The following is a 56719-nucleotide window of genomic DNA, read 5'->3' as shown; positions in this document are numbered from 1 at the left end:
CGGGGGGTTACCGTGTGCAGCAGAAGACCCCAACACCGAGCTGTGGGATGAGAGGTTTGCTTCTGTGGGGCCGGCCTCCCCGCCCAGGGCCCACAGATCCCGGGAGACGCGTCTCAGACGCGCGGGGAAACACACATGCCTCTCCCATGAGCAGCCACTCTTCGTGCCTCACGGCACGGAGTCCATCCCTGGTGCAGGTCCCAGATAGGCCCTGATCATTGGGGATGTGGACTCTCAGTGGACTCCGGGCACAAAAAGGCCCCCCAGCCGAACGCGACTGAGGGGCCAAAACCAGGCTCTCACCTGGCACTTATCACTGGTGGGCGCGGACGGTTTCGAACCGCCGACATCTGCTTTGTAAGAGCAGCGCTCTACCCCTGAGCTACGCACCCGTGGATGAAGGAACAGCCTACATGGCGCCCGGCCCCGGTTCGCACACCGATTCCCCCGCAGCCGCAGGTCCGCGCGGTGGGACCCCTCGGGCCGGCCGCTGGCGGCTCGAACGCCGGTCCGGATACGGGGGCTACCCCCACCCCAAGGCCGGTGGGCGGCCTCATCGTGGGTGACGGGCGGGCTGCATAACGTGAAGGTGGCCGGGGGAGCTGCCCCGGTGAGCACGTCACCGCACCGCGCACGCCTCTGGGGGACCGATCCACGTGGACAACACCGCCGGCACGCCACACGCCCACCCGCGCACCGCCAAGCCACGTCCCGTCGGCCCAGGCATCGCCCACCCGCGCACCGCCCGCCGACGCACCGCCCACCCGCGCACCGCCCTCCTCGCCTCCGCCGGGGTGCTCCTCGTCACCGTGGCGGTCAGCGGATGCGGAGGGAGTACGGACGTGGACGGGGCGCCCGTCGAGCACAAGTCGTTCGCGTTGCGGGGGAAGTCGCTGACCATCGACTCGTCGAACACCTCGCTGGAGCTCGTACCGGCCGATGTGAACCGGGTGGAGGTGGAGCGGCAGACGGACGGGTGGGTGGTGCTCGGGTCGGGGCCCGATCCGGTCTGGAAGATGGAGGACGGCACCCTCACGCTGGCCGTGAAGTGCACGGGCGTGGTCAACCACTGCTCCGCCCGTCATCGGGTGAAGGTGCCGCGTGGGGTGGCCGTCAAGGCGTCGGGGAGCAACGGCAAGGTGACCGCCTCCGGGTTCGACACCCGGTTGGAGCTGTCCTCCGACAACGGCGGTGTGGTGGTACGGAACGCCGGGGGCGAGCTGAAGTTGTCGAGCGACAACGGTTCGATCGACGCCAAGGGGATCTCGGGGCCGTCCGTGGTGGTCGGTTCGGACAACGGGGCGATCCGGCTCGGGTTCGACGTGGCGCCGGATCTGCTGGACGTGGACACGGACAACGGCGGCACCCGCATCGAACTGCCCGGCGGCGGGACCGAGTACGCCGTGGACGCGAAGGCGGACAACGGGCACGTCTCCGTCGACGTACCGCGGAGCGACGCCAGCCCGCACGTGGTGAAGATCCGCAGCGACAACGGGGAAGTCAGCGTCCGAACCGCGAACTGACCGCCCCGGGTATTCGTCATGACTGGTGGGAGAATGGACCGGGCATCGGCGGACGGTACGGGAGAGGCATGTGACGGCGACAGACGCGCAGCCGCAGGCGGCGACGAGAGCGGGCACGGGCCCTGTAGCCGCGCCCCGGTCTGCCGCGCCCCGGTCTGGCGTCCGCAGGTCCGCCCTCCGGGACGTCGTCGCCCTGATGCTGCTGCCGCTCCCGCTGCTCGCCGCAGCGCTGCCCGCCGCTTTCGCCGGGGGCGGTACGCGCCGCTGGTTCGGCGGGCGGGACGGGGGCAGCGCGCGGGCGGACGCCCAGGCGGCGAAGGACGCCGCCGCCGAGGCCTTCTACGAGCTGGACAGCGGGCAGCGGGATCTTGAGATCTCGATCGAGACCATCACGGCCGTCGACAGTTCCCCACGGGCCCGCCAGGCCGTCGAGGACTTCGCCGCGCTCGGTCGCCGTATCGACGAGGTCAGCCACACCTACATCACCGCGGTCGACGCGCACGACCTCGACCGGGACGACCTGGAACCCTCCGCGGCGGCCAGCGCCACCGCCGAGCTGACCCGGGCCAAGGATGAGCTCGTACGGGTCAAGGGCGAGCTCGACCGCTACGCGCAGGGGCTCGGCCCCCTCCTGGGCAGCGCCGAGACCCAGCTCGCCCGGCTGGCCCCCGCAGTGGAGCGGGCGCGGCAGGGGCTGATCGCGGCCACCGGCGCGCTGGACGGCGTACGCGCCTCCGGCATGAAGGCGGACGACCTCGCGGCCCGGCTCGCCGCGCTCGCCCCCGAGCTGACCAAGCTCAATCAGGGCGCCGGCCGTCACGGGGTCGCCGAGACGCTGCAACGCGCGGACCAGGTGCTCCGCGAGGCGGAGGCGATACGCACCGAGGCCGAGCGGCTGCCGGAGCGGGCCGCGGAGATCGATCGCCGACTGGTGTCGTTGCGCACCCGCGCGCAGGCCCTGACCACCCGGGCGGGCGGCGTCGAGCCGATCCTCAGCGAGTTGCGGCGGCGCTTCTCCGAGGAGTGCTGGCACGACCTCCAGCACGTACCGGAGCAGGCGACCCAGGACGTCGGCCGGGCGGAGGAGAAGCTCGCCGAGGCAGCCGAGGCCCGCAGGGACCAGCGCTGGGCCGACGCCACCGCCCGGCTCGGCACGGTCCGTGCGCTGCTCAACCACGCGGACGAGGCGGTGTCGGCGGCCGGGGAGCGGCTGCGCCTCCTGGACGCCGTGGCGAAGGATCCGAAGAACGAGATCCAGCGGACCCGGTTCGTCGTCCGCGACGCCCAGCGGCTCGCGATGGCCGGCCGTAACACGCCCGATCCACGTCACGCCGGCCCGCTCGACAACGCGGTGGCCAGGCTGGACCGCGCCATCGCCGCCCTGGACGTCCGCCACCCCGACTACTGGCACTTCCTGACCGAGGCGGAGGCCGTCCGGCAGACGGCGGCCCAGGTCGTCTCGGACATCCGCGGGGGCCTTGGCTCCGGCGCCTGAACGCCTCCCGGTCGCCTGCCAACCGGTCGCCTGCCAACCGGTCGCCTGCCGACCGGTCGCCGAACGGGCAGACGCAGGCGGCGCAGGCTCTCAACCGCGCGCCGGGTTGCCCAGCAAGCCGGGTCGCCGGGCCCTGCTGCGTGGGGTGGCGGCCGGGCAGGCTACTTTGCTGGGGTGAGTCTCCTTGATGATGTGGCTGAGCGCGACGGCTGGCGCTGCTGGGTGTGCGACGAACCGGTCGACCCCGACATGTCGGTGAACGATCTGCGCGGGCCCAGTGTGGACAGCCGGACCGCCGACCGGAAGGCGAAGGTCCCCGAGCGGCTCGCGCACCGCGGGTGCAACACCCGTAAGGGCGCGGTCAAGGTGGTCATCGCCTGGCCGGACCACCTGTACGTGGTCGAACCCGCGCCGCTGATCGCCGTTGCGGAGAGGCTGGAGCGCAAGGGAGGCCGTGAGCTGGTGGGCCGCTGCCCGAACAGGCAGGACGCCCAGGAGGCCGCGGACTGGCTGGTGGACCGGTTCTCCCGACTGGTGCCGGGTCTGCCGGTGACGGCCGACGTCCAGGAGGGCGGCGGCCAGTTCCTCGTCGCCCTGGCCACCGGCCGCCGCTGACCGGGAAGCTCCGCCGCATACGCGCACCGGACTGAACGCGCACCGGGCCGATCCCTCCCCCGGTCTTCCACGGGCACGTGGTGGCGGGCTGCGGCGGAGTGGATCGAGCGAACCCCGACCCGCCTCGCCGCGCCCAGCTCAGTCCCAGTACGTCACGACTTGTCCTGATCCGCCCCCGGGCTGATGCTGGAGTGGATCCGTGCGCCGGTGCGAGCCTCGGGGCCTCCGGGCCGTGGGAGGCCGCACGAAGCCGCCAGGCCGAGCGGGCATCGGCGCGTACCTCGGAGGAGGTCGCCATGACGTCGGAGTATTCCGAGAGGCACGTGAGGCCCGAGAGGCATGTGAAGCCCGAGAGGCCCGTGAAGCCCACGCCCCTGCACGCCCGTCTCAACGAGGAACTGCCCGTCGACCACCGTCTGAGTCAGGTCTACCGGGTCGGCGCCGGGCTGATGGGGCTCGTGCTCCTCGCCTTCGGCATCCTCGGTCTGATCGACAAGATCGGCATCTTCGACACCGGCGGTGACACGGTCGCCGGGCTCAACACCAACGGCGCGCTCAGCGTCCTCTCGATCTGTGTGGGGCTGCTGCTCTTCGGCGGCATGGTGGTGGGCGGCAACAAGGCGTCCACCCTGAACATGACGATCGGTGTCCTCTTCATCGCCAGCGGCTTCGTGAACCTGGCCCTGCTGGACACCGGGCTCAACTTCCTCGCGTTCGAGATGCCGAACGTGCTGTTCAGCTTCATCGTCGGACTGATGCTGATGTTCTTCGGCATGTACGGGCGGGTCAGCGGCGGGCTTCCGCACGACAACCCGTACTGGCGGGCCCGCCACCCCGACGAGGCCGCCCGCGAGGACCGCGCCCGCTCCGAACCGCCCCGGATGATGCCGGGCACCCACCCTCAGCCGCACGCGTGAGGGGCGGGTCCCGGTGACGGGTCCGTCGCCCTACTCTTGGTCCATGCCTCGTTACGAGTACCGCTGCCGCACCTGCGGAGACACTTTCGAGCTCAGCCGTCCGATGGCCGAGTCCTCCGATCCCGCCGCGTGCCCCTCCGGGCACGACGACACCGTCAAGCTGCTCTCCGCCGTCGCCGTGGGCGGTTCCTCCGGCTCGTCCGGCTCCGCGCCTGCCCCGGCGGGTGGCGGCGGGGGTGGCTGTTGCGGCGGGGGTTGCTGCGGCTGAGCTGCTGCGACCGAGCCAGGACACGGGTCCACCGCGGCCGTAGCTGCGGTGGACCCGTCAGTTCCGCCGGGGCCGCTTCGCCGGGATCACGCCCCGCCGGGGCTCACACCTTCCGCGACAGCGTCAGCCCGTCCGCGACCGTGAGCAGGACGCTGTCCATCCGGCGGTCGGCGAGCACGTGGTCGTTGAACTCCCGGATGGCCGCCGCCGCCCCGGTGGCGTCGGGGTCCACCACCCGGCCGTGGAAGAGGGTGTTGTCCGCGGCGACCATGCCGCCCGGGCGCAGCCGGGGCACCAGCTCCTCCCAGTACGCGATGTAGTTCTCCTTGTCCGCGTCCAGATAGGCGAAGTCGATGTGCGGCTCGTCGGGCAGGGCCCGCAGGGTGTCGAGCGCGGGGGCGATGCGCAGGTCGATGCGGTCCGCCACCCCGGCCTTCTCCCATGCGGCCCTGCCGTACGCCGTCCACTCCTCCGAGACGTCGCACGCGATCAGCCGGCCGCCCGGCTGCAGTGCCCGGGCCATCGACAGGGCACCGAACCCGGTGAAGGTACCGACCTCCACGGCGAGCCGGGCGTGGGTCAGCCCGACCAGAAAGGCGAGGAGCGGGCCCTGTTCCTCGGCCGACTGCATGCCCGCGCTCTCCGGCAGTTCGGCGTAGGTGGTCGCGACGAGCTCCTGCTGGACGGGGTCCAGTGGTGGGTTGTGCGCGAGCACGTACGCGTAGAGCTCGTCCGTCATGCGGGTTTCGTTGCCCTTGGTCATCGTGTGCAGCTCCTGGGGCCGAGGTCGCGGCATTCCGCCGGTCGGACCCCAGCTTGCCCGAACCGGCCGGCGGGTGCCGGGGTTCACCGGGCTCAGCCGCGCGCCGCCGCCAGGAACCTGCGCAGGATCTCCTCGCCGGCGAGGACGCCCTGCTCCTGGAGGGCGACGACGCCTCCGGTGCTCCAGCCGGTGTCGGCGAGTTCGCCGTGGCCGGGGCGCCAGGCGAGGTCGGTGCTGAGCAGCAGGTCGGCGTCGAGCAGGGAGTCGCCGGCGGAGAGGGTGAGGCCGACCCCGGCGCGGCGGGCGACCTCACGGACGGCCGCGCTCTTGGTGAGCGGCCCGGGTACGGCGTAGATCTTGCGGCCCTGGAGGGAGACGGTCCAGCCGCGCGGTCCGGCCCATGCGACGAGTTCTTCGATCCAGCCCTCCGGCAGCTTGGACCGTTCGACCACGAGGTAGGCGAAGAGGTCCTCGGCGACCCGGTCCTTCAGCAGCCAGGCGGGGTCGGACACGGCGGCGAGGTGGGCGCGGACCTCGGCGAGCGGGGCGCACTCACCGGCGATCCGGTCCAGCACTCCGGCGTGCCACTCGGGGTCGGATTCCCCGTCCACGAGGATGTGGCCGCCGTTGGCGACGACGGCGTAGGCGGGCGCCGGTCCGGGGAGGCTGATGCGGTGGTACTGCTCGCGGGTTCGGGTCGTGGTCGGTACGAAGACCGTGGTGCGGCCCAACTCCTCGAGGAGTCCTGCGGCGGTCTCGGTGAGGTACGAGAGCGGCTTGTTGTCGTACACCTCGACGCAGAGCAGCCGGGGGGCGTCGGCGTCCGGCATGGCGAGCTGGAGGGCGCCGGTCGAGTAGATGAGGGTGCGGTCGAGATCGCTGGCGACCAGCGCCGCGGGGGTCGTCCCCGTCACGGTCACTGTTCCGTCACCGCCTTGCCGTCGGCACCGGTCGCGCCCCGGGTGTACTTGGGGTGGATCAGGCCGACGCAGCTGTACGGGAGTCCGTCGACCTCCTCGACGGGCACCCCGCGCTGCTCCGCGAGGAGCCGTACGTGGTCGAGGTCGGCGCCGGCCCGGCGGTCGGCGAGGATCTTCCAGGGGACGCGGCGGAGCAGCACCCGGGTGGTCTCGCCGACGCCGGGCTTGACGAGGTTGACGTCGTGGATGCCGTACTCCTCGCTGATGCGCTCGACGGCCGCCCAGCCTTCCCAGGTGGGGGCGCGGTCGGCGGCGAGCAGGGCCTTCGCCTCCTCGGCCACCTCGTCGGCGACGTCGTCGAAGCGGGCGGCGACGGTCTCCAGGAAGTCGAGGGAGACGTCCGAACCGGCCAGCTCCCGGTAGAACTTGGCGCCGTGGAAGTCGTCCGGGCCGACCAGGTCGGCGCGGAGCACGGTGCGGGAGATCAGGCCGGAGACCGTGGAGTTGAGGCAGGCGGACGGGATGAGGAAGTCCTCGCGGGTGCCGTAGGTACGGACGCAGCCTCCGGGGTCGGCGAGAACCGCGATCTCGGGGTTGAATCCCTCGAACTCCTCCAGGGCGATGGCGAGTTCGCGGGTGATGGCACCCTTGCCGGTCCAGCCGTCGACGAAGACGACGTCGGCGGGGTCGTGGTGGGCGGCCAGCCAGCGCAGGGCGTTGGCGTCGATGCCCCGGCCGCGCACGATGGAGACGGCGTAGTGCGGCAGGTCGAGTCCGTGGCGGTGCTGGGCCCAGCGGCGCATCAGGACGCCGACGGGGGTTCCGGCCCGGGCGAGCGAGACCAGCACGGGGCGGGGGCCGCGTTCGGCGAGGACCGTCTCGGTGACGGTGCCGACCGCGCGGGCGATGCGGGCGGCGGAGGTTTCCAGGGCGGCCTGGAAGAGTGCCTGGTAGGCGGGGGTGGGCTGGTACTCCACGGGGAGCGATTCGGCGTAGTGCGCGCCACCGCTCTGTATCGCCTCCTCGCGTTCCTCCGTGGGGGCCTCCAGCTCGGTGTCCGAGAGGTCCTGGAGCAGCCAGCCGACGTCCTCGGCGGCGTACGAGGAGAATGCGGGGCCTCTGAGGGGCTCGGGCAGCATCGTGAATTCCTGCCGTTCGGGGGTGTACGAGGGGACGACCGCGAGGAGCACTCGGCCACTGTGGGCGGCGAGGCGGGCCAGCAGCCCTTCGGGGGAGTGGAGTTCGGGTGTGTCGGCGTGCGAGTCGATCACCGCGACGATGGCGTCGAAGCCGGCTCCGGCGACGTTGTAGGCGTACCGGTCGCCCGGGCCGTCCGCCGGGGTGTCGTGGGCCGGGAAGACCAGCCGGCTGCGTATCGCGTAGCCGGGGTCGTCGACGGCGAGGACGGGTGAGCGGGTGGTGGTGGAGTAGCGGACCTCGGCGTCGGTCAGCTGTTCCAGCGCGGTGCCGAGGCGCAGCGGGGCGTACATGAGCTCTTCGAAGCCGAGGACGAGAACGCGCCGGGGGCGGCGGGGGCCGGAGGTGGCGGTGCCGCTCGCGTCCGCGTCGGGCTCGTCGTTCAGGGCCGCCAGGATCCGGGCGGCCATGTCCGGGAGGGCGTGTTCCAGGGTGGTGCGGTGGGCGGGGGTGAAGCCGTGCCGGCCCCCGTCCGGCAGGCCCTCGGGCCAGCCCAGGTCGACCCGGACGATGCCGGCGGCCTTGTCGGCCCCCGTGTCACCCTCGGGCCCCGTGTCACCCTCGGGCCCCGTGCCGCCCTCGGGCCCCGTGCCGCCCTCGGGCCCCGTGCCGCCCTCGGGTCCCGTGCCGCCCTCGGGTCCCGTGCCGCCCTCGGGCCCCGTGCCGCCCTCGGGCTCGGCGGCCTCCGCCGCCTCCGCTGCTCGTGCCGCCGCTTGTGCCGCTTCCGCCTCTGCGGCGGCTGCGGCCTCTGCGGCTTCCTGTTCGGCGACGAGGGCCTGGCCCCGTTCCAGTACCCCTTCGGGCAGTACGACCGTGCCGGAGCCGCGGGCGATCAGGTCGACGCGGGCGCCGATCTCGGCGGCGAACTCCGCGAGCCGGCCCTGGTCCGCGGGTGAGCGCATGTCGGCGAGTGCCACGATGACGTACCGCTCACGGGGATAGAGGTCGTGCAGCGCCCGGATGGTGTTGAGGACGGTGTTGCCGGTGGAGAACTCGTCGTCGACGAGCACCAGCGTACCGGGGCCGGCGAGCAGCGCCGGATCCTCCGGGAGCAGCAGGTGGGAGGTGGCGTGCGAATGCGATTCCTCGAAGCCGCCGGCGCGGACCACACCGGGGACCGGGCGGCGGGTGGAGTGGAGGTAGGGCACCGAGCCGATGCCGTCGGCGACCGAGTGGCCGAGTCCGGTGGCGGTCTCGGCGTAGCCGAGGACGATCGCCCGTTCGCTCTCGGGTCCGAGCAGTTCGCGCACCCTGCGGCCGAGGTCGACCCCGGCGCCGTGGACGACGGACGGAAGCTGCGGTACGTGCTTGCCGAGAACGTGCGAGACCAGCAGATGGGCCCGCCGGGGGTTACGCCGGAGGGCGAGCCCCAGCATCTCCCTGATCTCAGAATCGCCGGTGAGAGCGACTCCCAGCCGCTCGGCCACCCAGCTGCCCGACCACACCACGTCCATGCTCTCTTCCTCGGTCGCCCGCCCGCTCATCGGTACGCGCTCACTTCTCCCCGGCCGCGGCCAGCAGGTCCACGAAGCCGATGTCCTCGCGTGCCACGCCGAAGACCTCGGCGCGCAGGAGAGTGCGTTCGGCCCACGCCCGGTGCGGTTTCACTTCATTCATCTTGTTCGTATACGCGGAGCGCAGCACTCCGCCGGCGTCGCGCTCGGGGCGCAGGATGTCCTGGGCGTCGGTGAATTCCTCGTGGCTGACGACGGAGAGCGCGTGCACGGGGTCCACGTGCGAGGGGTGGATGCAGGTCTTGCCGAGGAGCCCGTTGGCCCGGTCGAGTTCGATCTCCCGGAGCAGCCCGTCCAGATCGTGCTCGATGAGCGCGGTACGGAGTTTCTCCGCCCGGCCCTCCTGGAAGGGGCTGCGGCGCAGCTGCGGTTTGAACATGCGTTCCTGGTTGCGGAAGTACTCCCAGACGGGGCCGGTGATCGTGAATCCGGTGCCGTCCGCGCGTCCGAGGACGTTGACGACGTCGGAGATGACGGCGCTGACGATCTGGACGTCGTACGCGGTCATGTCGGAGGACCTTCGCAGCCCGTAGGCGGAGCAGAAGTCGGTGACACCGAGCCGTAGCGCGAGAATGTGCTCACGGTGAGTGCCGACGACCCGCGCGATTCCCCGGAGCGTTTCGGTACGGGTTTCCAGGTGGAGGAGTTCCGGCGATTCGAGCACCGGCATGGCGAAGAGCCGCTGCCCGGAGACCGATTGCGCGCGGGTCAGTGCCGCCAGGAAGAGTTCTCCGCGCTGTTCGGTGAATTTCGGCAGTACGAAGCCGGACAGCAGCCGGACGGAGGCGCCGAGGCGGTTCACCAGGTCGGTGATCTGCTCGGGCTCGCGCACCCGGATGAAGAGGAGCGGGATCGCCGCGTCCCGCTCGGCGAGGTCGCCGAAGTGCTTGACCAGGTTCTTCTCGGCGTCTTCCACTTCCGTGTCGGCGATCGAGTCCTCCAGGCAGAGGACCATGGAGATCACGCCGCGCGAGGCTTGTTTCACCACGTCGTCGGCGAGCCGGGGCCGGGTGGCCGGAGCGTAGAGAGTGGCGCCCAATGCGGCCGAGAGCACGCGGGCGGAAGCGCTCGCATCGAATTCGCATGGTTCCTGGAAGAACAGTCCCTGCCGGGCAGCAGGTGAGATGTGCCCGAAATGACGCATGATTTTCCCCCGTACCGCCTGATCGATCGAACAACGCATGGCCGGTAATAGTACGTATGGACGGGTGTCCGCAGTTCCCCGGATATGTGAACTTCGGGTAACTCGCCCGTGTCGGAGGGCTCCGGCACGGTAAGGTACGGCAGCTCAGCTCTACCGCCGGATACCGGTTTACGGCCCCCGCGTTGTCCGGCGGAGCCGCCAACAGGCAGGATGACGGGCATGACGCAAGGGATGCTGAAGGGTTCGAACGTCCCCCTCGATGCCACGGCCGTGAGGGCCGTGCTGCGCTGGACTCCCGGGGCGGGCGTTCCGGACGTGGACGCCTCGGCCCTGCTGCTGGGCTCCTCGGGGCGGGTGCGCTTCGACGAGGACTTCGTCTTCTACAACCAGCCCCGCCATCCCTCCGGCCATGTGCGGCGGCTGCCGAAGCGGAGCGTCACCGACGGGCTGACGGACACGGTAGAAGCGGATCTTGCGGCGCTCGACCCCTCGGTGGACCAGGTGGTGATCGCCGCCTCCTCGGACGGTGCGAGCTTCGGGAGCGTCCGCGACCTGCGGATATCGCTGTACGACGCGACGGCCGCGGACGGCGACCCGCTCGCCGTGTTCGAGATCCGGCCCGAGACCGGTGAGGAGACCGCCATCATCTGCGGCGAGCTCTACCGGCGCGGGGACGGCTGGAAGTTCCGTGCGGTCGGCCAGGGCTATCCGAGCGGGCTGATCGGGCTCGCTACGGCCTTCGGCGTTTCGGTGGACGACGGCGAGGAGTCCGACGAGCCGTCCGGCCGGTCCGCGCCCGACGGGGAGGGGGAGACCGCCCCGGAGCCCGCTTCCGACCTCACCGTCCCCCAGCCGCAGCCCGGGTACGGCTACCCGCAGCCGGCCGCCGCCCCGCCGGTGCGGGAGGGCGGGTACGGCTATCCCCAGCCCGCCACCGCCCCGGCGGCGTACGGCTATCCCCAGCCCGCCACCGCCGGGTACGGCTATCCGCAGCCCGCGACGAGCGCCCCCGCGTACGGCTACCCGCAACCCGCGGCCGCCGCCGCGCCCGCACCGGACCCGCACTTCGTGCTGCCTCCGCAGGGCCCGCAGTTCGTCCGGTCCTAGCCCGCGTTCCGGACGTCCCGCCGGCCCCGCCCTCCGGGCGGCCGGTGCTGCTTTCGCGGCGCGCCCCGGGCGGTCAGGCACGCGACTTGTAACCGCGGCCCCACTGCAGGCCGAAGCCGTAGAGCCGGTCGAGCTCGGACTGGAATCCGTAGACGAACTTCACCTCGCGGCGCACGATCAGCTCCTCCTTCACGTTCTCCACGGTGAACACGGCGCAGGAGCGGGCCTGCGGAGCGCGTTCGTCGAGCTCGATCTCGATCCGCGGGCCGTTGCCCGGGTAGAGCGTGACCATCGCGTGGGTACGGTCGAACGCCGGCGTCTGGTCGTAGATGTAGACGAAGAACAGCAGGCGTTTGATCTTGTCGCGGTGGTCCATGTTGACGTAGACCGTCTCCCCCGAGGGCGCGCCGAAACGGTCGTCCCCGCTGAGCCGGATGTACGGCGGGTCGTTCAGGTCCCCGATGAGATTGCCGAGGGGCTGCACCACGCCCTTGGTGCCGTCCATGAGCTCGTACATGCACCCGAGGTCGAGGTCGACGTTGACCATGCCCTGGGTGTGGGCCTGCACGACCTCCGGCTGGAAGAGCTTCAGCGGGTTCCGCAGCCGGGTGCCCTGGCGCGAGCGGCCCTCGATGTCCGAGGTCCGCATCCGCCAGGAGAGGTTGACCCGGAGGTTCCCGGTGAGCGCTCCCTGTTTGTTCAGCGACACCGTGGCGTTGCGTCGTGAGAGCTGAATCGAGTTCGTCGCCGCGCTGCCCGACTCGAACTGCGCCGTGCGTGCCGGCCACAGGCCGTCGAAGAAGCCCATCCCCCATCCCCACCTAACTGTCTGCGCGTCCTCGCGGGCCGGTGCTCCGGTCCGCCTTCGCGCGTCCCGCACGTCACTGCGGGGCGGCCGGCGGACCGGCCCGGGTACTCCGGAGCCGTGCCGCGCGGACCGCCCCGCAGAGAGCGTTCCCTCTTTCCTCGCCGGGTCACACACCCGGCGCAGGAGACTTCTGGCCAGAACGTCAGCGGACTCCGCCGTCGCCGGCGTCGACCAGTGTGCTGCCGCCCTCTTCCGTCTCGGCGAGCGCCTTGTTGCGCCGGACCGAGGACCAGAAGGACCAGGCGATCAGCACCACACCGACGAGGCCGGTGATGATCTCGTTGATCTCGTACCGGATGGTCACGAGGAGGATGACGGAGAGGGCGCCGATGGCGTAGTGGGCGCCGTGCTCCAGGTAGACGTAGTCGTCCAGGGTGCCCTGGCGGACCAGGTAGACCGTGAGCGAACGGACGTACATGGCGCCGATGCCGAGGCCGAGGGCCATCAGCACGATCTCGTTGGTGATGGCGAAGGCGCCGATGACACCGTCGAACGAGAAGGACGCGTCCAGGACCTCGAGGTAGAGGAACATGAAGAACGCGGCCTTGCCGGCCAGCACGACCGGGGCGGCGGACTTGCCGCTCTTCCGGGCCGCTTCCTCCGCCTCGTGCTCACGCTCCTCCTCCTCTTCGAGCTTGTTCTCGAAGAAGCCCGAGAGTCCGCCGACGACGAGGTAGGTGATCAGACCGGCGACGCCCGCGAGCAGCACCGTGGACGTCTTGTCCGCGTGCGCCCCGCCGTGCTGGTGGGCGTGGGTGGCGACGGTCAGGGACGCGACGAGCAGGACGATCAGCGCGACGCAGACCGACAGCATGTCGACCTTGCCGAGCTTGGCGAGCGGGCGCTCGATCCAGCGGAGCCACTGGATGTCCCGGTCCTCGAAGATGAAGTCGAGGAAGATCATGAGCAGGAACATGCCACCGAAGGACGCGATCGACGGGTGCGCGTCGGTGACGAGCTGCTTGTACCGGTCCGGGTCGTTGAACGAGAGGTCGATCGCCTCGATGGGACCGAGTTTGGCGCTGATCGCCACGATCACGACGGGGAAGACCAGTCGCATGCCGAAGACGGCGATGAGCACGCCGACCGTGAGGAAGATCTTCTGCCAGAAGGCACTCATCTTCTTCAGGATGCCGGCGTTGATCACCGCGTTGTCGAAGGACAGCGAGATCTCCAGGACCGCCAGGATCGCGACGACGCCGAAAGCCTGCCACCCCCCGTAGAACGCCGCCGCGACCAGGCCGAGCGCGGTGATCACGAATGACCAGCCGAAGGTTTTCAGAAGCACTGGCTACCCCATCGTGTATGTAACGGGTCTCCCCCGTAGTGCGGGACTCCCCCCGCGCGAGCGCGGCTTTACGAAACGTTGACCCCGAAGTCTAGAGCGATGCCGCGCAGACCTGACGCGTACCCCTGTCCCACAGCACGGAACTTCCATTCGCCGTTGTAGCGGTAGAGCTCGCCGAAGATCATCGCCGTCTCGGACGAGGCGTCTTCACTGAGGTCGTAGCGGGCGAGTTCCTGGCCGTCGGCCTGGTTCACGACCCGGATGAAGGCGTTGCTGACCTGGCCGAAAGCCTGCCCTCGATTGTCCGCTTCATGGATCGAGACGGGGAAGACGATCTTGTCGCAGTGCGGCGGCACCTGATCGAGGTGGACGATGACGGACTCGTCGTCACCATCACCCGCACCGGTGAGGTTGTCCCCGGTGTGTTCGACGGAGCCGTCGGGGCTGGTGAGGTTGTTGTAGAACACGAACCACTCGTCGCCGAGCACCCGGCCCGACTGGCAGAGCAGCGCGCTGGCGTCCAGGTCGAAATCGGCTCCGGTGGTGGATCGCGCGTCCCATCCGAGGCCGATGAGCACCTGGGTGAGGTTGGGTGCGGCCTTGGAGAGGGAGACATTGCCTCCCTTGGCGAGTGTGACGCCCATGATGTGTCCTCCCCGATTCGTTCTCGTGTGTGCGGATCTGCTTCTCGGCCCACGGCACAGTCGGTCCGTGCGGCAGAGCATGCCCCGTACGGGCGGTCCGCACCCGGACACGCCGGACCGGCCGTGCGGTGCGGGCGCCGCGCGTGCGGACGCGGTGCGGTGGGCAAAGCGCGCCCGGCGCCGCACGAGAGGTGCGGCGCCGGGCGCTCTGCTGCTGGTTCCCGCCCTCGGGCCGGGGCCCGCGGGTCAGACGTTGACGCCGAAGTCCTGCGCGATGCCCCGCAGGCCGGAGGCGTACCCCTGGCCGATGGCGCGGAACTTCCACTCGCCCGCGTTGCGGTAGAGCTCGCCGAAGACCATGGCGGTCTCGGTGGAGGCGTCCTCACTGAGGTCGTAGCGGGCCAGCTCGGAGTTGTCGGCCTGGTTGACCACGCGAATATACGCGTTGCGGACCTGGCCGAAGCTCTGCTGCCGACTCTCGGCCTCGTAGATCGAGACCGGGAAGACGATCTTGTCGACGTCGGCCGGAACGGCGGCGAGGTTGACCTTGATGACCTCGTCGTCGCCCTCGCCCTCACCGGTGAGGTTGTCACCGGTGTGCTCGACGGAGCCGTCCGGGCTCTTGAGGTTGTTGAAGAAGACGAAATTGCCGTCGCTGCCGACCTTGCCCTCGGCGTTCGCCAGCAGAGCGCTCGCGTCGAGGTCGAAGTCGCCGCCGGTGGTCGTCCGGGCGTCCCAGCCCAGGCCGACGATGACAGCGGTGAGGTTGGGCGCGGCCTTGGTCAGCGAGACGTTGCCGCCCTTGCTGAGACTGACTCCCACGAGTCCTCCCATAGGTAGTAGGGGCCGGCAGACACCAGCGTCCCCGTCGTGCGTGATACCGGATCAACGAATGGATCCTAGTGACCGGTTCCCGGCCAAAGCAGGCTTTTGGACGGGCGGGGCGGGAGTTCTCCACGAGCGGAAGACCCCCACCCCGGAGGGCCGGAGAGGGGCGGGAAGACGCCGCCGAGCCGTGCGGCGGCCCGGCGACGGGCCGCTCAGAGGGCTTCGAGCGCCGTGACGTACTCCTTCAGGTCCCGCGCGTCGGGCAGGCCGTTGACCACGCTCCAGCGCACCACGCCCTCCTTGTCGATGATGAAGGTGCCGCGCACCGCGCACCCCTTCTCCTCGTCGCAGACGCCGTACGCGCGCGAGACCTCGCCGTGCGGCCAGAAGTCGGAGAGCAGCGGGTACTCCAGGCCCTCCTGCTCGGCGAAGACCCGCAGGGTGTGGATGGAGTCGTTGGAGACGGCGAGGAGCTGGGTGTCGGCGTTCTCGAAGCGCGGCAGCTCGTCGCGGAGGGCGCAGAGTTCGCCGGTGCAGACGCCGGTGAAGGCGAACGGGTAGAAGAGCAGCACGACGTTCTTCTCGCCGCGGAACTCGGAGAGCGTGACCGTCCGGCCGTGGTTGTCCTTGAGCTCGAACGCGGGGGCCTGGGAGCCGACCTCGATCGCCATGGGGTGTCCCTTCGCTTGGCGTCACCGCCCCCGGGCCGGTCCGCCGGGAGCGTGGCTCAGCCTACGCAGCGGCCGCGGCGGGACGCGGGAAGGCCCCCGGCGGCGCGATGCCGTCGGGGGCCTTCCGGGTACTACGGGGGTGCTGCCTCAGTCAGCGCTTGGCCTTGGCCGTCTTGGGCGTGACCAGACGGGTCCCCGTCCAGTCCTTGCCCACGCTGATGCTCTTGGTCTGGGAGAGACCGGCGGTCTGGGCGGCGTCGCTGACGTCGCTGGGTTCGACGTATCCGTCACGGCCGGTCTTCGGCGTCATCAGCCAGACCGTACCGCCGTCCTCGATCAGGCCGATGGCATCCACCAGCGCGTCCGTAAGGTCGCCGTCCTCGTCGCGGAACCACAACACGACGGCGTCGGCGACGTCGTCGTACTCCTCGTCGACGAGTTCCCCACCGATGGTGGCTTCAATACCTTCGCGGAGCTCCAGCTCGACGTCGTCGTCGTAGCCGATCTCCTGGACCACCTGATTGGGTTCGAACCCCAGCCGTTCGGCCAGATTGGTCCGCTCCTCCGCGTGGTCCGCGGTCGCGCTCACGGGTTGCCTCCTGATCATGTTCGGAAAATGCTTGAGCCACGCGCGTACGCGCGGCGCTGGCCGTAGTCCACACGGGCTCGGCGAATCGCGCAAGTACCCGGCGCTCCAGACCGCCTAAACGGTGACGTTCCCTGCCACGTCGCCGCAACTTCCGGCCCGTCCGCGCCGGGGTGCCGGAAGCACCCGGCCCGTATACGTCCTTCCTCAGCTTATGCCGTTTCGCTCCGGCATTCGCCGCCGAACAGCGTTTGGGAACGCTTGGACGGGTTGGGCGTATGGTTGCGATTTGGTCCGGCGCCCCGTTCCGCCTTCTGGCTACTGCCCCGGGCGGGTGTCCGGTAACCCGTTGGTTACCCTGCGGTAGAGGTGACGTACGGCCTCCGGCGGTACACGATGGAAGGTGGCGAATCCTCGGACGCCGCAGACGTCCTTGGGCTTCGCGCCCCGGTGGACCAGCCCCGCAGCAGACTCCGTAGCAGCACCGACAGCGAAGGAACAGCGTGCCTTCCGGATCCGATCGCAACCCGATCATCATTGGCGGCCTTCCCAGCCAGGTCCCGGATTTCGATCCCGAGGAGACCCAGGAATGGCTGGACTCACTCGACGCCGCAGTGGACGAGCGCGGCCGTGAGCGGGCCCGTTATCTGATGCTCCGCCTCATCGAGCGGGCGCGCGAGAAGCGTGTCGCCGTGCCGGAGATGCGCAGTACCGATTACGTCAACACGATCGCCACGAAGGACGAGCCCTTCTTCCCCGGCGACGAGGAGATCGAGCGCAAGGTCCTCAACGCGACCCGCTGGAACGCGGCCGTGATGGTCTCGCGGGCGCAGCGTCCAGGGATCGGCGTCGGCGGCCACATCGCCACGTTCGCTTCCTCCGCCTCGCTCTACGACGTGGGCTTCAACCACTTCTTCCGGGGCAAGGACGAGGGCGACGGCGGCGACCAGATCTTCTTCCAGGGGCACGCCTCGCCGGGCATCTACGCCCGTGCGTTCCTGCTGGACCGGCTGAGCGAGGCGCAGCTCGACGCGTTCCGCCAGGAGAAGTCGAAGGCGCCGAACGGTCTGTCCAGCTACCCGCACCCGCGGCTCATGCCGGACTTCTGGGAGTTCCCCACCGTATCGATGGGCCTCGGCCCGCTCGGCGCGATCTACCAGGCGCGGATGAACCGCTACATGGAGGCGCGCGGCATCGCCGACACCTCCAAGTCGCACGTGTGGGCGTATCTGGGCGACGGCGAGATGGACGAGCCGGAGTCGCTCGGCCAGCTGTCCATCGCCGCCCGCGAGGGCCTGGACAACCTCACCTTCGTCGTCAACTGCAACCTTCAGCGGCTCGACGGCCCGGTGCGCGGCAACGGCAAGATCATCCAGGAGCTGGAGTCGCAGTTCCGGGGTGCCGGCTGGAACGTCATCAAGCTGGTCTGGGACCGTTCCTGGGACCCGCTGCTCGCGCAGGACCGCACGGGCATCCTGGTCAACAAGCTGAACACCACGCCGGACGGCCAGTTCCAGACGTACGCCACGGAGACCGGCGCGTACATCCGTGAGCACTTCTTCGGCGAGGACCAGCGGCTGCGGGACATGGTCAAGGACATGTCCGACGAGCAGATCCTGCACCTGGGGCGCGGCGGCCACGACCACAAGAAGGTCTACGCGGCGTACGCGGCGGCCAAGGCGCACAAGGGCCAGCCGACGGTGATCCTGGCGCAGACAGTCAAGGGCTGGACGCTCGGGCCGAACTTCGAGGGCCGCAACGCGACCCACCAGATGAAGAAGCTCACCACCGAGGACCTGAAGCGGTTCCGCGACCGGCTGCACATCCCGGTCACGGACAAGCAGCTGGACGAGGGGTACCCGCCCTACTACCACCCGGGCCGGGACTCCGAGGAGATCCAGTACATGCACGACCGGCGGCAGAGTCTGGGCGGTTACGTGCCGACCCGGGTGGTCCGCGCGAAGCCGCTGGCGCTGCCGGAGGAGAAGACCTACGCGGCCGCGAAGAAGGGTTCGGGGCAGCAGTCGATCGCCACCACGATGGCGTTCGTCCGCATCCTGAAGGACCTCATGCGGGACAAGGAGATCGGCAAGCGGTTCGTGCTGATCGCTCCGGACGAGTACCGCACCTTCGGCATGGACGCGTTCTTCCCGAGCGCGAAGATCTACAACCCGCTGGGGCAGCAGTACGAGGCGGTGGACCGCGAACTCCTGCTGGCCTACAAGGAGTCGCCGACCGGGCAGATGCTGCACGACGGCATCTCCGAGGCGGGGTGCACGGCGTCGCTGATCGCGGCGGGCTCTGCCTACGCCACGCACGGCGAGCCGCTGATCCCGGTCTACGTCTTCTACTCGATGTTCGGGTTCCAGCGCACCGGTGACCAGTTCTGGCAGATGGCCGACCAGCTCGCGCGCGGTTTCGTGCTGGGTGCGACCGCCGGCCGTACGACCCTGACCGGTGAGGGGCTCCAGCACGCGGACGGCCACTCGCAGTTGCTCGCCTCGACCAACCCGGCGTGCGTGGCCTACGACCCGGCGTACGGGTTCGAGATCGCGCACATCGTCAAGGACGGCCTGCGCCGGATGTACGGCGAGAAGAGTGAGGACGTCTTCTACTACCTCACCGTCTACAACGAGCCGATCCAGCACCCCGCCGAGCCCGCCGACGTGGACGTGGAGGGCATCCTCGCCGGTGTCCACCGCTTCCGGCGCGGCGAGCGCGGCGAGATCCCGGCGCAGATCATGGCGTCCGGCGTGGCGGTCCCGTGGGCGCTGGAGGCCCAGCGCATCCTCGCCGAGGAGTGGAACGTGCGGGCGGACGTCTGGTCGGCGACCAGCTGGAACGAGCTGCGCCGCGAGGCCGTGGACACCGAGCGCTACAACCTGCTCCACCCGGAGGAGGAGCAGCGCGTCCCGTACGTGACGCGGAAGCTCTCCGGGTCCGAGGGGCCGTTCGTGGCGGTGTCGGACTGGATGCGCGCGGTTCCGGACCAGATCGCGCGCTGGGTGCCGGGGGCGTACCAGTCGCTGGGCGCGGACGGCTTCGGTTTCGCGGACACCCGCGGTGCCGCCCGCCGGTTCTTCCACATCGACGCGCAGTCGATCGTGCTGGCGGTCCTCACGGAGCTGGCGAAGGAGGGGCGGATCGACCGTTCGGCGCTGAAGACGGCGGTCGACCGGTACGAGCTGCTGGACGTGGCGGCGGCCGAACCGGGCGCGGCGGGCGGCGACGCCTGACGCGGCGACCCCGCTCCATGAGCTCCACCTCGCCGGCCGGCCCCGGGTACGCCCGGGGCCGGCCGGCGGCGTTGTCGACAGGCCGCCCAGGCGAGTGCTGCTCAGGCGGTGGGTGGCGGTGTGCTGTGTACGTCGGTCGTGCGGGTCGGGTGTGCGGGGCGGGCGTACGGGTCAGGGGGTGGGTGTCAGCTCGCGGGCACCGGTCTCGGCGAGTCCCGTGCGTCCGGGCCCGACCCTCCCGTCACTCCCTGGTCCGTCCGGGCGGTGGGGCCGGCGGGGTCGCCGGGTTCATCACCCGGGAAGGCGCGGCGGAGGAACGACGCGATGTGGTCGTGGAGGGCTGCGGCGGCACCGGCCGCGTCGGCGGCCAGCGCGAGTCGCAGGATCTCCCGGTGCTCGGCCGCCTCGCGTTCCCAGGACGGGTCGGCCGCCCAGGCGACGGTCGAGACGAGCGCGGCCTGGTCGCGGACCTCGTCGAGCATCCGGCCCAGCAGGGGATTGCCGCAGGAGAGGTAGAGGGCCCGGTGGAAGTCCCGGTTGGCCAGCGATCTGTCGGCCTTGTCGGCTGCCGAGTCGGCCCGTTCCAGGGCCTCTTGGGCCGCCTCCAGGGACGCCCCGCCGGTGATCGTACGGCGCAGCGCCTCTGGTTCGAGGAGCAGGCGTACGTCGTAGACCTCGCGCGCCATCTCCGCGTCCACGAGCCGGACGGTGGCGCCCTTGTACTGGCTCATGACCACCAGACCGGTGCCGGCGAGCGTCTTCAGCGCCTCGCGCACCGGCGTCTTCGACACCCCGAACTGCGCGGCGAGTTCGGTCTCGACGAGTGCTTGTCCCGGTTGCAACTGGGCGGTCAGGATCGCGTGTTTGATCGCTTCCAGTACGAACTGCGTCCTGGACGGGATCGGGGTGGGCGCAAAAGTCATGAGGGGCTCTCGCATCTCGCATATCGCGTCTCATATATGACGTACGAAGTACGACGCGATGAAGCTAGATGTACCGCGAAGATGTCGTCAACGCATCGGACCGAACAACTTCGCAGAGCGACCGGGCACATGGGCGACGTACCGGGTGGCCCAGGGCCTGTATGGGGTTGTCGCGCGGAAGAAGGAGCGGGGCTGGGTGCGTGCGACCGCAAGGCGCCGGAGCGCCCTGGTAGCGGAGCTACCAGCGCGTTCCGGCAACGCCGCGAGCGCGCGTGCCCAGCCCCGCGACGCCGCGGGCCAACCCCGTACAGGCCCTAAGAATCCTTCCACGAACTCCGCGGCCCACGGTGACCGTACGTCACAGATGCTTCCCCGGGGCGGAGGTGGCGAAATCGCCTCCGCCCCCGCGAGCTCGTGCCGCCCGCGTGGTCAGTTCTCCCAGATCTTGAAGGCCCGTACCTGGTAAGGGGAGCGCGGGACCCAGGTGCCGCTGCCGGGGTAGGTCTCGAACTCGCCCGTCTCACCGCATTCGGCCGACTGGTACAGGGTGACGTTGCGGCCGGTGCGGTTGGCGAAGGACTGCGCGTCGCTTCCGGCCGGCAGGGGGACGCAGCTCTCGATGTCGACGGCGGACAGGTCCCGGTTGAGGCGGCCTCCGGTGAAGTCCGGCTTCTTCCAGAGGCAGAGCTGACCGGCCGCGCACTCCCCCAGCCGCACCCCCGAGGCCCTGCCGGGCACACCCGCGGCAGTGGTGGGCCGGGCGGTGTCGGACCGGACGGTGGCGGAACGGGCGGTGTCGGACCGGGCGGTGTCGGACCGGGCGGTGTCGGCGGTCGGCACGGTGGTGTACGTGCCCCGGGTCGCGGTGGGCGTGGCCGCCGGAGCGACGGCCGATGCGGCGGGAACGAGGGCGGTGGCGGCCAGGAAGGCCGCGATGACGGTGTTGCGCATGGTGGATCAATCCCCGTGGTCGTGCGGTTTCTTGCTCGTGCGGTTTCTCTTGGCCAAACCCTGACCTGCCGCAACGGGCCCGGGGAAGGGGTTCGGAGCGGGACCACCCGGATAGGCGACAGCCCCGCCGGTTTGGACCGACGGGGCTGTGCGGGCGTGGTGTTGACGCGGATGCGCCGGGGGCGGGAGGGGTCAGATGTGGCCGACTCCGGCGCCGGCCTCGGCGTTGTCACCCCGCTTGGTGAAGAGGGCGACCACCGCGGCGATCACGGCGACGCTGCCGGCCACCACGAACGCGGTACTCATGCCGGACACGAACGTGTCGTGCGCGACCGCGGTGATCTTCGCGGCGATCTCCGGCGGGGTGTTCGGGGCGATGGGCGGCATGCCGACCTCAATGGCCGAGGAGGACTGCGAGAGCTGCGCCCCGGAGGGCTTCGGGAGACCGGCGTCCGCCCAGTTGCCGGGCAGCAGGGAGTCGACCCTGGCCGCCATCACGGCGCCCAGGACGGCCGTGCCGAGGCTGCCGCCGACCTGCATGCCCGCCTGCTGGAGGCCACCGGCGACACCGGACAGCTCCATGGGGGCGTTCCCGACGATGACCTCGGTCGCGCCGACCATGACGGGGGCGAGGCCGAGGCCGAGGAGCGCGAACCAGATGGACATGGTCAGGGTGCCCGTACCGATGGTCAGCTGGGACATGCCGAAGCAGGCCACGGCGGTGCAGACCATGCCGCCGACCAGCGGGACCCGGGGACCGAACTTGGTGATGAGGGCGCCGGCCAGCGGCGAGGCGACGATCATCATGGCGGTCAGCGGAAGCAGGTGCAGACCGCTGTCGACCGGGCTCATCCCATGGACGTTCTGGAGGTAGAACGTCACGAAGAACAGGCCGCCCATGAAGGCGAAGGCCATCAGCACCATCAGGATCACGCCCGCCGACAGCGGGACCGACCTGAACATCGCCAGCGGGATCAGCGGCTCACGGACGCGCTTTTGGACCAGCGCGAAGGCCACGAAGAGGACGACCGACGCGACGAGGAAGGCGACCGTGCGGTAGTCGCCCCAGCCCCATTCGGCGCCCTTGATGAGCGCCCAGATGAGGCAGAACATCGCCAGCGAGAGCAGGACGATGCCGCCGATGTCGAAGGAACGTGGCGCGTTCTCGGCGCGGTGATCCCTGAGGATCAGCAGACCCAGCACCAGCGCGGCGACGCCGACCGGCACGTTGATGAAGAAGACGGACTGCCAGCTGACGTGCTCGACGAGGACACCGCCGAGGATCGGGCCGCCCGCGGTGGAGGCACCGATGACCATGCCCCAGATACCGATGGCCATGTTGAGCTTCTCGGCCGGGAAGGTGGCGCGCAGCAGGCCGAGCGCGGCGGGCATCAGCAGGGCGCCGAACAGGCCCTGGAGCACGCGGAAGACGATCACGAAGGTGACGCTGGAGGAGAGGCCGATGGCCCCGGACGCCGCGGCAAAGCCGACGACGCCTATCAGGAACGTCTGGCGGTGGCCGAACCGGTCACCGAGTTTGCCCGCGGTGATCAGCGAGACCGCGAGCGCCAGCATGTAGCCGTTCGTGATCCACTGGACGTCCGCGAGGGAGGCGTTGAGGTCTTTCTGGATGGCGGGGTTGGCGATGGCGACGATCGTGCCGTCGAGCGCGACCATCATCACGCCGATCGCCACGGCGAACAACGTCAGCCATGGGTGGCCACGAAGTCCCTTGCCCGGCACGGGAACTGTGATGTCTTCGGGCTCCCGGGAAGCCTTGTCGACAGTGGTCTGACTAGTCATGTCCGGCACAATAGTGACAGCGACTGACAGTTGACCAACCGGATCACCGAGCGGTACCTGTCGGGTGGCTCACAGGGACGCCGAGGGCGGCGGAACGATCGGAGAGGAAGTGCACGTGACGGAAGGTCCGGCAGCACGTCGGCGGGGCGGCGCACGCGAGAGCACGCAGTCCGGGGCGCCGACGCGTGAACAGCGCGCGCGGCCGACGGGTCTGTTCCGGCGCCCGGAGTGTGCGGTCGGGCTGCGCGAGCGGAAGAAGCAGCGCACCCGTGACGCGCTGCTCCACGCCGCGCTCGAACTCTTCACCACCCAGGGGTACGAACGGACCACGGTGGACGGGATCGTGGAGGCGGTCGACGTCTCCCAGCGCACGTTCTTCCGGTACTTCGCGAGCAAAGAGGACGTCGTCTTCGCCACGCAGGACATGGTGGAAGCGCGTTTTCTCGCAGAGTTGCGGCAACGACCCTCGGACGAACCGCCGTTGGAGGCGATGCGGCAGGCCGCGTTCGAGGCGTGGGACGCATTGGAGCTCTCCGGCCCGTCCTCGGCCACGGTGGAGTTGCACGTGCGGACGTTCCGGATGATCGAGTCGCATCCCACGCTGCTGGCCGTGCACATGCGCCGGTGCGTCGCCATGGAGGAGGAGGTCGCCTCGGTGATCGCCGGGCGGGAGGGCCTGGACCTTGACGCCGACCCCCGGCCCCGGGTGGCGGTCGCCGCCTTCTCGGGGACGATGCGGGTCACCGGGCAGCTGTGGGGACGGTCCGGTGACGGCAGCCTGGCCTCGCTGCGCGCTCTGGCCCGGAGCCATCTGGACATGCTCGGCCCGGCACTCGCTTCCGGCTGGCGCACCCCCGTACCGGCCCCCGGGGGCCCGGGGACGCCACCGCCGGTGTCGCCGCTCATGGCACCGGGACCGCACGTCACCCCGGGACCGCTCGTGATCGCCGGTACGGTCGCGGCGGGGCGTGCGAGCGGGCGATGACGCGCCCGGCCCGCGCGCCGGAGCGACGCGCAGCGCGGGCCCCGCACCACTCCTGCGCGACGGACCCCCTCCGTAGAGCGCACCACCCCGGCGAGGCGCACTACCCCGGCGCGCGGCCCATGCCACGCGCCCCTCGCGACTACGGAACGTAAGAAAATCGGTCCACAAACCTCTCCGTCGAGTGAGGTACGTCACCCGAGCGCCACGGTCCGTCACCCGTCTCCTAGGGTGTTCCGCAGTGAATCCCTCTTTCGACACCACCCCCACCCTGACCGCATGGCGCGCGCTGCTCGCCATAGCCGTCGTGTTCGTGATGCTGGCGACCACCGGGTGGACCGCCGTGCGCCATCAGCCCTCCGACGAGCCACGCGTCCGGGCGCTGGCCGCCTGGGCGCATGCCCGGGCGGGGGGTCGGCCCGTTCCTGCTCTGGACGCGCCGGCGTCGGCGATCGCCCGGTTCTTCGCCTCGCTCTCCGCCGCCCAGCGGTTCTCGCTGGCCGATCACCACTCCTTGGTGGTCGGCAACCTCAACGGCGTTCCGGTCGCGCTGCGTTACCGGGCGAACCGTCACGCGCTGCAGGCCGCGCAGGGGGTCGAGCGGCGCAGGACACGAGACCCCGGGCTCTCTCCCGACGGCCGCACCGAGGCCCGCCTGCGACTGGAGCGCTATCGCGGCATGCTCGCCGGCGACCGCCAGATCCTCTCCTTCGACCCGTCCGGCCGGGGCCGCGCGGCCGAGGTGTTCGGCGATCTGGACCGGGCCGAGCGGGTCTCCGTCGTGGTCCCCGGGGTGGACACCCAGATGCTCACGCTGGAGCGCGAGAACCGTCCGTACAGCGCGCCGGTCGGCATGGGGAGGTCCCTGTACGCCGCCGAGCGGTACGCCCGCCCCGCCGCCCGTACCGCGGTGATCGCCTGGGCCGACTACACCGCGCCGGCCGGGATCGGCATGGACGCGGTCCTCGGGGGGCTCGCCACTCAGGGTGCGCTGCGGCTCAACGCGCTGGTGAGCGCATTGCCGGGGACGTCGACGGTGTCGCTGGTCTGCCACAGTTACGGATCCGTGGTGTGCGGGGTCGCGGCGCGCAGCCTGCCGTCCCGGGTCACGGACATCGCCGTCGCGGGCAGTCCCGGCATGCGGTCCACGAGCGCGGCCGCGCTGGACACGGATGCTCGGGTGTGGGCGATGCGCGACCAGGGCGACTGGATCGCGGACGTACCCAACCTGGAGGTCGGCGGGCTGGGGCACGGCGCTGATCCGGTGGACCCGGGGTTCGGGGCGCGGATCGTCTCGGCGGGCGACGCGCAGGGCCACAGCGGTTACTTCGAGCCCGGCACGGAGAGTCTGCGCAACTTCGCGGCGATCGGTGTCGGCTCATACGCGACGGTCGGCTGCGCACGTGCGGATCGCGAGTGCCGCAGCGGTATTTCCGGCGGAACAGATGTCTGACGCGCGTAGATCATGCGGAAGCCCGGTGAATCGGGGCTGACGCAAAGGGGCGACGTAGCGGCGGCCGCCGCATACGATGAGGCGCATGGGTGATGTGCTGGCTGGAATCCATGCCACCTGGGAGTTCGACACCGACTCCGTGCTCATCCGCTTCGAACGGGGCATCCGTACGCCGAAGCTCTTCCAGAGCCTGCGGGAGCGACGCATTCCGTATGCGGCGCTGTCGGCGGTCGGTCTGACTCCGGGCAAGCGGGGCACGGTGGTTCTGCACGCCTCGCCGAGACCTGGCGCCGATCCTCTGATGGAGGCGGCCTCGGGACAGTTGAAGGACGGTTCCGATCCCTACCGGTTGATCCTGCCCGCAGACCGGGAGACCCTCGCGGAGTACTACCGGGACGAGTTGCGGGCCGTGCTCGGCCCGGAGGCCGGGCAGCCGGCGGACCGCTTCCTCGTCCCCGCGCCCCAGGGCCCGCTGCAGTTCAAGGCGTACGACGGGCGGGCCAGTTTCGACGGGGAGCAGGTCTCCTTCCGCTGGTCGTGGACGGGTGCGTCCAGCGCCAAGTGGCGGGCGGGCGACCAGTCCTTCCCGGTGACGCAGGTGGCCGGGGTGGAGTGGCGTTCCCCGGAGGCATTCGAGGGCTATCTGCGGCTGCTGACGCATCCGTCCGACCCGGCGGCGGCCGTTCCCGCACAGCCGTGCGTCACCTCCCCCGGCGAACTGCCCCGGGGTGCGGCTCCGGAGCGGCCCCGACAGGCGGACCAGGATCCGGCGGCCGTGCTCTTCGGCCTGGGGTACGGCCCGGTGCACGAGTCGCTGCCGTTCGCGGCGGCGGTCCTGGAGTCCGCGCGCCGCAGGCCGTCCGTACCCGTGCCCACCTCGCTGGTGCCGGTCGGCGCGGTGCGGCGCGATCCGGCCGACATCGCGGAGCGGATTCGCCACCTGGGCGAGCTGCATCGGGCGGGGCTGGTGACGGACGTGGAGTTCAGTGCCAAGAAGGCCGAGCTGCTGGCGGAGTTGTAGACGGGGTCGACGCGGGCAGGGTCGCAGGCGCCGGCGGAGCGGAAGTTCCGTGGGCGGTCCGAGAGGGAGGGAGAACCCATGGCGACGTTCGTTCTTGTACCCGGGGCTTGGAAGGGCTCCTGGGCGTTCGAGGCGGTGGTTCCGCTGTTGGAGCGTGCAGGTCACACCGTTCACGCCCTGACCCTGACCGGTCTGCGGCCGGACGACGACGCCGCGACGGTCGCGAGCGCCAACCTGGACACGCACGCCGACGACGTCCTGCGGCAACTCGATCGCCACCACGTCACCAGCGTGACGCTGGTCGGCCACAGTTACGCCGGGATGGTGATCGCCGCCGCCGCGGACCGTGCCGGGGGCCGGGTCTCACGGCTGGTGCATCTCGACGCCTACGTACCGAGCGACGGCGAATCGTGCTGGTCCTCGACGAACGAGCACTTCCGGGAGGTGTTCGCAGCCGGCGCTGCGGCCACCGGCTACTCCGTCCGCCCGCCGGAGGGCGGCGATGCCCGACGCCGGCACCACCCCCTCGCCTCGTTCCTGCAAACGGTCCGGCTCACCGGCGCAGTGACCCGGGTTCCCCGTCGGGAGTTCGTCTACTGCTCCGGGTGGGAGGACCGGACGCCGTTCGCCGGACTCCACACCCGGCTCCGAGCCGATCCCGGATGGCGGGTCCACTCCCTCCCCACCGGCCACGACGCGATGCATGAGGCCCCGGAGGGGGTCGCCGCGATCCTGCTCGGCGAATGAACCGGCGCGTGCGTCGCGGCCGGCGCCGGAGCCCGGGGACGGGCCTGCCCTGAGGGCCGGACGCGGCCGGTTCCCGGTGCAGCACCCCGTACCCCGGTATGACACGGACGGTCGCGGCCGACACCCCGGTATGACGCCTCCGAGGCGGTCGGCTGCCTACGCTGGCCGGGCCATGTCCGAGACCCCCGAATCACCAGAATCCCCTGAATCCGCCGCGTCCCACAACTCCCCCGCGCCCCCGGTGCCGCCCGGCAAGGGGCCGCGTGCCCGAGGGGCGTCCCCCGGCTGGGCGGCGCGCGCCGCCCGGAGCGGACTGGGCGCCCTCGTCGACCGACTGGCGCGGCCCTCCCACCCGACCACCGCCCTGCTGGCCGGAGCGCCGAAGCTGTGGCAGCGGATGATCCCGTACGTCGTGGTGGTCGCCCTGACCGCGACACTCCTGCCGGTCACCGTCAACGTGCTGTCCAACGACCGGAGCGTGCCGGGGGCGGTGGCGGCGATCCTCGCGGTGGCCCAGACCCTCCCCCTGCTCCTGCTGGCCCACCGGCCCCTCCAGGTCTGGTGGATCACCTTCCTCGGCGCGGTGGCCGGGGCGCTGGTGCTGCTGGCCGAGCCCCCGGGCCCGTACACGGTCTGGCCCTGGCCGCCGACCGTCATCGTCGGTCAGCTCTTCGTCCTCCTCGCGCTGGGGCTGCGGGAGAGCCGCCGGACCCTGGTGGCCGTGTGGCTCGCCACGGGCGCGGCCGGACTGGCGCTGTACACGCTGGCACCCGAGCGCGGGAACTCCGGTGCGCTCCTGCTGTTCGTCCTCGGCGCGGTGGTACTGATGGCCGGCGCCGCCGTACGGGAGCGGGGTGTGGCGCAGCAGCGGTTGGTCGAGCAGGAGACCATCAGCGCGGAGGAGCGGGCCCGGCGCACGCTGCTGGAGGAACGCGCGCGTATCGCACGGGAGTTGCACGATGTGGTCGCGCACCACATGTCGGTGATCACCGTGCAGGCGGACTCCGCCCCGTACCGGGTGGCCGGGCTCTCCGAGGAGACCCGGGAGGAGTTCGCCTCGATCGCGGCGAGTGCCCGCGAGTCGCTGGCGGAGATGCGGCGGCTGCTCACGGTACTGCGCGGCGACGGCGCGGGGGGCGAGCGGGCCCCGCAGCCGGGCCTGGACCGGTTGCAGCAGCTGGTGGAAGCGACCGTACGCACGGGGCTGCCGGTGGAGTTGGCGCTCGCGGCGGATCTCGGCGAGGTGCCGTCGGCGGTGGATCTGTCCGCGTACCGGATCGTGCAGGAGTCGCTCGCCAACGTGGTCCGGCACGCCCCCGGTGCGACAACTCGCGTCTCGGTACGCGCCGATGCCGGCCACCTGAGCGTGCTGGTGGTCAACTCGGCTTCGCCGCAACCCGTTTCGCCATTGGAGACCTCCGGGACGGGGCACGGCCTGGTCGGGATGCGCGAGCGGGTGCGGCTGACCGGTGGAACCCTGGACACCGGTCCACTGCCGGACGGTGGCTTCCGGGTCGCGGCCCGGCTCCCGCTGGGGCCGGTCACCGGGGCCGGCCCGCTCGTCACACCCCCCGAACCGAACCCGACCACCGCCCCGGAGGACTCCCCGTGACCATCCGCGTGATCATCGTCGACGACCAGGCCATGGTGCGGGCCGGGTTCGCGGCCCTGCTGTCGGCGCAGAGCGACATCGACGTGGTGGGCGAGGCGCCGGACGGCCGCCGGGGCATCGAGGTCAGCCGCAGCCAGCACCCCGACGTGGTCCTGATGGACGTCCGGATGCCCGAGATGGACGGACTCGCCGCCGCCCGCGCCCTGTTGGACCCGCCGGTCGGTGTGGTGCACCGCCCGAAGGTGCTGATGCTCACGACGTTCGACGTGGACGACTACGTGTACGAGGCGCTGCGCGCCGGGGCGTCCGGGTTCCTGCTCAAGGACGCGCCGCCGGCCGATCTGATCGCGGCGGTACGGGTGGTGGCGGCGGGCGACGCGCTGCTCGCGCCCTCCGTGACCCGGCGGCTGATCGCGGACTTCGCCGCCCAGCGGCCGTCCGGCGCCTCGCGCCGTGGTCAGGCGCTGCGGCTGAACGGGCTGACGCCCCGGGAGACCGAGGTGCTGGAGCTGATCGCGCGCGGGCTCTCCAACCAGGAGATCGCAGGCCGTCTGGTGCTGGCCGAGCAGACGGTGAAGACCCACATCGGGCGGGTCCTCGCCAAGCTGGACCTGCGGGACCGGGCGCAGGCCGTGATCTTCGCGTACGAGTCGGGGCTGGTGACACCGGGGGGCTGAGGGCGGGCGCGTGACCAGCGGGGCGGTCGCCGTGAACCCGAGGACCGGCCCCGCCACCGGCCCGACCCGCCCCGCCCGGCCGCCCGGCCGCCCTGCCGTCCGGCCGCCCTGCCGCCCTGCCGCCCTGCCGCCCTGCCGCCCTGCCGCCCTGCCGCCCTGCCGCCCTGGCAGAATGCCCCCGTGAGGGGCACCGAGGCACTCGGCGTCGCGCTCCTGGACGACCAGCGTCCGACCGGTCCGGTGAGTCGGAGGACCACCCGTGACGGCGTCCGGGTCGGTGGCGGTTCGTACTCGTACCGCGAGCCGGCCAACCCGGTAGCGCTGCCGCCCGACGGGATGGCCCGGGGTCCGCCGCCCTGGCACCCTGAGAGCGGACGGACCGGGGCCCTCGCATCACCCACGCCCGGCCACCCTCCTCGCGAGCCCCTCCGGATAACTTCGTTGCGTCGAGAAGTAAGAAACGCGAAGCTTGATCGACTCTTACCATCGACGAAGAGGGCCTGCCGATGCCCGCATTGCTGCCGGATTCCCCACCTCAACGGGTGCTCGCTGCCTCGAACTTCGTCTACACCCTCGGCAGCGGGCTCTATCTGACGGCCGGAGTCCTCTACTTCACCCAGGCGGTCCACCTGCCTGCCGCCCGGGTGGGCCTGGGGCTCGGAGCTGCGGGGATCGTCGCGCTGGGCGTGGGCATCGCCGTCGGCCACCTCGCCGACCGGCGCGGGGCGCGCGGCATCTACGCGACCACCCTGGCCGTGCAGGCGCTGGCCACGGCGGGCTTCCTGTGGGCGGACAGCTTCTGGCTGTTCGTCCTCGCGGTGGGCGTGGCCGGCGGCGGCAAGGCGGCCGGTTCCGCCTCCCGCAGCCCGCTGATCCGGCACTACGGCGGGGCCAGGCCGCAGGCATTCCGCGCCTACCTCCGCGCGGTGACCAATGTGGGCATCTCACTCGGCGCCCTGGCGGCCGGCTGGGTGGTCCAGGTGGGCACCGTTCCCGCGTACCGGCTCCTGGTCGTCGGCAACGCGGTGGCCTTCGCGGCATCCGCGGTGCTGCTGGTCCGGCTGCCGTCGGTGAAGCCCCTGGCCGCCACCGCCGGTCCCCGCTGGGGCGCGCTGCGGGACGGCCCGTACCTCGCGCTCACCGCCCTCGACGGAGTCATGACCGTCCAGTTCAGGGTGCTCACGGTGGCGCTGCCGCTCTGGCTGGTCAGCGCCACGAGCGCGCCGCACTCCCTGATCTCGGTCGTGGTCCTGCTCAACACGGTCACCATCGTCCTGTTCCAGGTCCGGGCCGGCCGCAACGTCGCCTCCCCGGCGGCCGGCGGAATCGCCTACCGCCGGGCAGGCGTGGCCTTCCTCGTCTCCTGCTCGCTGATCTCCCTGTCGGCCGGGACCCCCGCGTGGGCGGCGGTCACCCTGCTCGTCGTGGCGATGGTGATCCATACGATCGGCGAACTCTGGCACGCCGCAGCGGGCTTCGAGGTGTCCTACGCCCTCGCCCCGCAGCACGCCACCGGCCAGTACCTCGGTGTGTTCGGCCTGGGTGCCGGGCTCGCCGAGGCCGTCGGGCCGGCCCTGCTCATCTCGCTCTGCATCACCTGGGGGCGTCCCGGTTGGTACGTCGTGGGAGCGATGTTCGCGCTGACGGGCCTGGCCGCCCCGTCCGCCGTCCGTTGGGCGCAGCGCAAGGGCGCCCGCCCCGCCGGAGCCTCGCCGGAAAACGAAGTGGCCGCCGCGCCGGTCCCCTCTACGGTGGCCGGATGACGTCTCAGGTGATCGTGTTGAACGGCGGGTCCAGCTCGGGCAAGTCCGGGATCGTCCGGTGTCTCCAGGCGGTGCTGCCGGAGCCGTGGCTCGCGGCAGCGATCGACACCCTGGTGGACTCGATGCCCGCGTCGCTCCGGACGTCCGACGGGGGGATCGAGTTCACCGCCGACGGCGGGGTCAACGTCGGGGCGGAGTTCCGGAGGCTGGAGGCGGCCTGGATGGAGGGCGTCGCGGCCATGGCCCGCGCGGGTGCCCGGATGATCGTCGACGACGTCTTCCTCGGCGGCGCGGAGTCCCAGGCGCACTGGCAGAAGGCTCTCGTGGGACTGGACGTGCTGTGGGTCGGGGTCCGGTGCGCGAGCGGGACCGCCTCGGGGCGGGAGATCGCGCGCGGCGACCGTACGCCGGGCATGGCCGCCGCACAGGCGGAGACGGTCCACCTCGGGGTGGTCTACGACCTGGAGGTGGACACCACGCGCACGGAGTCGCTGGAGTGCGCCCGGGTCATCGCCGCCCGCGCGCGGTGAGGCACCGACCGCCGGACCGGGGTGATGTTCGCGTGCCCCACCCCCTACCCCGGTAGCACCGCACGGTTGGCTCCCCGGTGTGACGCCGGCCGGGGCGTCCTCTTCCTACCTTCTGCTCCGTCGCACCGTCCGGTGCGACGGAGCGGGAGGAGGGGCGGATGCGCCGGTACGCGAGAACTCTGGTGGCGGTCGCGCTGGCGACCACCGTGGCGGCGGGGACCGCGGGTTGGGCGTCGGGGAGTACGCAACGGGCCGTGAGCGGGCCGCCGCCGGGAAGCGCGTCCTGGCGCGCCGACGACGTACGGGGGCGGGCGCTGCCCGACCCCGCCAGCGCCTCGCCCGCCCAAATGGCCGCGTTCTTTGCAGCGTTGAGCCGCGAAGAGCAGCAGGCACTCGTGGTGCGGCACCCTTCGGTGGTCGGCAATCTCGACGGTGCACCCCTGGAACTGCGTTACCGGGCCAACTTTCTTTCGCTGAGCGCCAGTAGTGACCCCCGCCACCGGTCGCTCGCAAAACCGGGGCGCCGGATACTCGCGTTCGACCCGCGGGGTCGTGGGCTGGTGACCGAGGTGTTCGGCGATCTGCGGACGGCCCGGCACGTGGGGGTCGTGGTACCCGGGTCGGACATCGACGCGGGGACGTTCGACCGGGAGAGCGATCCGTACGGCACTCCGGCCGGGATGGCCCGGTCACTGCGGGACGCGACGGGCCCGGACACCGCGGTGATCGCCTGGGCCGGTTACACCACGCCGGTCGGAGTCGGATGGGACGCGGCCACCGGGGAGCTGGCGGAGGTCGGCGCGGACCGGCTCGCCCGGTTCACGGACGGGCTGGCGGCGGACGGCCTTCCGGAGCCCGCCGTGTTCTGCCACAGCTACGGCTCCGTGGTCTGCGGGCTCGCCGCGCACCGGCTGCGCGCCGGCGACCTGGTGGTGCTCGGCTCTCCGGGGATGCGCGCCGGCAGTGTCGCCGCGCTCGGCACCACGGCCCGGGTGTGGGCGGCGAAGGACCCCACCGACTGGATCGACGACGTACCGAACGTCGAGTTCGTGGGCCTGGGCCACGGCACCGATCCGACCGGCCCCGCCTTCGGCGCCCGCCGGGTGCCCGCCCACCGAGCCGTGGGCCACACCGGCTACTTCGCCCCCGGCACCGACTCGCTCCGCGCCTTCGCCGCCATCGCCACCGGCGACTTCGCCTCCGAAGGGGCACTCCGATGAGTCTCGCCGCCCTCGCCGCCCGGATCGAGTCCCGCACCCCGGCCCACCGCGACCGTGCGATCGACGGGATGCGCGCCCTCGCGCTGCTCGCCGTACCGACCGGCCACTGGCTGCTCGGCGGCTTCACCCGCGACGGCGACGGCGCCCTGCACAACGCGAGCCCGCTCTCCACGTTCGGGGCACTGGCCCCGGTGAGCTGGGTGCTCCAGATGCTCGGGGTGTTCTTCCTGGTCGGCGGGTACGTCTCCGCCCTCTCCTACCGGCGCCGTACGGGCACCGCCCGCGCCTGGCTGGGCGGGCGGCTCGCCCGGCTGGGCCGTCCCGTCCTCGGGGTGACCGCGGTGTGGGCGGTCCTCGCTCCGGTGCTGCACCTGCTCGGGGTGGACGGGGACACCCTGCGGACCGGGGCCACGCTGGTGATCCAGCCGCTCTGGTTCGTCGGGGTCTACCTGGTGGTCACCGCGCTGACCCCGGTCTGCGTGCGGCTCGCGGAACGGATGGGCGGGTGGGCCGCCGCGCCGCTCCTGGCGGTGGTCGCCGTGGTCGACTTCCTGCGGTACGGGCCGTACGCGGACGCCGTGCCGTCCTGGCTGAGCCTGGTGAACATCCTGCCGGGGTGGCTCTTCGCGTACCAGCTCGGCGCGAGCTGGGGGGTGGGCCGGATCGGGCGGCGCGGTGCGCGGTTCCTGCTGGTGGGCGGGACGGTGCTCTTCGCCGTGCTGCTGCTGGTCCTGCACTACCCGGCCTCGATGGTCGGCGTCCCGGGCGAGGCGCGCACCAACTCGCATCCGCCGTCGCTGCTGGTGGTGGCGCTGGCCGCCGCACAGAGCGGCGCGGCGATCCTGCTGCGCGACCGGATCGGCAGGCTGCTGCGACGACCCGTGCTCTGGGCGCCGGTGGTGGTGGTCAACCTGTCGGCGATGACGATCTTGTGCTGGCACCAGACGGCGCTGCTGGCGGCCGCCGTCCCGGCGTCCCTCGCGGGCTCCGGTGCCGTACCGGGCCTGACCACGGCTCCCGACAGCCCCGGCTGGATCGTGGCGCGGGTGCTCTGGCTGCCGGTGTGCGCCGTCCTGCTGGTGCTGATCGCGCGCTTCACGCGCCGCTTCGAGGCCCCCTGGCGCCGGGGCACCCGCACCACCCGGACCCGTAACGCCGTGGTGGGCGTGCTCGCGGCGGGGTTCGCGGTGTTCGCGCTGGGGCTGGCATGAAAGACACGTCACGGCGCCCGTACCTCCCGGGTACGGGTGCCGTGGCGTACGGGCCTACTTCTCGCGAGCCGCCGCCGTGCTGCTCATGTCCGGGTAGCGGTCACCCGCCACCTTGCCGGCGATCGGCTCCAGTTCGGCCAGCTCCTCGGCGGAGAGGACGATCCGGACCGCGCCGACGTTCTCCAGCAGCCGGGTCGGCTTGCGGGTGCCGGGGATCGGTACGACGGTGAGCCCGTGCACCTGGGCACGCTGGTGCACCCAGGCCAGCGCCACCTGCGCGGGGGTCGCCCCGTGCGCCTCGGCGATCCGGCGGACCGGCTCCAGCAGGGCCGCGTTGTTCTTCGCGTTGTCGCCGGTGAAGCGGGGCTGGTACTGCCGGAAGTCGTCCTTGCCCAGCTCCTTGCCGGCGTCCGCGAACGCACCGGTCAGGAAGCCCCGGCCGAGCGGCGAGTACGGCACCAGCGTGACGCCCAGCTCGGCCGCCACCGGCACCGCGCTGCGCTCCAGGTCCCGGCTGAAGAGCGACCACTCCGACTGGAGGGCGGCGATCGGGTGCACCCCGTGCGCCTCGCGCAGTTCCGGGCCGGTCACCTCGCTCAGGCCGAGCTGCTTGACCTTGCCCTCCTTGATCAGTTCCGCCATCGCGCCGACCGATTCCGCGAACGGGACCTGCGGGTCGTGGCGGTGCATGTAGTAGAGGTCGATCACGTCGGTGCCGAGGCGGCGCAGGCTCGCCTCCACCGCCTGCTTGATGTAGGCGGCGTCGTTGCGTACGGCCCGGTAGGTCGGGTCGTCGGTCCGCTCGATGGCGAACTTGGTGGCCAGCGTGATCCGGTCGCGGTTGGTCCCGACGAACGAGGCGAGGAACTCCTCGTTGGCGCCGCGGCCGTAGATGTCGGCGGTGTCGAAGAGGGTGACCCCCGCGTCCAACGCCGTGTGCAGGGTGTCGTGGGCGGCCATCTCATCGGTCTCGCCGTAGAACTCGCTCATGCCCATGCAGCCGAGTCCCTGCACGCCGACCTGCGGTCCGTCCGCTCCGAGCTGCACGGTGGGAAGGGTGTTCTCCGTCATCAGCCACACGGCCTTTCCGGCGCCCGTCGGGCGCTCGCATAGAAGTCGATCTTGTAGTCGAGGACAGTGAGCGTGTCGTGGAGTTCCGCGATCCGGGCCCGCACGTCGCGGCGGGTCGCCTCCAGCAGCTCCTGTCTCTGGTCGAAGGTGTGCTCGCCCTCGCGCAGCAGTTCCGCGTACCGGACCATGTCGGCCACCGGCATCCCGGTCAGCCGGAGCTTGCCGACGAAGGCCAGCCAGTCGAGGTCCTTGTCGGTGAACCGTCGCTGTCCGGTCTGCGAGCGGTCGACGTGCGGCATCAGACCGATCCGCTCGTACCAGCGCAGGGTGTGCGCGGTGAGCCCGGTGCGGGCCGCCACCTCGCTGATGGTGTACCGGACCGTCCGGCCCGGTGGGGATACCTGCTGGGGCACGGACCGTACGGACGTGCTCTGCGTCACCGTCATGTCCTCCACGTTAGAACCTTGGAGTGCACTCCAAGCAAGCGGAACCGGCAGGCATCTCACGGAAACCCCGACCTCGGGCGGCCTGCCCCGCCTCCCGGGCCCTGCTGCGGGACGGGTGCCCGCTGCCTCTACCCTCGTAACCATGCAGAGCCTGGCGATGATCGAGAACTGGCCCGTCCCCACCGCGGCAGCCGCCGTCGTACGCGCGGACGGCACCGTCCTCGGTACGCACGGCGACACGGCGCACCGCTTCCCCCTCGCCTCCGTGACGAAACCGCTGGCGGCGTACGCGGCGCTCGTGGCGTACGAGGAGGGCGCCGTGGAACTGGACGAACCGGCCGGCCCGGAGGGCTCGACCCTCCGCCACCTGCTCGCCCACACCAGCGGCCTCGCCTTCGACGAGCACCGGGTGACGGCCCCGGCCGGTACACGCCGGCTCTACTCCAACGCGGGCTTCGAGGTCCTCGGCGAGCACCTCGCGAAGGCGTCCGGCATCCCGTTCGCCGACTACGCCCGCGAGGCCGTCTTCGAACCGCTGGGCATGACCTCCACCACCATCGACGGCTCTCCCGCCAAGGACGGCGTCTCGACCGTTGACGACCTCGTCCGCTTCGTCGCCGAGGTCCAGGCCCCTCGGCTGCTCGACCCGCGCACGGTGCTGGAGGCGCAGGCCGTCGTGCACCCCGGGCTCAAGGGCGTGCTGCCCGGGTACGGCCACCAGAACCCCAACGACTGGGGCCTCGGCTTCGAGATCCGCGACTCCAAGTCCCCGCACTGGACGGGCGCCGGCTCCTCCCCCGCGACCTTCGGCCACTTCGGCCAGTCCGGCACGTTCCTCTGGATCGACCCGGTCGCGGGCGTGGCCTGCGTCGCCCTGACCGACCGCGCCTTCGGCCCCTGGGCCGCCGAGGTGTGGCCGGCGTTCACAAACGCGGTGCTGGCGGAGGCCGGCCGCTGAGCCGTCCGGCCCGGGACCCGCGAAGCACGGGACGCCGTGGGATCAGCTCGCTGGACGGCGGTCACCCGACGACGGTCACCGGACAGCGGTCACCGGACGGCATTCACCGGACGGCAGGTGACAGGTGTGCGCGCACCTGGTCGACGGCGTCCAGGTGCGCCTCGCGGACGACGTAACGGGTGATGCCCCAGCGCCGCTCGTGGGCGGCCAGCGTCCCCCTGATCTCCTCGACCGTGCCGATCCACACGTAGGGGGAGGCAAGCACCGCGGACGCTTCGCAACCGACGCGCCGGGCGATCTCGTGCGCCGCTCCCTCGGCGTCGTCGGTGACTTCCACCAGTTGCACGAGAGCTTCGCGGGCCGGGGCCTCGGCCCGGCCCGCAGCTCCCTGCTCGATGAGATCGACCTGGCGGTCGATGTCCGCGCCGTCCCAGCGCGCCTCATGCGTGTGCCCGTCTGGCAGGGTGCGGCCCAGCCCGCTCAACCCCACGACATCGGCATGCGCCCCCGCCCAGCGCAACAGGGCCGTGTTGCCGCCCCCGAAGGTGAAGGGCACCCGGTGCTGGACCGGGCGGGGAGCGGTGAGCCGTGCCTGGTGGACCTGTGTCTCGGGGCCCTCGACGGTGACCGTCTCTCCGGCGAGGAGGGCGCGACACGCTTCGGCCACAGCTTGGAAACGCCGGACGCGTCCCGCGACGTCGGGCCGATTCCGCCCCACCATGTCCCACTCGACGGGTGTGTGCCCGGCGCCCAACGCCAGACGCGCACGCCCGTCGGAGACCAGGTCGAGAGTGGCCACGTCCGACGCGAGCAGCAGCGGCTCACGGACGCCCGCCTGGGAGACGTAGGAGCCGACGCCTATGCGCTCGGTGACCGCTGCGGCGGCAGCGAGCGCGACGAACGGGGAAGCCGCGGTGCCCGGGTGGTCGGCCGCCAGCAGCGCGTCGTATCCATCCGCTTCCAGGCGTCGGGCCAGAGCGATCCACGACACGGCGTCACGGGGTTGTGCCTGGACGGAGACGACAGGAGATTCCATGCGGCGAGAGTACGGCCGGCGGGCGGCTCCGTGAGCGTCTTGCGCGCACGGCGAAACCGCTCCCGCCACCACCGTGCGGCACGGCCACCTCCTCGTCTCCAGCGGCGCGGACGAGTCCGGCGGATGGGACCTCCGCCGTGGTGCCGATCACGCGGCACACGGCCAGCGCAGATGACCGTGGACGCCCCGCGCCATCTGCTCCGCACCCCCCTCGCGTGCGAAACGCTGGGTGCGCGGTCCGGCCGGCAACGCCCCGCGGCCGCGGGACCTCCCACTGGAGCGGGGCGGGTCACTCGGGCAGGATGGGGGCATGCCCCCTCGCTCCGTGCTCGTCTACGACGGTGACTGCGCCTTCTGCACGACCTCGGTGGCGTTCCTGGTGCGAAGACTGCGGCCGAACTGCACGGTGACCCCCTGGCAGTTCGCGGACCTGGACGCCCTCGGCGTCACCCAGCGGCGAGCGCAGCACGAGGTGCTGTGGATCTCACCGGCCGGCGCGGTGCACGGCGGAGCGCAGGCCGTGGCCAAGCTCCTGCTGAGTGCCGGGGGCGGCTGGCCCTGGCTCGGAGGGCTGCTCACCCTGCCGCCCCTGCGGTGGATCGCCTTCGGCGTCTACCGTCTCGTCGCGGCCAACCGGGACCGCCTGCCCGGCGGCTCCCCCGCCTGCGCGGTGCCGGCGGACCGCAGACCGGGCGCACGGCCCACGCCGGAGTAGAGCGGGACGTCCGGGCGCCGTTGGCCACTGCCGTCCCGCCACTCCCGCCGCTTACGCCGCTCCCGCCGCAGGTCACCCGTCAGGCTCTCAGGTGCGGCGCGCCTCGGCCCGGCGGGCGGGCGCCCATGCAGGATGCGGTGGGACGGCAGCCCTCGGAACGGGCCGGCCGCCACCGCCCCCGCCGCGTGGAAAGGCCCGGTCATGCCCCTTGCCGACGACGCCCCGCTGCCTCCCCCCTCCGATGCCGACCCGCCGGAGGAACCGGTCGGTCACGACGCCGCGAGCCCCGCACGGGCGGGGGCATGAGCGCCGCACCACGGGGGGGCGCGTCGGAGGGCGGTCGCTACGGCGAGGCGTTCTTCCGTCCCGAGCAGGCGGGCGAGGGCGAACGCATCGACTACGGGGCCCTCGCCTACGACGACATCAGCCTGGCGCGACTGCGGGCACTCGGAGCCGGACCCGGGTGGCGGTGCCTCGAAGTGGGAGCGGGCACGGGCACGGTCTCCCGCCGGCTGCTGGGCGAGGCCGGGGTGGAGAGCGTGCTCGCCGTCGACCGCGATGTACGGTTCCTCGGCGAGCGGCCGGTCCCGGGTCTCGACCTCCTGGAGGCCGACATCACCGCCCCCGGCTTTGTCTCCGGTCAGTACCACCTGGTCCATGCCCGGTTCGTCCTGATGCATCTGGCCGAGCACGAGAGGCTGATCTCCTCGCTGACCGAACTCGTCGCACCAGGTGGGGTGTTGGTACTCAGCGACGCGGTGGACCTGACGAGCGACCGTACGCCCGCAACCCCGTACACCACGGCGATGCGGGCGATGTGGCAGGGGCTGCGGGCCACGATCGGCACCGATGTCTCCTGGGTGCCGGGGTATCCGCAGTTGCTGCGCGGGGCCGGACTTGAACCCGTCGCCGCGGAGATCCACGTACCGCCGCTCCAGCCGGACAGCCCCATCAGCCGCTTCTGGGCGGACACCTGGGAGCGCAGCAGACCGGCGATACTCGCCACCGGCCTGGTGGACGACGCAGCCGTTGACGCGGCGATCCGGTACCTGGTCTCCGACGAGTGCGCGGCACTGTCGGCCGGGATGCTCACGGCGTGGGGGTGGAAGCCCGGGGAGCGCACGTCTGGCCCCTGACCGGCGGGCAAGCGACGACACCGCCCGGCAGCGTGCCGGTCGAGGTGGCGTCACAGCTACGGAATCCCCCCGCCGTCGATGTCAGTGGCTCGGGATACCGTGCGATGCGATGGAGGCCGGACGGAGATCGTGAGGGACTCGCGGCCATGGGGGGTGGGTTGCACAGGCCCCGGCTCCGGCTCGGGACTGGAAACATCTTGCCCATCCCCACCCCCCACTCTCCGGGCCGCCCCGCTTCTCCACCGCATCATCGTTCAGGGATACGGAGAGGCGGCCGGGCGGCACCCGGGCCGGAGGTCAGCCGCTCTCAGCCACTCCTCGCCCGCCGGTCAGACATTCGAACCACACCGTCTTGCTGCCGCCGTCCTCCCGTACATCCACGCCCCACTTGCCGGTGACGGCATCGACCAGGAGCAGCCCTCTGCCGCCCTCGTCGAGCGCCTCGCGCACGGTAACCGTGGGCAGTCCGGGACTGCTGTCGGTGACCTCCACGCGCACCCCCTCGTCGCCCATCAAGTAGATACAGAGCTGGCAGTGGCGGCCGGGCACGTGCCGGACGACGTTGGCGATCAGCTCGGTGAGCGCGAGTTCGGCCGCGTCGGCCACGTCGAGAAGACTCCGCTCGACGAGGTAGAGCCGCAGAATGCGACGGAGATGCCGGGCGGAATGCTCGCCCATCGTGAAGTCCGCGTGGTACACGGGTTCCCTGACGACAGGCTCGGTCTCCACGGCTCCGGACCCCAGGACAGTTACGTGATTCATGTCACCAGCGTGCAGTGATCCGACTACGCTCGGCTACGTATCGAAACGAACGCCGCCAGGCGTTGCACGCCGGAGGTCCCCCCGTGGCCAACATCCAGACGCTCGATCCCAGTACCTCGCCGCTGGCCTACTACGGCTGGGAGCTGCGCCGTCAGCGCGAGGCCGCGAACCTCAAACAGGGCCAGCTCGGCTCGATCATCTTCTGCACGGGGTCGCTGATCGGCCAGATCGAGACCGCGCGGAAGGTCCCCACCCGAGACTTCTCGGAGCGGGTGGACGCGGCCCTCGGCACGGGCGGGCTGTTCTCCCGGCTGATCGGGCTGGTGCTGCGCAGCCAACTGCCGACGTGGTTCCAGGCGTACGCGGAGATGGAGGCGCGGGCGACGTACATCTCCACGTATCAGTCGCAGGTGGTGTACGGGCTCCTCCAGACCGAGGAGTACGCGCGTGCACTCCTGGCGACCGGCATGCCCGAGGACTTGGACGGCCTGCTGGCAGCGCGGATGGAGCGCCAACGCATCCTGCAGAGGGAGCAGCCGCCGCTCGCCTGGGTCATCCTGGACGAGGCGGTGCTGTCCCGCCCGATCGGAGGGCGCCGGGTCATGCGAAGCCAACTCGCCAAGTTGTTGGAGCTCATCAGCCAACGCTGGATGCGCATTCAGGTGCTGCCCTTCTCGGCAGGTGAGCATGCCGGCCTGGACGGAGCGTTCAATCTCCTTCGCTTCGACGACGATCCGGACATCATCTACACGGAAGATCTCATCTCCGGCCATATGACAGCCAGCTCCGCGACCGTCCGAGAGGCCTCGCTCCGATACGCTCACCTGCAAGCCTCCGCTCTTTCCGTCGAGGAGTCGGCAGCGCTGATCGGCCGCGTAATGAAGGAGCGTTATGGAGCTGGGACCGGGTCCGAGGAGCTCGCTGTGGCGTAAATCCAGTTACAGCGGCAGCACCGGCGGCGACTGCCTCGAAGTGGCCGCCGACTGCCCCGCCGGCTCCATACCGGTCCGCGACAGCAAGGTCCCGGACGGTCCGGTCGTGACCGTCGGCCCCGTCGCCTGGCAGGCGTTCGTGGACGGGCTCCGGTAGAACACGACTGCGGTTCGGGCTGGCTTGATTCGCCGTGCCTGGTTGATCCTGACTCCGCAAGGTCCGATGATGCCGGTTGCTGCTTGGAGCGGAGGACAGGCGATGGCGCGTGAATCGGACCGATCCCCGGCCGGTACGACATGAGGCACCGCTTACAGCTGGCACTGCAAGTGGCGCTGGTTCTGGTCGCGAGCCTCTTCGGCATCGTCACCAACTACGCCACCAATGCCGATGACACTCCGTGGTTGCTCGAGGTCATCCAGCATGCGTCCGTACCGGCCATCGGTGTCCTGCTCATCGCCATGGTTGTCGGCCAAGTCGTCGTGTACCGACTGGAGAACCCTCCGCCGCCGTCGGTCGACTGGCCGCGTGACCGGGTGCCGTACCCGGGATTGGACGCCTTCGTGGAGGACGAGGCAGCCGTTTTCTTCGGGCGAGAGGCACTGGCTGCGGACCTGACACGCACACTGCATGCCTCGTCGGATCGACCGGCCGACCGCTTTCTGACGCTCGTCGGCGCGTCCGGGAGCGGCAAATCCTCGTTGGTCAGAGCCGGGGTCATCCCGCGTCTGCACGGCCGCCGTTGGACCCTCGTGCCCGCGTTCTCCCCCGGGCCGAATCCGCTGGGAGCACTCGCGTCCGCCCTGGCTGCTGCCAATGGCAACCAGGAGTCGGCGGCTGCGGTCCTGCGCCGACTCCGGCAGGGACCGGACGCGCTGAAGAGTGAAGTGGCCCGGCTGCGCGTCGGCCGGTTCCGGCGCGTCCTACTCGTCGTCGATCAGTTCGAGGAGATTCTTACCCTCGCCGGCGAACGAGAGCACAGCCAGTTCCTCGACCAGCTCCGCTCCTGCCTCCACCAGGACTCCTCGGTCCATGTGCTGATCACCATCCGGGTGGACTTCCTGGGCCGAATCCTCGCCACTCGGCACGCAGACCTCTTCCAGCACCCGATCGCACTGGGTGCGTTGGCCCGCTCCCAGTTCGCTCAGGTGGTGGAGCGTCCGGGGGCGCTGGTCGGCCTCTCCTTCGCTCCGGGTGTGGTGGACACCATCGTGGAGGAGGCGGCGACGGACGATGCGCTGCCTCTGCTCGCCTACCTCCTCCAAGAGCTGTACTTCGCTTCCGGTCCCGGAGAGACGGTCACACCGGAGCTCTACCGCAGCCTCGGCGGGGTCGCAGGCGCTCTCGCACGGCAGGCGGACCAGACGGTGGCGGCTCTGGGACCGGATGACGGCATCGACTTCGTTCTTCGGGTACTCCTGCGGTTCGTCACGGTCCAGGGTCAGGATGTGGCTCGTGAACGAGTCGAGCTGGCCGGTCTCACCACCCGCGAGCGGCGCGTGGTGGACGCCTTCATCGATGCACGGCTCCTTGTCTCCGACGCACAGGGGGATGCTCTTTCCGGTCAACTTCCCTATGCGCAGGTGACGCACGAAGCCCTGTTCCGCCAATGGGCGCCTCTGCGGCAGGAGGTCGAGTCGCGCATCGAGCAGTTGCGGGAACGCGCGGAGCTCGAGCGATGGGCCCAGGACTGGGAGCAGTCCGGCCGCAGCGACGACTACCTCCTCACGGGAGAGCGGCTCGCACTCGCCCAGCGGCGACTCGCGCTGCTCGATGAGGCGGGACAAGCCACCCAGCCCGTCCGGACGCTGGTCCACCACTCACAGCAGCGTGATCTCGTCTACCTCGGCCGACTCTCCGAAAACCTGGGCCGGCATGCGCTCGGCACCGCGGAGAGCAATCCCGAGCAGGCGATACTCATCTCGCTGGCAGCGCTCGGAGAGTGCACGCCCACTCCCTCGGCACGTCGCGGTCTCATGGCAGCACTTGCTTCGAGTCATCACCGCATCCGTCTGAACGGGCACACCGACACGGTCCGCCACATTGCCTGGTCGCCCGATGGTTGCCGCCTGGCCACCGCGTCCCGGGACGGCAGCGCCCGCATCTTCGATGCCGGTACGGGCCGCTCGCTGCTCGTCCTGCCCTCCGGCGGCGCCATGGTCGAGTCGGTCACCTGGTCACCGGACTCCGCCCTGATCGCGACAGCGGGGCGGGAGAGGGCCGTCCGCGTCTGGGACGCGCTCACGGGGGAACCGGTCCGACTTCTGGCGGGGGCCACGGACATCGTCAGGCAGGTGGCGTGGTCGCCCGACGGCGGCTTCATCGCGGCCACATCGAAAGACAGCGTGGTACGTGTCTGGAGCGCCTCCACCGGCGCCCTCGTTCAGGAGCTGCGTGGCCACCGGGACGACACGTGGGGCATCACCTGGTCGCCGGACAGCACGCGCGTCGCGTCCGCGTCCCACGATCAGACGGTGATCGTGTGGGACGTGGCGTCCGGAGCCTCCGTCCTCACGCTGGCCGGCCACTCCGACTTCGTCGAAGGCGTCGCATGGTCACCCGACGGTGAGTCCATCGCTACGGGCTCGGGCGATCACACGGCCCGCATCTGGGACGCCGGGACCGGGGCCCTGAAGTTACTGGTGCGCGGACACACGGATTACGTGTGGAATCTCGCCTGGTCGCCGGAGAGTCGGATGCTCGCCACCGCCTCATCCGACCACACGGTGCGCATCGTCCGAGCCGACGACGCCAAGGTGCTCGCCGTACTCCGCGGCCACTCCGACACGGTGTGGGGTGTGGCCTGGTCGCCATCGGGAGCGCAGCTCGCCACGAGCTCCACCGACGGGACCGCGAGCGTGTGGGACCTCTACCCGCGCGGTGCCGAGACTGTCGCGGCCCATGGTCACGGAGGCCCGGTGAACCAGGCGGTCTGGTCGGCCGACGAGCGCAGTTTCGCCACCGCTTCCGACGACGGCACCGTCCGGGTCTGGAATGCCACTGACGGGGCCCCGGCGGGCCGGGAGACCGTGCTCGAAGACCGGGTGTGGAGTGTCGCTCGGTCGCCCCTGCCCGACCGGCTCGCGTTCGCCACCAGCGGCGGCCTCTTCCGGATCACCAACGGAACGGGTTCCACCTTGATCGAGTCGCGGGGCGAGGCGGTCGAAGGATGCGCCTGGTCACCCCAGGGTGACCGCGTCGCTACGGGCGGCCACGACGGAATCGTACGCGTGCGTGCGGCAGACACGGGTGCGGAACTGACCGTCCTGACGGGCCACCAGGATTGGGTGGGACGTATCGCGTGGTCTGCGAGCGGGCGGTACCTGGCCAGTGCGTCGGACGACCGCACGTGCCGCCTGTGGGATGTCGCGGAAAGCCGTCAACTCACGGTGCTGCGAGGTCATGAGAACTACGTGGACGACGTCTCCTGGGCGCCGGGCGAACAGCAGGTCGTCACCGCTTCGGGTGACTGGACCGCGGCGGTGTGGGACGTGGCTACGGGCCGGCGCGTCGACGTGCTGAGAGGGCATGAGGGCAGGGTCCGGGCAGTGGCGTGGTCACCCGACGGCCGGTACGTCGCCACCGGCTCGGACGACCGCACCGTCCGGGTCTGGTCGGCCTCCACCTATGAGGAGGTCGCGGTTGTCGGGGTCCATCAGGACAAGGTGACCTCGGTCGCCTGGTCTCAGGACAGTGCGCGTCTGTTGACCGCCTCGTACGACGGGACGGCACGCATCTGGCCGGTTGTCCCCGACTACGACCAGCTCGAAGCCCATGCCCGTGGCCGAGTCTTCCGGACGCTCACCGCGGACGAACGTCGTCGTCACCTGCTGCCGCTGACGACGGCGTAGCGGCAACCGCTCAGTAACACTGCTCCACCGTCCGGTCGTCGGTGCTCACCAGGTAGTCGTCCGGATCCAGGTCCATGGCCTTACGCGCAGGCGACGACCAGTACAGGGCGTTACGCTCCGCGAATGTCTCCGGACCGTCGTAGGAGATCATCCACACGAAGTGGTTGCGCTCCCGATCGACCCAGGCTCCGCCGATCTCGAATCCCAACTCCAGCCGCAGCGGCACGATGTCCGATGCCCAGCGCCGCACCCACTCGTCGAGTAGTCCGTCGCGCACGGTGTAGGTGCGAAGTTGCGTGGTCTTGGGCATGAGCGTTGACCCTCCCGATGTCCTGACTGCTGCGGCCTGCGAGCATAGTGCGAACCAGGCCCCCGCAGCTTCAGAGCGCGCCGCCCGGCACCTCGTCCGAGGGGCGGGCACCGGCGGACTCCAGCAGCGCCGCGGTGTCCGGCCAGGGGTTCGCCCCCGCCCATTCGAGGGGGGTCCTGCCGGTGCCGTGGTCCTCGCGCAGGTTGGGGTCTGCGCCCGCCGCCAGGAGTACGCGTACGACCTCCGTGCTTCCCCAACTCGCGGCAGCGCACAGGGGCGTTCCCTCGCTGCCGCAGCCGCCGCTCTCGGTGTCCGGGCGTGCGCCTGCCCGCAGGAGGATCTTCGCGAGGTCCGCGTCCCCTTGGACGGAGGCGGTGTAGAGGGGCGTGGTGCCGTCCGCGTCGGCGGCTTCCGGATCGGCTCCGGCGCGCAGCAAGGTGCGGACCGATGCCGTGTTACCGGTCACGACCGCTCCGACCAGCTTCGCGGCCAGTTTCTTGGCCCGTCTTCGGTTCATGGGCGCGGAGCATAGCGGTAGTCGACTGTCGGCCGACCGGCGGAACTCGCCCTGGTACGCGACTTCCTGAGTGGACGGGCCCCTGCGTCCGACCGCCGGACAGGAGTGGCCCATCACGCCGCGGACCCCCAACCCGCTTCGGCCGGTGGCACTTTCGGGTGTCCCTGGAGTTCGGGTGGCCACACCCGGGTCGAGCGGTGATGCTCCTCGCCCGGCGAAGCGCAACCAGGTGTGCCCCATCGGGCAGCGACGGCGGTCGGACGGGCGGCGGAAACAAGCCATGCGTCTCCGTTTAACCGGCGTCGGATTAGGTGTGCCCGCGCTCCTCCTCGCCTCCCGGATGGGGGGCGTCGACGTTCACGGGAGCGCTCCCAACCGGGAGTCATGGAGAGGAGTCTCGTGGCCACGAGCACACGAACCCCGCGACGGAGGCTGGCGATACCCCTGCTGGCCCTCGTCCTGGCCGGCGGTGGCACGTTCGCCGCCGGAGGTACGGCAACGGGGGCGACGGCAGCCCCGGACCCCTCGGCGGGCCACGGCGCCCGCTCCGGCCTGCGCCTCGACGGGGACCGCGTCGACCTCACCGGGGGCGCCGCCCGGCTCGCGGTGGGCCGGACCGGCGGGTCCGGGGCGGACCAGAAGCAGGCGCCCACCGGCCGTTCCCCGTACATCGTGGAACTCGCCGAGGAGCCGGTGACGACGTACACGGGTACGGTCTCCGGGCTGGCCCGGACACGTCCGGCCCCGGGCGAGCAGCTCGAACCGCAGTCCGCGGCGGCGAACGCGTACCGCAAGCACCTGGGTACCGAGCGGACGGCCGTGGCCAAGACGGTCGGCATCACGGTCGACGAGACGTACACCACGGCCTTCAACGGGTTCTCCGCCTCGCTGACGCCCACTCAGGTCAAGGCGCTGAAGGCGGACAAGCGGGTCCGTTCGGTCACCGCGTCCACGAAGGTCAGTCTCGGTCAGTCCTCCCCCGGAGACACCACGGCCCAGCCGACGACCGGAACGGCAACGGCCACGGCCACGGCCACGGCCGCAACGGCCACGACGACCGCGGCCACGACCTCCGGGGCCCTGCCGACCGCCATGACGGTCTCCGCCGCGCCGAAGTCCGCCGCGCCCAAGCGGGGCCGTAGCTCCGGCGCCGGGGTCGTGATCGGCGTCCTGGACACCGGTATCTGGCCGGAGAGCGCGTCGTTCGCCCAGCGGATGCCGGCCCCGGCGGGCTGGCACGGTACCTGCCAGGCCGGCTCCACGTTCGGCGCGCCGCTCTGCAACGGCAAGATCGTCGGCGCCCGTTACTTCGCCGACACGGTCCTCGCGGTGAACGGCGGACTGCCCGAGGGCGAGGTTCTCTCTCCCCGGGACATGGTCGGGCACGGGACGCACACGGCGTCCACCGCGGCCGGCCTCCCGGTCGACCACGTCACCATCGCGGGGCGGGACTTCGGTTCCCTCTCCGGGGTGGCCCCGGATGCCCGGATCGCCGTCTACAAGGTGCTCTGGGGCGGCAGTGGGTACGACGCCGACATCATCGCGGGCATCGACGCGGCGGTCGCGGACGGCGTGCAGGTGCTGAACTACTCGATCGGGACGGGGTGGGGGGACACCGAGCCGAACACACCGATCGGCAACGCCTTCCTCAACGCCACCCTGGCCGGGGTCTTCGTCACGGCCGCCGCCGGCAACACCGGCTTCAGCAGCGCGGTCAGCAACACGCAGCCGTGGGTGACGACGGTCGGCGCTGCGGTGACCGACGTCAACGAGGGAACGGTCCGGCTCGGCGACGGCACCTCGATCACCGGTGGCTCGCTGGACGTGCTGCCGGGTGACCGGTCCCTGCCGCTGGTCTTCGGCGAGCAGGCGGGCACCTTGGAGGAGGGCTCGGCGTACTGCGTGCCGGGCAGTCTGGACCGGGCGAAGGTGCGGGGCAAGGTGGTCGCGTGCGCCCTGGACAGCCCGTTCGACGCGGTGGAGGAGCTCAGGGCCAAGGGCGCCAAGGCCATGGTCCTCTTCGACCCCACCGGCAACTTCCGGGTCAACAGCGTCTACGACTTCCCGGTGCTCTACCTGAACACCAGGGAGCAGGCCGGCCAGATCTTCAACTACCTGATGAGGCACCCGGCCGACGGCACCGCACGGCTCATCCAGCACCGCGGCGGCTCCTCCGCGCCGAGCATCGCTGATTACTCGTCGACGGGGCCGGACAAGACACACACCGGGCTCATGAAGCCCGACCTGGTCGCCCCGGGCAGCGACGTCGTCGCGGCCGTCTCCCCGCCGGGGAACGGCGGCCGGCAGTACGACGCGTACTCGGGGACCTCGATGGCCACCCCCCATGTGGCCGGTGAGGCCGCGGTCCTGCGGGCCGAGCATCCGGACTGGTCGCCCGGCGCGGTCGCCTCGGCGCTGCACACCAGCGCCGGCACCGTGCGCGACACCAGCCCGCTGGCCCAGGGCAGCGGACTGGCGTCGCTGAAGCGGGCCACCGACCCGGGGCTGGTCATCGAGCCGGACGCCAGGAGCCTGATCGCCTTCAGCGAGGCGGCTCAGCCCGACGGGCGCGAGCTGAACCTGCCGTCGATCGCGCTGCGCGAGTACGACGGGACCAAGCCGGTGGTGCTGACCCGCAAGCTGACCAACGTCAGCGGCAAGCGGGAGACCTACCGCGTCTCGACCAGCGGGCTGGAGGGCATGCGGGTCAGCGTCTCCCCGGCCGTGGTGACGGTGGCACCGGGCTGGACCGCCTCGGTCACCATCACCCTGCGGCGCGGGAGCGCGCCGTGGGACCGCTACGTCACCGGCGCGATCACCTGGCGCGGCACCACCCACCAGGTGCGGATTCCGGTCGCCGCGCGCCCGTGGGGCATCACTCCCCGGGAGTACGACGACAGCCTGGAGGAGTTCGGCCGGCTCGGCGACGGCGCCTACGGCATCATCGAGCCGGGCTTCACCGGTCCGGTCTCGGGCCGTTCGACCGGCTACACCCCGATGCGGTGGGAGAGCTACTCGATGCCGGCCGGTGTCAGCGGCGGGGTCTTCGACCCCAAGGCCCTCGGCGTGCGGGCGCACACCTTCAAGGTGCCGGCGGGCAGTGCCGGAATCGTCGTGCGGGCCGAAACCGACGATCCGGAAACCAACCTCGACCTCTGGCTGTACAAGGGGGACAAGCTGGTGTTCCGGAGCGCCACCTCCTGGTCGAGTTACGAGCGGGCCTGGACCTTCATGCCGGAGGCGGGCACGTACACGGCGTACGTCTTCGCGCAGGACTCCGCCGGCCCGGTCGTCGACTACCGGCTCGGCCACGTCGTCCTCAGCCGCGACGGCCACTACGAGCCGGCGACCCTGGAACTGCCGGCGACGGTGGAGCGCGGCACGACACCGCAGTGCAGGCTGCGGCCGAACGCCGCACTGAAGCCCGGCACCGAGTACTGGGCGTACACCGAGTTCCGCATCAACGGGCAGGTGGTTCCCGGTCAGTTGACGTCCACGAGCCAGGACTACTGGGAGTGAGGCGGTAGCCCGCTCACCGGGAGGCGCGGCTTCCCGGTGGCGGTAGTGGACGGTGGGGCGGGGGCCGATCGGCTCCCGCCCCACCCGCGCACCCGCCCTCCGGGACTGCATAAGGGACGTCCGTCAGCCCGCCAGTTCCCAGATCAGTACCTGCGCGGCGCTCCCCGCGCACAGTTCCAGCCCTTCCGCGGCGGTGATCCGGGCCGAGTCGCCCGGCCCGAGGCGTTCGCCGCCGAGGGCCACCTCACCGGCCACCACGTGGACGTACGCCCGCACCGCGTCCGGGACCGCCGCGCGCTCGCCCGGCGCGAGCCGGCGGACGTGCAGCATCGCCCCGGCGGCGGGCAGGGCGTACGGGGTGGAGTCGGCGATGCCGGGGACGACGGTGTAGGCAGGCTCGCCGCCGGCCTCCAGCGGCGCCAGCCACATCTGGAGGAACACCAACGGCGTGTCGCCGTCGTTGCGTTCGACGTGCCGGACCCCGGCCGCCGCGCTGAGGTGCTGTACGTCACCGGCGCGCACCACCCGGGTGTGGCCGGCCGAATCGCGGTGGGTGAGCTCGCCCTCCACCACCCATGTGACGATTTCGGTGTGGCTGTGCGGATGCTCGTCGAAGCCCGCGCCGGGGGCGAGGCGCTCCTCGTTGCAGGCGAGGAGCGCGCCGAAACGCAGGTTGTCGGGGTCGTAGAAGGAACCGAAGGAGAAGGCGTGCCGGGACTCGGTCCCCGCCGCCCGGTCCCCGCCCTCGTACCGGCTCTGCGCGCGGTGTACGGACATCACGCCCCCACCGTAGCGGGGCTTGGGGAGCCGGCCCCTTCCCCGAGCGGCCGGAACCCGGCTCCGCGGGCACCCCTTACGGCCCCGGCTGCCCCGCCCCTCCGTCCCTCTGCCCGGATAAGGCAGTCTTGTCTCCGTGCCCCGACCCGATCCCGCGCAGCGCGCTGCCAAAGACGCCCATCTGCATGCCGCGACCCTGAAACGGCTGGAGCAGTCCTCCGGCCGGCTGTCGGCGAACGCCATCGCCCGCATGGACGAGACACTGCCGTGGTACCGGGCGATGCCCCCGGAGAACCGGTCCTGGATCGGTCTGGTGGCGCAGGCGGGCATCGCCGCGTTCACCGAGTGGTTCCGGCATCCGGAGACCCCGCAGGCGATCTCCACCGATGTCTTCGGCACGGCCCCGCGCGAGCTGACCAGGGCGATCACCCTGCGGCAGACCGTCGAGATGGTCCGTACGACGATCGAGGTCATGGAAACGGCGATCGAGGAGGTCGCCGCACCGGGTGACGAGTCGGTCCTGCGTGAGGCCCTGCTCGTCTACGCCCGGGAGATCGCCTTCGCGACCGCCCAGGTCTACGCGCAGGCGGCCGAGGCGCGGGGCGCGTGGGACGCGAGGCTGGAATCGCTCGTGGTCAACGCGGTCCTCTCCGGTGAGGCGGACGAGGGCGCGGTCTCCCGGGCCGCCGCGCTCGGCTGGAACTCCCCCGAGCACGTCTGCGTGATCCTCGGCACCGCCCCGGACGGGGACAGCGAGCTGACGGTCGACGCCATCCGGCGGGCCGCGCGCGGTTCCAAGGTGCAGGTGCTGACCGGGGTGCTGGGCCATCGCCTGGTGGTCATCGCGGGCGGCAGCGACAACCCGCTCCAGGTCGCGAAGGGGCTGATCGGCCCGTACGCGGCCGGTCCGGTCGTCGCCGGGCCGGTGGTGCCCGACCTGCTGGCGGCGACCCGGTCCGCGCAGGCGGCGGCCGCCGGGCTGAAGGCGTGCATCGCCTGGCAGGACGCCCCGCGTCCGGTCCTCGCCGACGATCTCCTGCCGGAGCGCGCGATGGCCGGAGACCCTGCCGCGCGGGACCAGTTGGTGGAGGAGATCTACAGCCCTCTCGAGGAGGCCGGGTCCGCGCTCCTGGAGACGCTGAGTGTCTACCTGGAGCAGGCGAGCAGCCTGGAGGGTGCCGCCCGCATGCTGTTCGTGCACCCCAACACCGTGCGCTACCGGCTGCGACGTGTGACGGACGTCACCGGCTGGTCACCGTCCGACGTGCGCTCGGCGTTCACGCTGCGGATCGCGCTGATCCTGGGGCGCTTGGCCGCGAGAGATGGTCAGTCCTAGACTTTTGTCAGACCTCAACAATTCCCCTGACGGTTCTTCGTCCCTGTCCCCACGGGCGTACGGGACCGTCCGCAAGAGAGAGTGTGAGGGTGCTCGTACTCGTCGCTCCCGGCCAAGGCGCTCAGACGCCCGGCTTCCTGACTCCCTGGCTCGACCTCCCCGGTGCCTCCGACCGCATCGCGGCCTGGTCCGACGCCATCGGGCTCGACCTTGCCCACTACGGCACGAAGGCCGACGCCGACGAGATCCGTGACACGGCGGTGGCCCAGCCCCTGCTGGTGGCCGCGGGTCTCCTCTCCGCGTCCGCGCTGAACGCGTCGCCCGCCGTCGTGGCGGGGCACAGCGTCGGCGAGATCACCGCTGCCGCCTACGCCGGTGTGCTCGACGACGAGGCCGCGCTCCGCCTGGTCCGGGCCCGCGGGCTCGCCATGGCCGACGCCGCCGCGGTCACCGAGACCGGCATGGCCGCGCTGCTCGGCGGCGACCCGGACGTCACGGTCCCGCACCTGACGGGTCTCGGGCTGACCCCGGCCAACGTGAACGGTGCCGGTCAGATCGTCGCGGCGGGCACGGCCGAGCAGATCGCCGCGCTGACCGAGAACAAGCCGGAGGGTGTGCGCCGCGTGGTGCCGCTCAAGGTCGCCGGGGCGTTCCACACGCACCACATGGCTCCGGCCGTGGAGCGGTTGCGGGAAGCGGCCCAGGGCCTGCGGATCGCCGACCCCACCGTGACGTACGTGTCGAACGCGGACGGCAGGACGGTCGCCACCGGCGCCGAGGTCGTCGAGCGCCTGGTCGGGCAGGTCGCGAACCCGGTCCGCTGGGACCTGTGCATGGAGACGTTCCTGGAGCTCGGTGTGACCGCGCTCATCGAGGCGTGCCCCGGGGGCACCCTCACCGGGCTCGCCAAGCGCGCGATGCCCGGCGTGCAGACCCTCGCGCTCAAGACCCCCGACGACCTCGACGCGGCCCGCGCGCTCATCGCCGAGCACGCGTCCGCCTAAGGAGCACGAGCATGTCGAAGATCAAGCCCAGCCAGGGCGCCCCGTACGCACGCATCATGGGGGTCGGCGGCTACCGTCCCGTCCGCGTGGTGCCGAACGAGGTGATCCTCGAAACGATCGACTCGTCCGACGAGTGGATCCGCTCCCGCTCCGGCATCGCCACCCGGCACTGGGCCTCCGACGAGGAGACCGTGTCCGCGATGTCCGTGGAGGCCGCCGGCAAGGCCATCGCCGACGCGGGGATCACCCCGGAGCAGATCGGCGGTGTGATCGTCTCCACCGTCTCGCACTTCAAGCAGACCCCGGCCATCGCCACCGAGATCGCCCACAAGATCGGCGCGGGGAAGCCCGCCGCCTTCGACATCTCGGCCGGCTGCGCGGGCTTCGGTTACGGCCTGACGCTCGCCAAGGGCATGATCGTCGACGGTTCCGCCGAGTACGTCCTCGTCATCGGCGTGGAGCGGCTCAGCGACCTCACCGACCTGTCGGACCGTGCGACGGCGTTCCTCTTCGGCGACGGCGCGGGCGCCGTGGTCGTCGGCCCGTCGAAGGTGCCGGCCATGGGCCCGACCGTCTGGGGCTCCGAGGGCGACAAGTCGGACACCATCAAGCAGACCGTGTCGTGGGACGAGTTCCACGCCGAGCGCCCGGAGAAGTTCCCGGCCATCACGCAGGAGGGTCAGGCGGTCTTCCGCTGGGCCGTCTTCGAGATGGCGAAGGTGGCCCAGCAGGCGCTGGACGCCGCCGGGATCGCTCCGGAAGACCTGGACGTCTTCATTCCGCACCAGGCCAACATGCGGATCATCGACTCGATGGTGAAGACCCTCAAACTGCCGGACAACGTCATCGTCGCGCGCGACGTGGAGACGACCGGCAACACCTCCGCCGCCTCGATCCCGCTCGCGATGGAGCGGCTCCTGGCGACCGGGCAGGCGAAGAGCGGCGACACCGCGCTCGTCATCGGCTTCGGGGCGGGTCTCGTCTTCGCCGCGACGGTCGTTACTCTCCCCTAAGGCTTTTCGCCCGGTCCGAACGAGAGTCTCCAGCGCCACCGGAGTTCTCGGTCCGGATGTCAGAACCCCAGCAGACAACATCGAAGGAGCGCCAACATGGCCGCCACCCAGGAAGAGATCGTCACCGGTCTCGCCGAGATCGTCAACGAGATCGCCGGTATCCCGGTCGAGGACGTCCAGCTGGACAAGTCCTTCACCGACGACCTGGACGTCGACTCGCTGTCCATGGTCGAGGTCGTCGTCGCCGCCGAAGAGCGCTTCGACGTCAAGATCCCCGACGAGGACGTCAAGAACCTCAAGACGGTCGGCGACGCTGCCGACTACATCCTGAAGAACCAGAACCAGGCCTGATCCCAGGCGGTTCGTGTGTCGCCACCCGGCGGTGGCGCCGCTGATTCACGACCCTCTACACGTGGAGAAGATTTTCCAGTGAACTCGACCAATCGCACCGTGGTCGTCACCGGTATCGGCGCAACCACTCCGCTGGGTGGCGACTCCGCATCGACCTGGGAGGGGCTGATGGCCGGTCGCTCCGGCGTCAAGCCCCTCGAAGGCGAGCGTTTCGCCGAACTGCCCGTCCGGATCGCCGCGCTGGCTGCGGTGGATCCGGGCGAGGTACTGCCCCGCCCGCTCGCCCGCAAGCTGGACCGCTCGGCGCAGTTCGCGCTGATCGCGGCCCGCGAGGCGTGGGCGGACGCCGGCTTCACCGGCAAGGCCGGTGAGGACGACAAGATCCAGCCCGAGCGGCTGGGCACGGTCATCGCCTCCGGTATCGGTGGCGTGATCACGCTGCTCGACCAGTACGACGTGCTGAAGGAGAAGGGCGTACGCCGCGTCTCTCCGCACACCGTTCCCATGCTGATGCCGAACGGCCCGTCGGCCAACGTCGGCCTGGAGGTCAACGCCCAGGCCGGTGTCCACACCCCTGTCTCCGCCTGTGCGTCGGGTGCCGAGGCCATCGGGTACGCCGTAGAGATGATCCGTACCGGCCGTGCCGACGTGGTCGTCGCCGGTGGTACCGAGGCGGCCATCCACCCGCTGCCGATCGCGGCCTTCGCCAACATGATGGCGATGTCCAAGAACAACGACGAGCCCCAGAAGGCCTCGCGACCGTACGACACGGGCCGTGACGGTTTCGTCCTCGGCGAGGGCGCGGGCGTCGTGATCCTGGAGTCGGCCGCGCACGCGTCCGCGCGGGGCGCGAAGGTCTACTGCGAGGTGCTGGGCCAGGGCCTGTCGGCCGACGCCCACCACATCGCGCAGCCCGAGCCGACCGGCCGGGGCATCGCCGCCGCGATGCGCAACCTGCTGGAGACGACGGACCTCAAGCCGTCCGAGGTCGTCCACCTCAACGCGCACGCCACGTCCACGCCGCAGGGCGACGTGGCCGAGCTGAAGGCACTGAGAGCGGTCCTGGGCGAGGACCTCGACCACGTCGCGATCTCCGCGACCAAGTCGATGACGGGTCACCTGCTCGGTGGCGCGGGCGGCATCGAGACCGTGGCCACGGTCCTCGCGCTGCACAACCGGATGGCTCCGCCGACCATCAACATCGAGAACCTCGACGACGACGTGACGGCGAACATCGTCCGCGACAAGCCGCAGCCGCTGCCCGAGGGTTCGATCGCCGCGATCAACAACTCGTTCGGCTTCGGTGGCCACAACGTGGTCCTGGCCTTCCGCAGCGTCTGATCGTTCCGTTCGTACGGTGAAGCCCGCCTCTCCCGGTCTCCGGGGAGGCGGGCTTCACCGCGTCCGGCCCCGTCCCGCAAGGTCATACGCGCCCGGGTTCGACGATCACCTCGCTGCCGACCGGTACGAACCCGGCGGCGAGGAAGCCACGCAGGGAGCGGGCGTTGCCGGGGGCGACGGCCGCGAAGACGGGCCGGCCCGCCGGTACAAGGGTGAGGGCGTCGGCCAGCAGCCCGCGCCCCCGCCCGGGAGCGCCCCGGTGGGCAGCGGGGGCGCCGGGATCGTGGAGTTCGATGCTGAGTTCGGGGCGGTCCGCGAGCCCGTCGGCGAGGGTGACCAGGCCCCGCTCGTCCCCGTACACCCGGACGTTGCGGCGGAGTCGGCGGGCGTGCAGGACGCGCGGGTGGTCGTCGTGGCCGTCCAGCGGGCCGAGCCGGGGCGGGCCGCCGGTTCCGCGTGCGGTGAGGGTCGCGTCGGTGACGCCGACCGTGCCGCGCGGGCCCGCCAGCAGGCGCAGGAAGTCCGGCGCGAGCGAGGCTCCGAAGCCGTCGGGGCCGGCCGCGAGGACCTCGTCGGCGGGGAGCGCGGTGGCCACGACGGCGTGGCCGGTGAACGCGACGGAGCACTCGAGCCCGCCGGGTACGGGCGGCAGCACCGTCACTCCGCCGTCGACGGGCGGGAAGCGTCCCTCGGCGGCGGCGAGGAAGAGGCCCAGCAGCGGGTGTGGTCCGGTCATCGGGCCTCCGCCACCCGCGTGGCGAGGAAGTCGAGCAGGACCGCGTTGAACCGCTCGGGCTGCTCGGCGCCCGGCAGGTGGCCCGCGCCCCCGATCACTTCGAGCCGCGCGTGCGGGGCGTGGCGGCGCATCTCCTCGGCGTCGGCGAGCGGGGTGTACACGTCGTCGGCGCCGACCACGACGAGCACGGGGACGTCGGTGGCGGCCAGCACGGGCCGCAGGTCGGGGCGTTCGGCGCGGCCCCGCAGCGCGGCGGCGGCGCCCCGCGGATCGGTGGCCCGCATCATCGCGAGCACCCGGTCGGCCACCTCGGGCAGGGCGGTCACGTTGTAGGCGGCGAGCATCTTGTCGATGACCCCGGCGGCGTACCCGTCCATGCCCTCGGCGAGCAGCCGGTCGGCGAGCTCGTTGCGGTACGCCTTGCCGTCCTCGG

The 56719-nt window shown here is 71.3% G+C and carries 51 protein-coding genes and 1 tRNA gene (1 of these 52 running past the window's edge); 29 read left to right on the top strand and 23 right to left on the bottom strand.

Going from position 1 to position 56719, the window contains the following annotated elements:
- Window positions 1-317: 317 nt before the first annotated feature.
- Window positions 318-392, bottom strand: a tRNA-Val gene (locus tag ACFYPN_RS00540).
- Window positions 393-725: 333 nt separating this feature from the next.
- Between ACFYPN_RS00540 and ACFYPN_RS00535 the strand changes: the two genes are divergently transcribed.
- The 5 genes from ACFYPN_RS00535 to ACFYPN_RS00515 all read left to right on the top strand — a co-directional run bounded on the left by ACFYPN_RS00535 (window position 726) and on the right by ACFYPN_RS00515 (window position 4818).
- Window positions 726-1523: a DUF4097 family beta strand repeat-containing protein gene (locus tag ACFYPN_RS00535; RefSeq protein ID WP_389296567.1), complete on the top strand. Its 798-nt coding sequence runs from the start codon at window positions 726-728 to the stop codon at window positions 1521-1523.
- Between the two features lie 70 nt (window positions 1524-1593).
- Window positions 1594-3018 carry a hypothetical protein gene (locus tag ACFYPN_RS00530; RefSeq protein ID WP_389296316.1) on the top strand — a complete coding sequence of 475 codons (1425 nt, stop codon included), beginning with the start codon at window positions 1594-1596 and terminating at the stop codon, window positions 3016-3018.
- A gap of 174 nt (window positions 3019-3192) precedes the next feature.
- Window positions 3193-3633 (top strand): hypothetical protein, encoded by a 441-nt coding sequence (locus tag ACFYPN_RS00525; RefSeq protein WP_358758605.1) that lies wholly within the window; start codon window positions 3193-3195, stop codon window positions 3631-3633.
- A gap of 296 nt (window positions 3634-3929) precedes the next feature.
- On the top strand, window positions 3930-4550 hold the full coding sequence (locus ACFYPN_RS00520; RefSeq protein WP_389296315.1) for a DUF4383 domain-containing protein: 621 nt from the start codon (window positions 3930-3932) through the stop codon (window positions 4548-4550).
- 43 nt (window positions 4551-4593) lie between these two features.
- Window positions 4594-4818, top strand: a complete 225-nt coding sequence (locus ACFYPN_RS00515) for a zinc ribbon domain-containing protein (protein ID WP_358758601.1) — start codon at window positions 4594-4596, stop codon at window positions 4816-4818.
- Between the two features lie 103 nt (window positions 4819-4921).
- Here ACFYPN_RS00515 and ACFYPN_RS00510 read toward each other — a convergent pair whose 3' ends face one another.
- The 4 genes from ACFYPN_RS00510 to ACFYPN_RS00495 all read right to left on the bottom strand — a co-directional run bounded on the left by ACFYPN_RS00510 (window position 4922) and on the right by ACFYPN_RS00495 (window position 10356).
- Window positions 4922-5581, bottom strand: a complete 660-nt coding sequence (locus ACFYPN_RS00510) for an O-methyltransferase (protein ID WP_389296314.1) — start codon at window positions 5579-5581, stop codon at window positions 4922-4924.
- Window positions 5582-5673: 92 nt separating this feature from the next.
- Window positions 5674-6495, bottom strand: coding sequence for an HAD family hydrolase (locus ACFYPN_RS00505; protein WP_389296313.1), 822 nt, complete (start codon window positions 6493-6495; stop codon window positions 5674-5676).
- Window positions 6496-6497: 2 nt separating this feature from the next.
- Complete coding sequence (locus ACFYPN_RS00500) at window positions 6498-9152, bottom strand: phosphoribosyltransferase (protein ID WP_389296312.1); 2655 nt, start codon at window positions 9150-9152, stop codon at window positions 6498-6500.
- 40 nt (window positions 9153-9192) lie between these two features.
- A complete protein-coding gene (locus ACFYPN_RS00495; protein ID WP_389296566.1) occupies window positions 9193-10356 on the bottom strand; it encodes an HpcH/HpaI aldolase/citrate lyase family protein in 1164 nt (387 codons plus the stop codon).
- Window positions 10357-10566: 210 nt separating this feature from the next.
- Here ACFYPN_RS00495 and ACFYPN_RS00490 point away from each other — a divergent pair, with 210 nt between their 5' ends.
- Window positions 10567-11463, top strand: a complete 897-nt coding sequence (locus ACFYPN_RS00490; RefSeq protein WP_389296311.1) for a TerD family protein — start codon at window positions 10567-10569, stop codon at window positions 11461-11463.
- 73 nt (window positions 11464-11536) lie between these two features.
- Here the strand turns inward: ACFYPN_RS00490 and ACFYPN_RS00485 are convergent, their stop codons facing one another.
- From ACFYPN_RS00485 to ACFYPN_RS00460, 6 genes are all read right to left on the bottom strand, one after another.
- Window positions 11537-12271 (bottom strand): Tellurium resistance, encoded by a 735-nt coding sequence (locus ACFYPN_RS00485; protein WP_358758593.1) that lies wholly within the window; start codon window positions 12269-12271, stop codon window positions 11537-11539.
- 202 nt (window positions 12272-12473) lie between these two features.
- Entirely contained in the window at window positions 12474-13619 is a 1146-nt protein-coding gene (locus ACFYPN_RS00480) for a DUF475 domain-containing protein (RefSeq protein ID WP_358758591.1), read from the bottom strand.
- Window positions 13620-13687: 68 nt separating this feature from the next.
- Entirely contained in the window at window positions 13688-14263 is a 576-nt protein-coding gene (locus tag ACFYPN_RS00475; protein ID WP_266703840.1) for a TerD family protein, read from the bottom strand.
- A gap of 246 nt (window positions 14264-14509) precedes the next feature.
- Entirely contained in the window at window positions 14510-15085 is a 576-nt protein-coding gene (locus ACFYPN_RS00470) for a TerD family protein (protein WP_275494434.1), read from the bottom strand.
- A 218-nt stretch (window positions 15086-15303) separates the two neighbouring features.
- A complete protein-coding gene (locus ACFYPN_RS00465) occupies window positions 15304-15762 on the bottom strand; it encodes a peroxiredoxin (RefSeq protein ID WP_389296310.1) in 459 nt (152 codons plus the stop codon).
- 151 nt (window positions 15763-15913) lie between these two features.
- Entirely contained in the window at window positions 15914-16351 is a 438-nt protein-coding gene (locus ACFYPN_RS00460) for a DUF3052 domain-containing protein (RefSeq protein WP_328721967.1), read from the bottom strand.
- A 500-nt stretch (window positions 16352-16851) separates the two neighbouring features.
- Between ACFYPN_RS00460 and aceE the strand changes: the two genes are divergently transcribed.
- Window positions 16852-19584 (top strand): pyruvate dehydrogenase (acetyl-transferring), homodimeric type, encoded by a 2733-nt coding sequence (aceE, locus tag ACFYPN_RS00455; protein WP_358758585.1) that lies wholly within the window; start codon window positions 16852-16854, stop codon window positions 19582-19584.
- A gap of 185 nt (window positions 19585-19769) precedes the next feature.
- Here aceE and ACFYPN_RS00450 read toward each other — a convergent pair whose 3' ends face one another.
- From ACFYPN_RS00450 to ACFYPN_RS00440, 3 genes are all read right to left on the bottom strand, one after another.
- A complete protein-coding gene (locus ACFYPN_RS00450; protein WP_389296309.1) occupies window positions 19770-20507 on the bottom strand; it encodes a GntR family transcriptional regulator in 738 nt (245 codons plus the stop codon).
- A gap of 429 nt (window positions 20508-20936) precedes the next feature.
- On the bottom strand, window positions 20937-21347 hold the full coding sequence (locus tag ACFYPN_RS00445; protein WP_389296565.1) for a peptidase inhibitor family I36 protein: 411 nt from the start codon (window positions 21345-21347) through the stop codon (window positions 20937-20939).
- A 303-nt stretch (window positions 21348-21650) separates the two neighbouring features.
- Window positions 21651-23138, bottom strand: coding sequence for an MFS transporter (locus ACFYPN_RS00440; RefSeq protein WP_389296564.1), 1488 nt, complete (start codon window positions 23136-23138; stop codon window positions 21651-21653).
- Between the two features lie 334 nt (window positions 23139-23472).
- Between ACFYPN_RS00440 and ACFYPN_RS00435 the strand changes: the two genes are divergently transcribed.
- The 10 genes from ACFYPN_RS00435 (at window position 23473) to ACFYPN_RS00390 (ending at window position 34477) form a co-directional block, all read left to right on the top strand.
- Window positions 23473-24246 (top strand): TetR family transcriptional regulator, encoded by a 774-nt coding sequence (locus tag ACFYPN_RS00435; RefSeq protein WP_389296563.1) that lies wholly within the window; start codon window positions 23473-23475, stop codon window positions 24244-24246.
- Window positions 24247-24484: 238 nt separating this feature from the next.
- Window positions 24485-25696: an alpha/beta hydrolase gene (locus ACFYPN_RS00430; RefSeq protein WP_389296308.1), complete on the top strand. Its 1212-nt coding sequence runs from the start codon at window positions 24485-24487 to the stop codon at window positions 25694-25696.
- A gap of 85 nt (window positions 25697-25781) precedes the next feature.
- Window positions 25782-26717 (top strand): DUF4429 domain-containing protein, encoded by a 936-nt coding sequence (locus tag ACFYPN_RS00425; protein WP_358765136.1) that lies wholly within the window; start codon window positions 25782-25784, stop codon window positions 26715-26717.
- A 78-nt stretch (window positions 26718-26795) separates the two neighbouring features.
- Window positions 26796-27464: an alpha/beta fold hydrolase gene (locus tag ACFYPN_RS00420; protein WP_389296307.1), complete on the top strand. Its 669-nt coding sequence runs from the start codon at window positions 26796-26798 to the stop codon at window positions 27462-27464.
- A 172-nt stretch (window positions 27465-27636) separates the two neighbouring features.
- Window positions 27637-29076 carry a histidine kinase gene (locus ACFYPN_RS00415; protein ID WP_389296306.1) on the top strand — a complete coding sequence of 480 codons (1440 nt, stop codon included), beginning with the start codon at window positions 27637-27639 and terminating at the stop codon, window positions 29074-29076.
- Entirely contained in the window at window positions 29073-29753 is a 681-nt protein-coding gene (locus ACFYPN_RS00410; RefSeq protein ID WP_358765142.1) for a response regulator transcription factor, read from the top strand. Before ACFYPN_RS00415 ends, ACFYPN_RS00410 begins: the two co-directional genes overlap by 4 nt.
- 506 nt (window positions 29754-30259) lie before the next feature.
- Complete coding sequence (locus ACFYPN_RS00405; RefSeq protein ID WP_389296305.1) at window positions 30260-31516, top strand: MFS transporter; 1257 nt, start codon at window positions 30260-30262, stop codon at window positions 31514-31516.
- On the top strand, window positions 31513-32046 hold the full coding sequence (gene cpt, locus ACFYPN_RS00400; protein WP_358765146.1) for a chloramphenicol phosphotransferase CPT: 534 nt from the start codon (window positions 31513-31515) through the stop codon (window positions 32044-32046). The genes ACFYPN_RS00405 and cpt overlap by 4 nt, the downstream gene beginning before the upstream one ends.
- 158 nt (window positions 32047-32204) lie before the next feature.
- Window positions 32205-33266, top strand: coding sequence for an alpha/beta hydrolase (locus ACFYPN_RS00395; protein ID WP_358765148.1), 1062 nt, complete (start codon window positions 32205-32207; stop codon window positions 33264-33266).
- The gene (locus tag ACFYPN_RS00390; protein ID WP_389296304.1) at window positions 33263-34477 is read left to right on the top strand and encodes an acyltransferase; all 1215 of its coding nucleotides are present in this window, start codon (window positions 33263-33265) and stop codon (window positions 34475-34477) included. The genes ACFYPN_RS00395 and ACFYPN_RS00390 overlap by 4 nt, the downstream gene beginning before the upstream one ends.
- Window positions 34478-34531: 54 nt before the next feature.
- Here the strand turns inward: ACFYPN_RS00390 and ACFYPN_RS00385 are convergent, their stop codons facing one another.
- Together ACFYPN_RS00385 and ACFYPN_RS00380 are read right to left on the bottom strand one after the other, a co-directional pair.
- Window positions 34532-35548, bottom strand: a complete 1017-nt coding sequence (locus ACFYPN_RS00385) for an aldo/keto reductase (RefSeq protein ID WP_358765152.1) — start codon at window positions 35546-35548, stop codon at window positions 34532-34534.
- Window positions 35548-35994: a MerR family transcriptional regulator gene (locus tag ACFYPN_RS00380; RefSeq protein ID WP_389296303.1), complete on the bottom strand. Its 447-nt coding sequence runs from the start codon at window positions 35992-35994 to the stop codon at window positions 35548-35550. Before ACFYPN_RS00380 ends, ACFYPN_RS00385 begins: the two co-directional genes overlap by 1 nt.
- 142 nt (window positions 35995-36136) lie before the next feature.
- Between ACFYPN_RS00380 and ACFYPN_RS00375 the strand changes: the two genes are divergently transcribed.
- On the top strand, window positions 36137-36952 hold the full coding sequence (locus tag ACFYPN_RS00375) for a serine hydrolase domain-containing protein (RefSeq protein ID WP_389296302.1): 816 nt from the start codon (window positions 36137-36139) through the stop codon (window positions 36950-36952).
- A 103-nt stretch (window positions 36953-37055) separates the two neighbouring features.
- On the opposite strand, the gene ACFYPN_RS00370 is transcribed toward ACFYPN_RS00375, so the two are convergent.
- Window positions 37056-37988 carry an LLM class flavin-dependent oxidoreductase gene (locus ACFYPN_RS00370; RefSeq protein WP_389296301.1) on the bottom strand — a complete coding sequence of 311 codons (933 nt, stop codon included), beginning with the start codon at window positions 37986-37988 and terminating at the stop codon, window positions 37056-37058.
- A 310-nt stretch (window positions 37989-38298) separates the two neighbouring features.
- On the opposite strand from ACFYPN_RS00370, the gene ACFYPN_RS00365 reads away from it, so the two are divergent.
- Window positions 38299-38703, top strand: a complete 405-nt coding sequence (locus tag ACFYPN_RS00365; RefSeq protein ID WP_358765159.1) for a DCC1-like thiol-disulfide oxidoreductase family protein — start codon at window positions 38299-38301, stop codon at window positions 38701-38703.
- Between the two features lie 302 nt (window positions 38704-39005).
- The gene (locus ACFYPN_RS00360) at window positions 39006-39839 is read left to right on the top strand and encodes a class I SAM-dependent methyltransferase (RefSeq protein WP_358765161.1); all 834 of its coding nucleotides are present in this window, start codon (window positions 39006-39008) and stop codon (window positions 39837-39839) included.
- Window positions 39840-40136: 297 nt separating this feature from the next.
- Here ACFYPN_RS00360 and ACFYPN_RS00355 read toward each other — a convergent pair whose 3' ends face one another.
- Window positions 40137-40601: an ATP-binding protein gene (locus ACFYPN_RS00355; RefSeq protein WP_389296300.1), complete on the bottom strand. Its 465-nt coding sequence runs from the start codon at window positions 40599-40601 to the stop codon at window positions 40137-40139.
- An 83-nt stretch (window positions 40602-40684) separates the two neighbouring features.
- Here ACFYPN_RS00355 and ACFYPN_RS00350 point away from each other — a divergent pair, with 83 nt between their 5' ends.
- The 3 genes from ACFYPN_RS00350 (at window position 40685) to ACFYPN_RS00340 (ending at window position 45382) form a co-directional block, all read left to right on the top strand.
- Window positions 40685-41533, top strand: coding sequence for a helix-turn-helix domain-containing protein (locus ACFYPN_RS00350; RefSeq protein ID WP_389296299.1), 849 nt, complete (start codon window positions 40685-40687; stop codon window positions 41531-41533).
- On the top strand, window positions 41493-41690 hold the full coding sequence (locus ACFYPN_RS00345) for a DUF397 domain-containing protein (protein WP_389296298.1): 198 nt from the start codon (window positions 41493-41495) through the stop codon (window positions 41688-41690). Before ACFYPN_RS00350 ends, ACFYPN_RS00345 begins: the two co-directional genes overlap by 41 nt.
- A gap of 140 nt (window positions 41691-41830) precedes the next feature.
- Entirely contained in the window at window positions 41831-45382 is a 3552-nt protein-coding gene (locus ACFYPN_RS00340) for an AAA family ATPase (RefSeq protein WP_389296297.1), read from the top strand.
- A 10-nt stretch (window positions 45383-45392) separates the two neighbouring features.
- On the opposite strand, the gene ACFYPN_RS00335 is transcribed toward ACFYPN_RS00340, so the two are convergent.
- Entirely contained in the window at window positions 45393-45692 is a 300-nt protein-coding gene (locus tag ACFYPN_RS00335; protein ID WP_358765169.1) for an NIPSNAP family protein, read from the bottom strand.
- A gap of 70 nt (window positions 45693-45762) precedes the next feature.
- Window positions 45763-46209: an ankyrin repeat domain-containing protein gene (locus ACFYPN_RS00330; protein WP_389296296.1), complete on the bottom strand. Its 447-nt coding sequence runs from the start codon at window positions 46207-46209 to the stop codon at window positions 45763-45765.
- A gap of 399 nt (window positions 46210-46608) precedes the next feature.
- Between ACFYPN_RS00330 and ACFYPN_RS00325 the strand changes: the two genes are divergently transcribed.
- Window positions 46609-49728 (top strand): S8 family serine peptidase, encoded by a 3120-nt coding sequence (locus ACFYPN_RS00325; RefSeq protein WP_389296295.1) that lies wholly within the window; start codon window positions 46609-46611, stop codon window positions 49726-49728.
- Window positions 49729-49851: 123 nt separating this feature from the next.
- On the opposite strand, the gene ACFYPN_RS00320 is transcribed toward ACFYPN_RS00325, so the two are convergent.
- Window positions 49852-50508, bottom strand: a complete 657-nt coding sequence (locus tag ACFYPN_RS00320; protein ID WP_358764335.1) for a pirin family protein — start codon at window positions 50506-50508, stop codon at window positions 49852-49854.
- A 133-nt stretch (window positions 50509-50641) separates the two neighbouring features.
- On the opposite strand from ACFYPN_RS00320, the gene ACFYPN_RS00315 reads away from it, so the two are divergent.
- From ACFYPN_RS00315 to fabF, 5 genes are all read left to right on the top strand, one after another.
- Complete coding sequence (locus ACFYPN_RS00315) at window positions 50642-51841, top strand: helix-turn-helix domain-containing protein (RefSeq protein WP_358764337.1); 1200 nt, start codon at window positions 50642-50644, stop codon at window positions 51839-51841.
- Between the two features lie 89 nt (window positions 51842-51930).
- Window positions 51931-52845 (top strand): ACP S-malonyltransferase, encoded by a 915-nt coding sequence (locus ACFYPN_RS00310; RefSeq protein ID WP_389296294.1) that lies wholly within the window; start codon window positions 51931-51933, stop codon window positions 52843-52845.
- An 11-nt stretch (window positions 52846-52856) separates the two neighbouring features.
- Window positions 52857-53858: a ketoacyl-ACP synthase III gene (locus ACFYPN_RS00305; protein ID WP_358764341.1), complete on the top strand. Its 1002-nt coding sequence runs from the start codon at window positions 52857-52859 to the stop codon at window positions 53856-53858.
- A 96-nt stretch (window positions 53859-53954) separates the two neighbouring features.
- Window positions 53955-54209: an acyl carrier protein gene (locus ACFYPN_RS00300; protein ID WP_358764343.1), complete on the top strand. Its 255-nt coding sequence runs from the start codon at window positions 53955-53957 to the stop codon at window positions 54207-54209.
- A gap of 78 nt (window positions 54210-54287) precedes the next feature.
- On the top strand, window positions 54288-55550 hold the full coding sequence (gene fabF / locus ACFYPN_RS00295; protein WP_358764345.1) for a beta-ketoacyl-ACP synthase II: 1263 nt from the start codon (window positions 54288-54290) through the stop codon (window positions 55548-55550).
- Window positions 55551-55632: 82 nt separating this feature from the next.
- Here the strand turns inward: fabF and ACFYPN_RS00290 are convergent, their stop codons facing one another.
- Both ACFYPN_RS00290 and ACFYPN_RS00285 read right to left on the bottom strand, forming a co-directional pair.
- Window positions 55633-56286 carry a hypothetical protein gene (locus ACFYPN_RS00290; RefSeq protein ID WP_358764347.1) on the bottom strand — a complete coding sequence of 218 codons (654 nt, stop codon included), beginning with the start codon at window positions 56284-56286 and terminating at the stop codon, window positions 55633-55635.
- Window positions 56283-56719: the 3' portion of an alpha/beta fold hydrolase gene (locus tag ACFYPN_RS00285; protein ID WP_358764349.1), read on the bottom strand. The gene runs 379 nt beyond the window's last position; only the last 437 of its 816 coding nucleotides appear in the window; its start codon lies beyond the right edge, outside the window — the gene reads right to left on this strand; it ends in the stop codon at window positions 56283-56285. The genes ACFYPN_RS00290 and ACFYPN_RS00285 overlap by 4 nt, the downstream gene beginning before the upstream one ends.

The organism is Streptomyces sp. NPDC005576 (assembly GCF_042871745.1).
Lineage (GTDB): Bacteria > Actinomycetota > Actinomycetes > Streptomycetales > Streptomycetaceae > Streptomyces.
The sequence above is the reverse complement of the archived record's forward strand: the minus strand, read 5'-3'. Positions and strand labels throughout refer to the sequence as shown.

Coding starts and splice junctions, on each gene's coding strand:
- ACFYPN_RS00520 (WP_389296315.1), top strand. CDS start 3,930: ATGACGTCGGAGTATTCCGAGAGGCACGTGAGGCCCGAGAGGCATGTG.
- ACFYPN_RS00515 (WP_358758601.1), top strand. CDS start 4,594: ATGCCTCGTTACGAGTACCGCTGCCGCACCTGCGGAGACACTTTCGAG.
- ACFYPN_RS00510 (WP_389296314.1), bottom strand. CDS start 5,581: ATGACCAAGGGCAACGAAACCCGCATGACGGACGAGCTCTACGCGTAC.
- ACFYPN_RS00500 (WP_389296312.1), bottom strand. CDS start 9,152: ATGGACGTGGTGTGGTCGGGCAGCTGGGTGGCCGAGCGGCTGGGAGTC.
- ACFYPN_RS00495 (WP_389296566.1), bottom strand. CDS start 10,356: ATGCGTCATTTCGGGCACATCTCACCTGCTGCCCGGCAGGGACTGTTC.
- ACFYPN_RS00490 (WP_389296311.1), top strand. CDS start 10,567: ATGACGGGCATGACGCAAGGGATGCTGAAGGGTTCGAACGTCCCCCTC.
- ACFYPN_RS00485 (WP_358758593.1), bottom strand. CDS start 12,271: ATGGGCTTCTTCGACGGCCTGTGGCCGGCACGCACGGCGCAGTTCGAG.
- ACFYPN_RS00475 (WP_266703840.1), bottom strand. CDS start 14,263: ATGGGCGTCACACTCGCCAAGGGAGGCAATGTCTCCCTCTCCAAGGCC.
- ACFYPN_RS00465 (WP_389296310.1), bottom strand. CDS start 15,762: ATGGCGATCGAGGTCGGCTCCCAGGCCCCCGCGTTCGAGCTCAAGGAC.
- ACFYPN_RS00450 (WP_389296309.1), bottom strand. CDS start 20,507: ATGACTTTTGCGCCCACCCCGATCCCGTCCAGGACGCAGTTCGTACTG.
- ACFYPN_RS00440 (WP_389296564.1), bottom strand. CDS start 23,138: ATGATGGTCGCGCTCGACGGCACGATCGTCGCCATCGCCAACCCCGCC.
- ACFYPN_RS00425 (WP_358765136.1), top strand. CDS start 25,782: ATGGGTGATGTGCTGGCTGGAATCCATGCCACCTGGGAGTTCGACACC.
- ACFYPN_RS00420 (WP_389296307.1), top strand. CDS start 26,796: ATGGCGACGTTCGTTCTTGTACCCGGGGCTTGGAAGGGCTCCTGGGCG.
- ACFYPN_RS00415 (WP_389296306.1), top strand. CDS start 27,637: ATGTCCGAGACCCCCGAATCACCAGAATCCCCTGAATCCGCCGCGTCC.
- ACFYPN_RS00405 (WP_389296305.1), top strand. CDS start 30,260: ATGCCCGCATTGCTGCCGGATTCCCCACCTCAACGGGTGCTCGCTGCC.
- cpt (WP_358765146.1), top strand. CDS start 31,513: ATGACGTCTCAGGTGATCGTGTTGAACGGCGGGTCCAGCTCGGGCAAG.
- ACFYPN_RS00395 (WP_358765148.1), top strand. CDS start 32,205: ATGCGCCGGTACGCGAGAACTCTGGTGGCGGTCGCGCTGGCGACCACC.
- ACFYPN_RS00390 (WP_389296304.1), top strand. CDS start 33,263: ATGAGTCTCGCCGCCCTCGCCGCCCGGATCGAGTCCCGCACCCCGGCC.
- ACFYPN_RS00385 (WP_358765152.1), bottom strand. CDS start 35,548: ATGACGGAGAACACCCTTCCCACCGTGCAGCTCGGAGCGGACGGACCG.
- ACFYPN_RS00380 (WP_389296303.1), bottom strand. CDS start 35,994: ATGACGGTGACGCAGAGCACGTCCGTACGGTCCGTGCCCCAGCAGGTA.
- ACFYPN_RS00375 (WP_389296302.1), top strand. CDS start 36,137: ATGCAGAGCCTGGCGATGATCGAGAACTGGCCCGTCCCCACCGCGGCA.
- ACFYPN_RS00370 (WP_389296301.1), bottom strand. CDS start 37,988: ATGGAATCTCCTGTCGTCTCCGTCCAGGCACAACCCCGTGACGCCGTG.
- ACFYPN_RS00365 (WP_358765159.1), top strand. CDS start 38,299: ATGCCCCCTCGCTCCGTGCTCGTCTACGACGGTGACTGCGCCTTCTGC.
- ACFYPN_RS00360 (WP_358765161.1), top strand. CDS start 39,006: ATGAGCGCCGCACCACGGGGGGGCGCGTCGGAGGGCGGTCGCTACGGC.
- ACFYPN_RS00355 (WP_389296300.1), bottom strand. CDS start 40,601: ATGAATCACGTAACTGTCCTGGGGTCCGGAGCCGTGGAGACCGAGCCT.
- ACFYPN_RS00345 (WP_389296298.1), top strand. CDS start 41,493: ATGGAGCTGGGACCGGGTCCGAGGAGCTCGCTGTGGCGTAAATCCAGT.
- ACFYPN_RS00340 (WP_389296297.1), top strand. CDS start 41,831: ATGAGGCACCGCTTACAGCTGGCACTGCAAGTGGCGCTGGTTCTGGTC.
- ACFYPN_RS00335 (WP_358765169.1), bottom strand. CDS start 45,692: ATGCCCAAGACCACGCAACTTCGCACCTACACCGTGCGCGACGGACTA.
- ACFYPN_RS00330 (WP_389296296.1), bottom strand. CDS start 46,209: ATGAACCGAAGACGGGCCAAGAAACTGGCCGCGAAGCTGGTCGGAGCG.
- ACFYPN_RS00305 (WP_358764341.1), top strand. CDS start 52,857: ATGTCGAAGATCAAGCCCAGCCAGGGCGCCCCGTACGCACGCATCATG.
- ACFYPN_RS00300 (WP_358764343.1), top strand. CDS start 53,955: ATGGCCGCCACCCAGGAAGAGATCGTCACCGGTCTCGCCGAGATCGTC.
- ACFYPN_RS00290 (WP_358764347.1), bottom strand. CDS start 56,286: ATGACCGGACCACACCCGCTGCTGGGCCTCTTCCTCGCCGCCGCCGAG.